45 protein-coding genes and 1 tRNA gene (1 of these 46 cut by a window edge) are annotated in these 54,130 nt (G+C 67.3%); 24 read left to right on the top strand and 22 right to left on the bottom strand.

Annotation, left to right across the window (positions count from 1 at the left end):
* Window positions 1-151 precede the first annotated feature (151 nt).
* On the bottom strand, window positions 152-1,309 hold the full coding sequence (locus tag GQE99_RS11600; RefSeq protein WP_161351783.1) for a WD40/YVTN/BNR-like repeat-containing protein: 1,158 nt from the start codon (window positions 1,307-1,309) through the stop codon (window positions 152-154).
* A gap of 184 nt (window positions 1,310-1,493) precedes the next feature.
* Between GQE99_RS11600 and GQE99_RS11595 the strand changes: the two genes are divergently transcribed.
* Window positions 1,494-1,570 (top strand) — tRNA-Met (locus GQE99_RS11595).
* 143 nt (window positions 1,571-1,713) lie between these two features.
* On the opposite strand, the gene GQE99_RS11590 is transcribed toward GQE99_RS11595, so the two are convergent.
* From GQE99_RS11590 to GQE99_RS11555, 8 genes are all read right to left on the bottom strand, one after another.
* A complete protein-coding gene (locus GQE99_RS11590; protein ID WP_161351782.1) occupies window positions 1,714-3,270 on the bottom strand; it encodes a flotillin family protein in 1,557 nt (518 codons plus the stop codon).
* 14 nt (window positions 3,271-3,284) lie between these two features.
* Window positions 3,285-4,760: an aldehyde dehydrogenase family protein gene (locus GQE99_RS11585; protein WP_161351781.1), complete on the bottom strand. Its 1,476-nt coding sequence runs from the start codon at window positions 4,758-4,760 to the stop codon at window positions 3,285-3,287.
* Window positions 4,761-4,776: 16 nt separating this feature from the next.
* Window positions 4,777-5,988 carry an ABC transporter ATP-binding protein gene (locus GQE99_RS11580; protein ID WP_235917200.1) on the bottom strand — a complete coding sequence of 404 codons (1,212 nt, stop codon included), beginning with the start codon at window positions 5,986-5,988 and terminating at the stop codon, window positions 4,777-4,779.
* Window positions 5,975-6,706, bottom strand: coding sequence for an ABC transporter ATP-binding protein (locus GQE99_RS11575; RefSeq protein ID WP_202530752.1), 732 nt, complete (start codon window positions 6,704-6,706; stop codon window positions 5,975-5,977). The genes GQE99_RS11580 and GQE99_RS11575 overlap by 14 nt, the downstream gene beginning before the upstream one ends.
* Window positions 6,706-7,638: a branched-chain amino acid ABC transporter permease gene (locus tag GQE99_RS11570; protein WP_161351778.1), complete on the bottom strand. Its 933-nt coding sequence runs from the start codon at window positions 7,636-7,638 to the stop codon at window positions 6,706-6,708. The genes GQE99_RS11575 and GQE99_RS11570 overlap by 1 nt, the downstream gene beginning before the upstream one ends.
* Window positions 7,635-8,501 (bottom strand): branched-chain amino acid ABC transporter permease, encoded by an 867-nt coding sequence (locus tag GQE99_RS11565; protein WP_161351777.1) that lies wholly within the window; start codon window positions 8,499-8,501, stop codon window positions 7,635-7,637. The genes GQE99_RS11570 and GQE99_RS11565 overlap by 4 nt, the downstream gene beginning before the upstream one ends.
* Window positions 8,502-8,564: 63 nt before the next feature.
* Window positions 8,565-9,764 carry an amino acid ABC transporter substrate-binding protein gene (locus GQE99_RS11560; protein ID WP_161351776.1) on the bottom strand — a complete coding sequence of 400 codons (1,200 nt, stop codon included), beginning with the start codon at window positions 9,762-9,764 and terminating at the stop codon, window positions 8,565-8,567.
* Between the two features lie 40 nt (window positions 9,765-9,804).
* Complete coding sequence (locus GQE99_RS11555; RefSeq protein ID WP_161351775.1) at window positions 9,805-11,253, bottom strand: aldehyde dehydrogenase family protein; 1,449 nt, start codon at window positions 11,251-11,253, stop codon at window positions 9,805-9,807.
* A 135-nt stretch (window positions 11,254-11,388) separates the two neighbouring features.
* Here GQE99_RS11555 and GQE99_RS11550 point away from each other — a divergent pair, with 135 nt between their 5' ends.
* The gene (locus tag GQE99_RS11550) at window positions 11,389-12,279 is read left to right on the top strand and encodes an AraC family transcriptional regulator (protein WP_161351774.1); all 891 of its coding nucleotides are present in this window, start codon (window positions 11,389-11,391) and stop codon (window positions 12,277-12,279) included.
* 12 nt (window positions 12,280-12,291) lie between these two features.
* Here the strand turns inward: GQE99_RS11550 and GQE99_RS11545 are convergent, their stop codons facing one another.
* Window positions 12,292-12,576, bottom strand: a complete 285-nt coding sequence (locus GQE99_RS11545) for a DUF2218 domain-containing protein (protein ID WP_161351801.1) — start codon at window positions 12,574-12,576, stop codon at window positions 12,292-12,294.
* A 135-nt stretch (window positions 12,577-12,711) separates the two neighbouring features.
* Complete coding sequence (locus GQE99_RS11540; protein ID WP_161351773.1) at window positions 12,712-16,137, bottom strand: indolepyruvate ferredoxin oxidoreductase family protein; 3,426 nt, start codon at window positions 16,135-16,137, stop codon at window positions 12,712-12,714.
* A 118-nt stretch (window positions 16,138-16,255) separates the two neighbouring features.
* On the opposite strand from GQE99_RS11540, the gene GQE99_RS11535 reads away from it, so the two are divergent.
* From GQE99_RS11535 to GQE99_RS21295, 7 genes are all read left to right on the top strand, one after another.
* Complete coding sequence (locus GQE99_RS11535; RefSeq protein WP_161351772.1) at window positions 16,256-16,726, top strand: Lrp/AsnC family transcriptional regulator; 471 nt, start codon at window positions 16,256-16,258, stop codon at window positions 16,724-16,726.
* A 344-nt stretch (window positions 16,727-17,070) separates the two neighbouring features.
* Window positions 17,071-18,354 carry an urea ABC transporter substrate-binding protein gene (urtA, locus tag GQE99_RS11530; RefSeq protein WP_161351771.1) on the top strand — a complete coding sequence of 428 codons (1,284 nt, stop codon included), beginning with the start codon at window positions 17,071-17,073 and terminating at the stop codon, window positions 18,352-18,354.
* A 62-nt stretch (window positions 18,355-18,416) separates the two neighbouring features.
* On the top strand, window positions 18,417-20,393 hold the full coding sequence (urtB, locus tag GQE99_RS11525) for an urea ABC transporter permease subunit UrtB (RefSeq protein ID WP_161351770.1): 1,977 nt from the start codon (window positions 18,417-18,419) through the stop codon (window positions 20,391-20,393).
* A 76-nt stretch (window positions 20,394-20,469) separates the two neighbouring features.
* Complete coding sequence (urtC, locus tag GQE99_RS11520) at window positions 20,470-21,702, top strand: urea ABC transporter permease subunit UrtC (RefSeq protein WP_161351769.1); 1,233 nt, start codon at window positions 20,470-20,472, stop codon at window positions 21,700-21,702.
* A complete protein-coding gene (gene urtD / locus GQE99_RS11515; RefSeq protein WP_161351768.1) occupies window positions 21,699-22,439 on the top strand; it encodes an urea ABC transporter ATP-binding protein UrtD in 741 nt (246 codons plus the stop codon). The genes urtC and urtD overlap by 4 nt, the downstream gene beginning before the upstream one ends.
* 58 nt (window positions 22,440-22,497) lie before the next feature.
* Window positions 22,498-23,193, top strand: a complete 696-nt coding sequence (gene urtE, locus GQE99_RS11510) for an urea ABC transporter ATP-binding subunit UrtE (protein WP_161351767.1) — start codon at window positions 22,498-22,500, stop codon at window positions 23,191-23,193.
* Between the two features lie 57 nt (window positions 23,194-23,250).
* Window positions 23,251-23,412 (top strand): hypothetical protein, encoded by a 162-nt coding sequence (locus GQE99_RS21295; RefSeq protein ID WP_202530736.1) that lies wholly within the window; start codon window positions 23,251-23,253, stop codon window positions 23,410-23,412.
* Window positions 23,413-23,656: 244 nt separating this feature from the next.
* Here GQE99_RS21295 and GQE99_RS11505 read toward each other — a convergent pair whose 3' ends face one another.
* On the bottom strand, window positions 23,657-24,286 hold the full coding sequence (locus tag GQE99_RS11505) for a ribonuclease T2 family protein (protein ID WP_161351766.1): 630 nt from the start codon (window positions 24,284-24,286) through the stop codon (window positions 23,657-23,659).
* 124 nt (window positions 24,287-24,410) lie between these two features.
* Here GQE99_RS11505 and GQE99_RS11500 point away from each other — a divergent pair, with 124 nt between their 5' ends.
* Window positions 24,411-25,157 (top strand): DUF1013 domain-containing protein, encoded by a 747-nt coding sequence (locus GQE99_RS11500; protein ID WP_161351765.1) that lies wholly within the window; start codon window positions 24,411-24,413, stop codon window positions 25,155-25,157.
* A gap of 99 nt (window positions 25,158-25,256) precedes the next feature.
* Here the strand turns inward: GQE99_RS11500 and pbpC are convergent, their stop codons facing one another.
* On the bottom strand, window positions 25,257-27,302 hold the full coding sequence (gene pbpC, locus GQE99_RS11495; RefSeq protein ID WP_161351764.1) for a penicillin-binding protein 1C: 2,046 nt from the start codon (window positions 27,300-27,302) through the stop codon (window positions 25,257-25,259).
* A complete protein-coding gene (locus GQE99_RS11490) occupies window positions 27,299-32,731 on the bottom strand; it encodes an alpha-2-macroglobulin family protein (protein ID WP_161351763.1) in 5,433 nt (1,810 codons plus the stop codon). Before GQE99_RS11490 ends, pbpC begins: the two co-directional genes overlap by 4 nt.
* A gap of 143 nt (window positions 32,732-32,874) precedes the next feature.
* On the opposite strand from GQE99_RS11490, the gene GQE99_RS11485 reads away from it, so the two are divergent.
* Window positions 32,875-35,046, top strand: coding sequence for an ATP-binding protein (locus tag GQE99_RS11485; RefSeq protein ID WP_161351762.1), 2,172 nt, complete (start codon window positions 32,875-32,877; stop codon window positions 35,044-35,046).
* Here GQE99_RS11485 and yaaA read toward each other — a convergent pair.
* The 3 genes from yaaA to GQE99_RS11470 all read right to left on the bottom strand — a co-directional run bounded on the left by yaaA (window position 35,031) and on the right by GQE99_RS11470 (window position 38,348).
* Entirely contained in the window at window positions 35,031-35,807 is a 777-nt protein-coding gene (yaaA, locus tag GQE99_RS11480) for a peroxide stress protein YaaA (protein WP_161351761.1), read from the bottom strand. The genes GQE99_RS11485 and yaaA overlap by 16 nt on opposite strands.
* Entirely contained in the window at window positions 35,807-37,852 is a 2,046-nt protein-coding gene (gene recQ, locus GQE99_RS11475) for a DNA helicase RecQ (protein ID WP_161351760.1), read from the bottom strand. The genes yaaA and recQ overlap by 1 nt, the downstream gene beginning before the upstream one ends.
* Window positions 37,853-38,060: 208 nt before the next feature.
* Window positions 38,061-38,348 carry a YggT family protein gene (locus tag GQE99_RS11470; RefSeq protein ID WP_161351759.1) on the bottom strand — a complete coding sequence of 96 codons (288 nt, stop codon included), beginning with the start codon at window positions 38,346-38,348 and terminating at the stop codon, window positions 38,061-38,063.
* A gap of 125 nt (window positions 38,349-38,473) precedes the next feature.
* Here GQE99_RS11470 and GQE99_RS11465 point away from each other — a divergent pair, with 125 nt between their 5' ends.
* From GQE99_RS11465 to GQE99_RS11435, 7 genes are all read left to right on the top strand, one after another.
* Complete coding sequence (locus GQE99_RS11465; protein WP_161351758.1) at window positions 38,474-39,007, top strand: acyl-CoA thioesterase; 534 nt, start codon at window positions 38,474-38,476, stop codon at window positions 39,005-39,007.
* Window positions 39,008-39,092: 85 nt separating this feature from the next.
* Window positions 39,093-40,472: an MFS transporter gene (locus GQE99_RS11460; protein WP_161351757.1), complete on the top strand. Its 1,380-nt coding sequence runs from the start codon at window positions 39,093-39,095 to the stop codon at window positions 40,470-40,472.
* Window positions 40,462-41,397: a penicillin-insensitive murein endopeptidase gene (gene mepA, locus GQE99_RS11455; protein WP_161351756.1), complete on the top strand. Its 936-nt coding sequence runs from the start codon at window positions 40,462-40,464 to the stop codon at window positions 41,395-41,397. Before GQE99_RS11460 ends, mepA begins: the two co-directional genes overlap by 11 nt.
* Window positions 41,370-42,296 carry an esterase-like activity of phytase family protein gene (locus tag GQE99_RS11450; protein WP_161351755.1) on the top strand — a complete coding sequence of 309 codons (927 nt, stop codon included), beginning with the start codon at window positions 41,370-41,372 and terminating at the stop codon, window positions 42,294-42,296. Before mepA ends, GQE99_RS11450 begins: the two co-directional genes overlap by 28 nt.
* A gap of 63 nt (window positions 42,297-42,359) precedes the next feature.
* Window positions 42,360-43,001, top strand: coding sequence for a queuosine precursor transporter (locus GQE99_RS11445; protein WP_161351754.1), 642 nt, complete (start codon window positions 42,360-42,362; stop codon window positions 42,999-43,001).
* 344 nt (window positions 43,002-43,345) lie between these two features.
* Complete coding sequence (arfB, locus tag GQE99_RS11440; RefSeq protein WP_161351753.1) at window positions 43,346-43,762, top strand: alternative ribosome rescue aminoacyl-tRNA hydrolase ArfB; 417 nt, start codon at window positions 43,346-43,348, stop codon at window positions 43,760-43,762.
* 487 nt (window positions 43,763-44,249) lie between these two features.
* Window positions 44,250-45,608 carry a KAP family P-loop NTPase fold protein gene (locus GQE99_RS11435; RefSeq protein ID WP_161351752.1) on the top strand — a complete coding sequence of 453 codons (1,359 nt, stop codon included), beginning with the start codon at window positions 44,250-44,252 and terminating at the stop codon, window positions 45,606-45,608.
* On the opposite strand, the gene pncB is transcribed toward GQE99_RS11435, so the two are convergent.
* The 3 genes from pncB to GQE99_RS11420 form a co-directional block, all read right to left on the bottom strand.
* The gene (gene pncB / locus GQE99_RS11430; RefSeq protein WP_161351751.1) at window positions 45,605-46,897 is read right to left on the bottom strand and encodes a nicotinate phosphoribosyltransferase; all 1,293 of its coding nucleotides are present in this window, start codon (window positions 46,895-46,897) and stop codon (window positions 45,605-45,607) included. The two genes, GQE99_RS11435 and pncB, sit on opposite strands and share 4 nt — an antisense overlap.
* Before the next feature lie 62 nt (window positions 46,898-46,959).
* Window positions 46,960-47,559: a bifunctional nicotinamidase/pyrazinamidase gene (gene pncA, locus GQE99_RS11425; protein WP_161351750.1), complete on the bottom strand. Its 600-nt coding sequence runs from the start codon at window positions 47,557-47,559 to the stop codon at window positions 46,960-46,962.
* Between the two features lie 4 nt (window positions 47,560-47,563).
* Complete coding sequence (locus GQE99_RS11420; RefSeq protein ID WP_161351749.1) at window positions 47,564-48,940, bottom strand: trypsin-like peptidase domain-containing protein; 1,377 nt, start codon at window positions 48,938-48,940, stop codon at window positions 47,564-47,566.
* 131 nt (window positions 48,941-49,071) lie between these two features.
* On the opposite strand from GQE99_RS11420, the gene GQE99_RS11415 reads away from it, so the two are divergent.
* Together GQE99_RS11415 and trhO are read left to right on the top strand one after the other, a co-directional pair.
* Window positions 49,072-49,569 (top strand): hypothetical protein, encoded by a 498-nt coding sequence (locus GQE99_RS11415; RefSeq protein WP_161351748.1) that lies wholly within the window; start codon window positions 49,072-49,074, stop codon window positions 49,567-49,569.
* Window positions 49,570-49,607: 38 nt separating this feature from the next.
* The gene (gene trhO, locus GQE99_RS11410) at window positions 49,608-50,513 is read left to right on the top strand and encodes an oxygen-dependent tRNA uridine(34) hydroxylase TrhO (RefSeq protein WP_161351747.1); all 906 of its coding nucleotides are present in this window, start codon (window positions 49,608-49,610) and stop codon (window positions 50,511-50,513) included.
* Between the two features lie 8 nt (window positions 50,514-50,521).
* On the opposite strand, the gene GQE99_RS11405 is transcribed toward trhO, so the two are convergent.
* Window positions 50,522-51,064 carry a hypothetical protein gene (locus GQE99_RS11405; protein WP_161351746.1) on the bottom strand — a complete coding sequence of 181 codons (543 nt, stop codon included), beginning with the start codon at window positions 51,062-51,064 and terminating at the stop codon, window positions 50,522-50,524.
* 157 nt (window positions 51,065-51,221) lie between these two features.
* Here GQE99_RS11405 and GQE99_RS11400 point away from each other — a divergent pair, with 157 nt between their 5' ends.
* From GQE99_RS11400 to GQE99_RS11390, 3 genes are all read left to right on the top strand, one after another.
* Window positions 51,222-51,956, top strand: coding sequence for a ZIP family metal transporter (locus GQE99_RS11400; RefSeq protein WP_161351745.1), 735 nt, complete (start codon window positions 51,222-51,224; stop codon window positions 51,954-51,956).
* An 83-nt stretch (window positions 51,957-52,039) separates the two neighbouring features.
* Window positions 52,040-52,483, top strand: coding sequence for a VOC family protein (locus GQE99_RS11395; RefSeq protein ID WP_161351744.1), 444 nt, complete (start codon window positions 52,040-52,042; stop codon window positions 52,481-52,483).
* A gap of 11 nt (window positions 52,484-52,494) precedes the next feature.
* Complete coding sequence (locus tag GQE99_RS11390; protein WP_161351743.1) at window positions 52,495-53,442, top strand: hypothetical protein; 948 nt, start codon at window positions 52,495-52,497, stop codon at window positions 53,440-53,442.
* Here GQE99_RS11390 and GQE99_RS11385 read toward each other — a convergent pair.
* Window positions 53,412-53,909 (bottom strand): MgtC/SapB family protein, encoded by a 498-nt coding sequence (locus GQE99_RS11385; protein WP_161351742.1) that lies wholly within the window; start codon window positions 53,907-53,909, stop codon window positions 53,412-53,414. The two genes, GQE99_RS11390 and GQE99_RS11385, sit on opposite strands and share 31 nt — an antisense overlap.
* Window positions 53,910-54,078: 169 nt before the next feature.
* Here GQE99_RS11385 and GQE99_RS11380 point away from each other — a divergent pair, with 169 nt between their 5' ends.
* On the top strand, window positions 54,079-54,130 hold the start of the coding sequence (locus GQE99_RS11380) for a glycine zipper domain-containing protein (protein WP_161351741.1). 230 nt of this gene lie beyond the right edge of the window; the window shows 52 of its 282 coding nt (coding positions 1-52); the start codon lies at window positions 54,079-54,081; its stop codon lies off the right edge, out of view.

Here is a 54,130-nt window from a genome sequence, read left to right as displayed (position 1 = left end):
GTGCCGTAGCGCCGATGGTACTGCGTCCTAAGACGTGGGAGAGTAGGTCACCGCCAAACCTAGTAAAAGACACACGTAACTCTCTAAACGACCCAATAACAAAAACGCCGGCCAAATAAGGCCGGCGTTTTTTGTGTTTGAAGGCAGCCCTTTACGCCGTTTCCAGCACCTCGATGCTCAGGACCGTTGGCAGATGCCGCGCGATCTCCGACCAGGTCTCCCCTTCGTCGACAGATCCGTAGATCGAGCCGCTGTTCGTGCCGAAATAGACGCCCGCGTCGTCCGCCGTGTCGCCGGCCATTGCCTGGCGCAGCACGGTGAAAAAGCAGTTCTCCTGCGGCAGCCCGTCGCGTTTTGCCGTCCAGGTCTCACCGCCGTCCGTCGTTTTCCAGACCGCCGCGGCCCCGTCCGGCGGGAAGCGCCCCTGAATGTCGCCGTTCAGCGGGATCGTCCAGGCGGTCATCGGATCCCGTGGATGCACGCGGATCGGAAAGCCGAAGGTCGAGGGCAGCCCAGCCGTGATGTCGCGCCAGCTTCGCCCGCCATCGCTGGACCGGAACACGCCGTGATGGTTCTGTTGGTAGAGGATATCGCCGTCACCGCCGGGCGCGCGCACCATGTTGTGCACGCAGTAGCCGGTCTCCGTTTCGGACCCGGCTGCCGGGTGGTCCGAATGACCATGCGCCTGCGTATTGTCGCGTCGCGTGAGACGAGACCAGCTCGCCCCGCCGTCCTCCGTGCCGAACACGCCGGCCGCCGAAATCCCGATCCATATCCTGTCGGCATCCTCCGGGTGCGGAACGATCGTGTGCAGGTTCAACCCGGCAGCACCCGGGGTCCAGTCCGCTCGCCCGGGCGTCTTGGCGAGGCCCTCGACCATGTCCCAGCTTTCACCTCCGTCCGTCGACACGAAGAGCTGCGCGGGCTTCGATCCGGCATACACCTTGCCGTTCGCAGTACCGAGCGACCAGATCGCGTCGATCTCGCCCGTGAACGGTGCAGGGTCCGGCACGCCCCCGATCATCTCCGCGAAACCGGGATCATCCGCCGCCCAGGCGGCCATCTGTCCACCCGCCAGGGTCGCGAGCGTCCAGCTCTCCCCGCCGTCGGTCGACCGCCAGATCCCGGCGCCGAACCATTCGTTGCCGCCGCCGGCCCAAAGCGCGCCGGTCTTGGGGTCGCCGACCATGTGGTTGATGGGCCAGAGACCGCAATGCGGCCCCGACACCTGCCATGCCGAGCGCGCGTCATCGCCGGAGAGGATGAAGGCGCCCTTGGTGGTGCCGACGAGCAATCGAGTCGCTGACATGATGTCCTCCCGTCGCGCTGAGTCGGGTTCATTCTACCACGCGGAAGGGGTCATCAGGCGTCTGTGCGCGACGGCCCGCGCAATGCGCACCAAGTGGTTGAAAACATGGGACCTTGCTTGGGGAAGATTTTACGAAAACCTGCTTGCAGCCAGCCGCCACAAGGACTAAACAACCGGAACTTGGCGCGGGGTGGAGCAGCCCGGTAGCTCGTCAGGCTCATAACCTGAAGGTCGCAGGTTCAAATCCTGCCCCCGCAACCAAAGTCAAAGAAACCGCCCGAAGCCTTCGCTTCATGGGCGGTTTTTTTGTTGCCTCGCGCCGCCGGCCGCGTCCGGCCGCCGTAAATGAAAAACCCCCGCGCGGGGCGGGGGTTCCTCTCGATTTCGAACGGCGTCCGGCCGGCTCACTTCTCGCTCTTGCCCGCACCCTTGTCGACGCCTTCGCCGATGATCTCACCCAGCTTGTTCATCGCCGGCAGGGCGACGGACATGTCGAGGATGGAATCGACGATCTGAGACACCGGTGAGCTGCGCTCGCCTTCCATCGGCTCGCCGCTGGCGCGGTGCAGGCCCTGGACATGGTTGATCGAGATACGGTCGATCTTCTCGGCCGGCTTGACCATCTGCTCCACGATCCCCGGCATCGCGTCCAGCCGCAGCTTTTCCAGCTCCAGCGCGGCGAGCGCGTCGGAGCGGGCATTCTGGGCCTTGATCCGGGCGGCTTCGGCCTCGACCTCGGCGAGCTTGAGGAGCTTCATCGCCTCGGCTTCCTCGCGCTTGGCCTCGGTGCGGTCCTTGGCGGTCGCCTTGTCGCTTTCGGCCGCGATCCGGGCACGCGTGGCGGCGGTTTCGGCGTCCTGCTGGGCGGCCAGAAGCGCCACCGCCTTGCGCCGCTCGGCGTCGGCCATCTGGCGGGCGGTCTGGATCGCTTCTTCCGCCTTGACCGCTTCTGCGCGGGCCGTGTCGGCCTCGGCGCGCGCGCGGCTTTCCTCCTGGCTCTTGGCCGAGATCTGGATCTGGCGTTCCTGCTCGGCGATCTGGAGCGCGCGGTCCTGCGAGATCTCGGCTTCGCGGATCGCCAGTTCACGCGCGATGTCGGCGGACTGGATTTCCTGCTCCATCCGGATGCGGGCATGGGCTGCCTCGCGTTCCGCGTCGGCCTTGCGCTGCGCCACCTCGGCCAGCTGCGCGGCCATGAGGGTTTCGACCTCCTGCGCCTGGGCGATCTCCGCCCGCCGTTCCTCGAGGTCGATCTCGAGCTTGCGGCGGCTGGCCTCCATCGCGGTGCGGCGCACTTCGACCTCGCTGTCGCCCTCGATCTGGGCGCGCTCGCGCTTGGACTTGGCGATGACCTCGGCCAATTTGCGCATGCCGACCGCGTTGAACGCGTTCGTTTCGTCGAGCGATGCGAAGGGCGTCTGGTCGAAGTCGGTCAGAGACACGGAATCAAGCTGCAACCCGTAGCGGCCCAGCGTCTCGGTCAGCCCGTCACGCACCTCGCGCACGAACCGCGCGCGGTCCTCGTGCAGCTCGTCCATCGTCATCTGTGCGGCCACGGTGCGCAACGCGTCGATCATCATCCCGTCGATCAGCGCCTTGAGCTCGTCGGGCTGGAACGTCCGCCGGCCCAGCGTCTGGGCGGCGCGGGCGATGGCGTCGGGTTCCGGCACGACGGAGGCATAGAATTCCGCCCCCACGTCCACGCGCATCCGGTCCTTCGTGATCAGCGCGTTCTCGCCGCGCCGGACCACGTCCATGCGGATCGTCTGCATGTTCACGCGGTTGATTTCGTGGAAATAGGGGATCGCGAGCGTCCCCCCGTCGATGATGACCTTTCGGCCCCCCACGCCGGTCTTCACGAGGCTGATCTCGTTCGTCGCCCGTTCGTAGAACCACGCCGCCAGGGCCACCAGGATGGCGGCGATGACGACGAGGACAATGATCCATCCAAGAGCACTCATCTCTCAATCCTCTCTCAAAAGACCGGCGGGAAATGCCGGCCGCCGCGATCCAGGGTGATCCAGCGCAGTTCGGTGAAGGCATCCAGCGACCACCGCCCGCCGTAACGCCCGACGCCCGAGGCCTTGGTGCCCCCGAAGGGCACGTGCGGCTCGTCGTTGATGTTCTGGCAGTTCACGTGGCAGATGCCGGTTTCGATGTGTTCGGCCATGCGCAGGGCCTTGGCCTCGTCCGCCGTCATGATGGCGGCGGTCAGCCCGTATTCCGTGTCGTTGTTCAGCGCGATCGCCTCTTCCTCGGTCCGGAAGGGGGCCACGATCACCACGGGGCCGAAGGTTTCGTCGTGCCAGATGTCCATGTCGGCGTTCACGTTGGTGAGCACCGTGGGCTCCACGAAGTTGTCCCAGGCGTTGCCGCCCAGCTCGACGGTCGCGCCCTTGGCCACGGCATCGTCGATCAGCGCCTTCACGCGCAGCGCCTGCCGCGTGTTCACCAGCGGGCCGATCACGTTGTCCTTGTCCTTGGTGTGCCCCGTCTTGAGCTTGGCGGCACGTGCAAGGAACTGGCGCATGAAGTCGTCGTAGACGCCTTCCTGCACGAGGATCTTCTCGGTCGACATGCAGACCTGGCCCTGGTGCATGAACGACCCGAAGTTGGCCGCTTTCGCGGCGTGATCCAGGTCCGCATCGTCCATGATGATCATGGAATCCTTGCCGCCCAGCTCCACGCAGGCCTTTTTCAGATGCGCCCCGCACTTGGCCGCGATGTGGCGGCCCACGGCGGTCGAGCCGGTGAAGGAAACGGCCTTCACTGTCGGGTTCTCGATCATCTCGTCGCCCACCGCGCCGACGCTGTCGCGGCTACAAGTGACGACGTTGAACACCCCCGGCGGGATACCCGCTTCGTCGAGGATCTCGGCGAAGTAGAGCCCGCCGGCATAGGGCGTGTCCTCGGAGGGTTTCAGCACCACCGTGTTGCCCACGGCGAGCGCCGCCGCGAACCCGCGCGAGGTCAGGATGCCCGGCATGTTCCACGGAGAGATGACGCTGACCACGCCCAGCGGGAAGCGTGTGGCCATCATGAACTTGTGGTGCTCGGAGGGGAGCACTTCGCCGATGTTCTGGTAGCAGAGCGCCGAGGCCGAACGGAAAACTTCGGCCACGTAGCCCGCTTCGAACACGCCCTTGCCGAACCAGCCACCGCCTTCCTGGACGGCGGCGCTGATGAAGTCGCCCTGCCGCTTGTCCCAGACCTCGGCGATCTTGAGCAGGTAGTGCGCGCGTTCGTGGAAGGCGAGGCCGGACCATGCCGGGAAGGCCGCCTTTGCTGCCGCGATGGCGCGTTTCACGTCCTCCGGCGAGCCGTCCGGGATGCGCGCGTAGAGCGAATTGTCGGACGGGTTCAGATCATCGAAGGTGCGGGACGCGGGCGTCCATTGGCCGTCGATATACATGCCCTTGATGGTGGGCGCGGTGTTGGGACTGTCGAGCATTGGTGCCTCCTCTCCCTCAGGGTTTGCGGCCGGATCGGGTGCGCGAACGGTCGCGGGCCCGGGCGGCGGCGGTTTCGATTTCTTCGAGCATCTCGCGCAGCCGGTCGCCGTGGCTGCCGAGGTCCGGCATCGGCGTGCTCGGGGCGCGGCGTGCGGGCTTGGGCGACTCCGGCATGGGGGCCGGTCGCGGCGGCAAGGACGCCGACGCGCTGCGTCGTGACGACTGGTCCGAGGCCCTGGCGACGAGACTCGCCGTGTCGATGCCCGCCGGCTTGGCCGTCATCGGCTTCGGCGGCGCGGGCGCGCGGGGGGCGGGTTTCGGCGCCGGTGGGGCCGGACGCGGTGCCGGCTCGGGGGCCGGGGCGGGCGCCTTGGGCCGCGCGGGCGCGAGCCCCTGCACGGCCTGTGCCGCGATATCCGACGGCGACGGGCCCTTCGCGGGGCGCGGCGCCGAGGGCGCGGGCACCGGGGCGGGCGAAGTCGTCCTGCCCTTGGCCGGGCCGGTCTTGGCCGCCGCGCCGCCAAGATATGCCTTCTGCACCGCCGGATCCTTGGCAAGGTTCGGCCCGGTATCCTCGTGGATGATCTCGGTGTTCTCGAGCAGATAGCCCCGGTCCGCGATGGCGAGTGACGCCTTGGCGTTCTGCTCGACAAGCAGGATGCCGATCCCCGTGTCGCGCACCGCCTTGAGGCTCGCGAACAGTTCCTTGGACAAGAGCGGCGACAGGCCCAGCGACGGCTCGTCCAGCGTCAGCACGGAGGGGTTCGACATCATCGCACGCCCGATCGCGACCATCTGCTGTTCGCCGCCGGACATGGTGCGCGCGACCTGGCGCCGCCGTTCCTCGAGCTTCGGGAAAAGCGCGTAGACCCGGTCGAGGTTCGTGCGCTCCGCGTCCTTCGCCCGCTGGGCATAGGCCCCGAGCGTCAGGTTTTCCTCGACCGTCAGGTCGCCGAAGATCCCGCGCCCCTCGGGGACCAGCGCGATGCCTTCCTCCACGATCCGGTCGGGCTTCATGCCCACCAGTTCGTGCCCGTTCATCGTGATCGAGCCGGTGACCTTACCTTCGCAGATCCCGCTGATCGCCTTCAGCAACGTGGATTTCCCGGCGCCGTTCGCGCCGAGAATCACCACGATCTCGCCCTTGCCGACCCGGACGCTGGCGTTCTTCAGCGCCGGGTGCTGGCCATAGGCGGCGGAGAGTCCCTTCACCTCAAGCATCGTCATCCCCCAGGTACGCACGGATCACCTCCGGGTCAGACAGCACTTCGTCCGTCGTGCCCTCCGCGATCTTCTTGCCCGATGACATCACCACGCAGGCGTCGCAGAGCGACCGGATCGCATCCATCACGTGTTCGACGAGGATGATCGTGCGCCCCTCGTCGCGCAGCCGGTGGATCAGGTCGATGCCCTCGGTCAGTTCGGTCGGGTTGAGGCCCGCGAGCCATTCGTCGAGCAACAGCACCTCCGGCTCGCCCGCCAGCGCCCGGGCCAGTTCCACGCGCTTCGTGTCGATGTAGGTAAGCTGGCTGGTATGCGCCTTTGCCTTGTCGGCCAGCCCCACCGTCTCGAGCACCTGCTTGGCGTGCCGTTCGGCCGAGGCGCCCCAGCGCCGGCGGTGGCCGAAGACCGCGCCGGCCATCACGTTCTCGATCACGTTCATCGAGGGCAACAGGCGCACGAGCTGGAAGGTCCGCGCCACGCCCTTGCGCGCGATGTCGCGGGCGGGCAGGCCGGTGATTTCCTGTCCCTTGAGCGCGATGTCCCCGTCGGTCGCGGGCAGGGCGCCCGAGATCAGGTTGAGCGTCGTGGACTTGCCCGACCCGTTGGGACCGATCAGCCCCATCACCTCGTGCTCGCGCACCTCGAAGCTCACGTTGTCGACCGCGACGAGACCGCCGAACTGCTTGGTCGCGCCGCGCAGCGATATGACCGTGCCCCCCATCATGCCAGCGCACTCCGCTTGGCCGCGCGGCCCTTCAGCCGGTCGTAGAGACCGACGAAGCCGCCCGGCAGCAGGTAGACGATGGCAAGGAAGCTCAGACCCAGCAGAAGCGTGGTCTGGTTCGGGAACGAGGACGAGATCGCCTCCCACAGCAGGGTGAACGGGATGACGCCCACGAGCGGACCCCAGAGCCGCCCGGTGCCGCCCAGAAGCGCCATGATGACGACCTGGAAGGACAGCATCGGCGTGAAGGCGGTCGAGGGCTCGATGTAGACGTAGCGTGGCGCGATGATCGCACCGACTACGGCCGCGACAGCGCCCGAGACGATGAAGAGCGCGACCTTCGAGAGCGCCGTGTTGATGCCCACGTGGCGCGCCACGTCCTCGTCATCCCCGATGATGCGCAGTGCGAAGCCCAGCCGGGACCGGCCGATGGCCCAGCCGACCAGGTAGACCAGCGCGGCCAGTCCCAGGAGCTGCCAGTAGATGTCGTTGTCGGTGAAATCGGTGAGCACGTAGGTGCCCTTGTGCCCGGTCTGGTTCTGGTACCACGTCACCGCCTGGCGGGTCATCTCGGCGAGCCCCAGCGTGAAGATCACGAAATAGACGCCCGACAGCCGCAGCGTGGCCAGCCCCACCAGCGCGGCCAGCACGCCGCCGACGACGGCGGCGATGGGCAGAAGCAGCCAGTAGGGCAGGACCTCGATCCCCGACCCGGTCACGTAGGTGCCGACCCCGAAGAACGCCGCCGTGGCGAGCGAGATGTAATGCGTCGGCCCCGAGAAGAGCGCCCAGCTTGTCGCCAGCACCGTGTACATGGCGATCGTGACGCCCAGCGAAATCAGGTAGCCGTCCCCGGTCAGCGGCAGAAGTGCGGCCACGACCAGAAGGCCGGCGCCCCAGCCAAGTGTTTTCCACTCGTCGCGCTTCATGTCGGTTTCCTCCCGAAGAAGCCCTGCGGACGGAACAGCAGGATCAGGATGAAGAGCGCGTAGGCCGCGGCGAGCGTGAGGCCCGGATCGATCAGGGTCGCGACCATCGTCTCGCCCACGCCCAGCACCAGCGCGGCGAGGATGGTGCCGCGCACGTCGCCGACGCCACCCATGATGACGATGATCAGCGCCTTCATGGTGAACATCACGCCGGTCGAGGCGTCGAGTGTCAGGAAGGTCGAGATGACGGCCCCGCCGACCGCGGTCACGGCGCCGCCAAGCGCGAAGGCGCGCGCCGACAGCTTGGGCACGTCGATCCCCACGAGGCGCGCATGTTCGGGCGACACGGCCACGGCGCGGATCGCCATCCCGGCGCGCGACACGTTGAGCCAGAGGTAGAGCCCGGCGCACAGGATCGCCGCGCACAGGAAGGCCACGACCCGGTTCAGCCCGAAATTGTCACCGAAGATGACCACGGGCCGCGACAGGTAGGAATAGCTGAAGTAATCGCCCCCGAAGGCCCAGAGCATGATGCCGACCATCACGAAGGACAGGCCGAAGGTGGTCAGGATCGCGTCCTGCTCCAGCATCCCCCGGTTCTTGGCCCGGTTGACGAGCGGACGCAGCATGATCCGGTAGATGAGCCAGTTCAGCACGTAGGCCACCGGGGCCACGATGAAGATGGTCAGGAGCGGACTGACCTGCGCGACGGTGAACAGCGTGAAGGCGGTGAAAGCACCGATCACGAGCATCTCGCCGTTGGCGAGGTTCATGATGCGCGACACCCCGTATTGCAGGTTCAGCCCCAGCGCGATCAGCGCGTAGGTGCCGCCCAGGATGAGACCTGTGATGACGATATCCATTGGTACTCCGAGCCAGGGACGCGGGCCCGGCACTGCCGGACCCGCAGGTCTTGGTGAAAGGGATTATTCCCAGCCGCTCTTGATGATCGGCTCGACGGCGCCCTCGCGGCCCGTCTCCTTGATCCCCTTGAATTCGCCGTCCTGCCACTGGCCCACGGTCCAGTAGGCGGTGTTGTTGTTCTGGTCGTCGAATTCGATGGTGCCCATCACGGTCTCGAAGCTGTTGTCCTTGATGAACTGGGTCACCTCGGCCATGTCGAGCGTTCCGGTCGTCTCGATCGCTTCCTCGAGGATCTGGAGCGAGGCATACATCATGCCCGACGCCCAGTAGTCCGGCTTGGACCCGGTGGTGGCTTCGAGCCGTGCAGCGTAGTCCTGGAAATCCGGCGAGGCGGTGTTGACGCCGCCGATGCCCATGACGCCCTCGGCGGCCGAGCCGAAGCGGGCGCCGTAGGACGGGAACGCGGTCGCGACGGCGGTGTAGAACGCCTTCACGTCGAGCTCTTCGATCATCGCCTGCTCGGTCAGCCCGAAGGTGTCGGGCGGATAGGACCAGGCGACGAACGCGTCGGGCTCGGCGGCCTTGGCGGCCTTCATGATCGGTGACAGATCCTGCGTGCCCAGCGGGTAGGACGTCTCGTAGACGATGTCGAACCCGGCGGCTTCCAGCGCGGGCTTGCCGACGGCGGCAAGCTCGATCCCGAAGGCGTCCGCCACGTTCACCATCGCGACCGAATTGCCGATCTCGCCGGCTTCACGCAGGTCCGACAACACCTCGACAGCGTCCTCGGCCAGGTCGGTCGAACGGCCCAGCAGGAAGAACATGTCCTCGAACTGCGAAGACAGTTCCTCGATCTGGTCGGTCGCCGCCGACGACGTGATCTGCGGGAAGCCCAGCTTGTCGAAGATCGGCGCCGCGGCCAGGTTCAGGCCCGTGGAATAGGGGGCCAGGATGATGTCCGCGTCGTCCTGGGTGGCCAGGCGCTGCACCGCCTTGATGGTCTCGGCCGGGTTGGTCTGGTCGTCGTACTCGATGACCTCGAGCATGCGCTGCTCGCCGCCCAAGTTCAGGCCGCCGCGCTCATTCACCTCGCTCACCCAGAGCTCGATGTTGGGCCAGTGGGTCACGGCCGCGCCACCGGCCAGCGGGCCGGTCTTGGGCGCCACGGCGCCGACGATGATGGGGTCGGCGGCCATCGCCACCCCGGCGACAAGGCTCGCGGCCAGTGTCGTGGTGGCCTTCAGAAGCGTTCTGCGTTTCATGTGTCTCCTCCCTGTTGCACGCGGCGGGGCCGCGCTGGTTTCACGTCCAGAACGGGTAATCCGTTTTCGGGTCCTGGACGGTGATCCACCTGAGTTCGGTGAATTCCTGGATGGCCGAGTCCCCGCCGAACCGGCCGAAGCCCGACGCCTTGACCCCGCCGAAGGGCTTGGTCGGGTCGTCGTAGACGGTGGGGCCGTTGATGTGGCAGGTCCCGGTTTCGAGCTGCGCCGCGATCTTGCGCGCCCGGTCGATGTCGGACGTGAAGATCGAGGCGACGAGCCCGTATTGCGTGTCGTTGGCGACCGAGATCGCCTCGGCCTCGTCCTCGACCCGGATGATCGCGGCCACGGGGCCGAAGCTTTCCTCGCCATAGATCTGCATCTCGGGCGTCACCCGGTCGAGAAGCGTGGGCTGCACGTAGGCGCCCGACACTTCGCCGCCGACCTTAAGCACGGCCTGGCGCGAGAGCGCGTCCTCGATCAGCCGACCGACGCGGCGCGCGCTTTCGGCGCTGATCAGTTCACCGACCTTGTCGCGGTGCTTGCGGGTCAGGAGCGTGGCGCATTGCGCCTCCATCTCGGCGACGAAGGCGTCGGCGATCTCCTCGAACACGATGATCCGCTCGGTCGCCATGCAGATCTGGCCCTGGTTGAAGTAGGCCCCGAAGGCGGCGGCGCGCGCGGCGGCCGGGATGTGCGCGTCGGGCAGGACGATCAGCGGCGCCTTGCCCGAGAGCTCCATAAGGCACGGCTTGAGGTGGCGCGCGGCGATCTCGGCCACGCGGCGCCCGATGCGGGTCGACCCGGTGAAGTTGATGCGCCGCACCGCCGGATGGGCGGCCAGTGCCTCGACCACCGCCTCGGCGGTTTCCGGGGCATGGATGACCGAGGTGACGGCCCCTTCCGGCAGCCCCGCCTCGCACAGCACGTCGACCAGAAGGGCGTGCAGCTTCGGGCACAGTTCGCTGGCCTTGAAGACGACGGTGTTGCCGCAGGCCAGGGGCCAGATGATCGCCCGGATCGCCAGCGTCACCGGCGCGTTCCACGGCGCGATCGACAGCACGACCCCCACGGGTTCGCGCAAAAGCGTCGAATGGATGCCGTCCTTCTCGGACGTCTGGGTCCAGCCCGCGACCTTGTCGGGCATGTCGAGCGCGGCGTCGAACACGCCCGCCGCGATCTGGACGTTGAAGCGGATCCAGTCGGGGGTCGAGCCCAGCTCGCGCCCCGCGATATCGACGAATTCCTCGGTCCGCTCGATCATCAGGTCGCGCGCCCGGACCAGGATCGCGCGTTTCTCGTCATTCGGGAGATCGCGCCACGTGGTGAAGGCCGCGGCGGCCGCGTTGGCGGCATCCTCGGCGTCGCGCGGGCCGGCGGCCACCGCGCGCGTCACGGGCTGGCCGTCGACGGGCGACACGCGCTCGAACACGGCGCCGTCGCGCGCCTCGACACCCGCGCCGCGGATATGAAGCTTGGCCTCGTACATGGTCCTCCCTCGGTCGCGGACCTCCACCCGCATTGACCGTGCGACCCAGAATGACCGAACTCGTGAAAAAGAATAATGCTGAAAACTGGTCATCTATTGCTAAAATATGGCGTCATTCGCTGCTTGGAGACCAAAATGTTCGATTCGCTATCCCCGCAGTTCCGCGCCGCGCGCATCGACTCGGGGCTCCAGGAGCGGCTTCTCGGCGCCCGCGCGGCCGCCGCGCAGTACCAGCATTTCGCCTTCTTCCTCGACAGCGGGCAGGCGCTGGCCCAGACCCGGACGGGTGAGTTCGAGTTGTCGGGCCCCGCCGTCCACTGGGGCCGGCTCAGCTCCGATACCCGCGTGCGGCTCGCCGCCGGAAGCACGGGCTACTACATCTTCCTCGGGGACCAGGTGCTGGAGGACGCGATCGGCACGGTGGCCGAGGCCGCCGAACTGCGCCTTTTCGCCGAACAGCAGGTCGTGGCCGCCTTCGACCGCGGCGACGCGATGGTGGCGCGCTTCGACCTTCTGTTCTCACGTGTGGTGGAAGAGGCCGGGCAGGTGCAGTTCGGCACGGAAATCGCCGTGTCCGCCTATCTCCGCCTGCTGCTGGTGCTGATCTGGCGCAGCGCCGACCGCGACGAGGGCGTGCCGGAGGTGACGGGCCATGGACGCGGGCAGATCAACCGTTTCCGCGCGCTGGTGGAATCGCATTTCCGCGCCCGCTGGCCCGCCCGCAAATACGCCGCCGCGCTGGGCATGTCCTATGACCGGCTACACGATCTCTGCGTGCGCTCGGTGGGCAAGCCGCCCGCGCTGCTGATCCGCGAACGATGCCTGCACGAGGCGCAGGTGCTGCTTCAGCGCACCTCGCTCTCGGCCGAGCGGATCTCGGCGATGTTGGGGTTTTCCTCCGCCAGCCAGTTCAACCACTTCTTCAAGTCGATGGCCAAGGAAACGCCGGGGGCGTTCCGCAAGCGGATGCTGGTGCGCGGCGACCGGTCGGACGAGGCGCTGCCGCGCTTTTCCGACTGGCCGTAGCGCCGCGGGCCGTCAGGCGGCCCAGGGCATGTGCTTGAAATCCTCGCGGAAGGCGAAGCGTTCCAGGTGCCGGTCGATCACGTCCTTGGCATGCGCGACCGCCTCGTCGTCCGCGCCCGTCACCTCGATCCAGAGACCGCCGTCGTCGGCCTTGAGCGATACGGGACCGAAGCCGAACGGGATCGTGCCCTCGGTTTCGGAAAACGACACGTCGAGCTTGTGCCCGAAGTGCTTGCACAGTTGTTGCAGGTAGCGGGAGCCGTTCTCGGTCTCCCAATAGGCATGCGCCTTTTTCATCTCTTCCATCTCCATCTTGCCCGCCGAACATAGGCGAGGGCGGGCGAAAGGCAATACCTGAGTAAATACATCAGGAAATGCAATGCCCGGCATGGAGCGGGGAAATGGACCGGCCTGCGCGGCCGGCCCCCGTGTTCAGAGCGCCGCCAGCCGTTCCTCGGCCTTCGGTTTCTCGGTCGCCACGGCCTCTTCCCAGACCGGGCCGTAGCCGCGCATTTCCATCGGCGCGTGCAGGACGGACAGGCAGTCGCCGGTGTTCTCCACCGTGGCCTTCTGCGCCACCGCTTCCATCACGCCTTCGAACCAGCCGATCATCGCCCGGTTCTCACGCCGCTCCGAGGTGTAGCCAAAGACGTCGAGCGGCGTGCCACGCAGCCCCTTCATCTTCGCCATGATCCCCAGCGCGGGGCGCATCCAGCGGCCCAGCTCGACCTTGCGCGGCCGCCCGCGATGGTCCTTGCCCAGCGGCAGAAGCGGCGGGGCCATGTGGTAGTGCACCTTGTAGTCCCCGGTGAACCGCTGGGCGAGCTCGTCCTCGAAGCCCATCCGGGTATGCAGGCGCGCGACCTCGTACTCGTCCTTGTAGGCCATCAGCTTGAACAACGACTTCGCGGCTTCCGTCACCAGCGGCTCGACCGTGCCCTCGGGCAGGGCGGCGCGGAACGCCGCGATCCGGTCGCGGTAGCGCTGGGCGTAGGCTTCGTTCTGGTAGCCCACGAGGAACTGCGCGCGCTCTTCGATGATCTCGTCCAGCGTCGGTTCGCGCTCTTCCTCGATGTCGAGCTGCGCGGCGATCTTCTCCGGGGTTTCGGCCATGATCCGGCCGATGGCGAACGCGTCGCGGTTGCGCTCGATCGCCACCCCGTTGAGCTCGATCGCGCGGTCGAGCGCCCAGAGGTCGACCGGCACGAGACCCTTCTGCCATGCGAAGCCCAGCATGATGGTATTGGCGAACACCTGGTCGCCCAGAAGCTCCTCCGACAGCATGTTGGCGTCCAGCGGCATAACGTTGTCCGCGCCCACCGCCTTGCGGATCGAGCCTTCGCGCACCTTCACCATGAGGTCGGCGTCGCGGCGCAGCACGATGTCGCCCGTGGGCATCTCGGCGGTGTTGAGCGCGATGCGCGTGCCATGCCGGTAATGCGCCGACGCCTTGGGCGAGGAGGACACGACCACGTCGCAGCCAACGACCGCGTCCGCCGCCCCGTCGCCAATGCGCACCTGGTGCACGTCGGACGGCGAGGCACCGAGGCGGATGTAGCTCAGCACGGTCCCGAACTTCTGCGCGAAGCCGGTGAAGTCGAGCACGCTGGAGCCAAGCCCCATCAGGTGCGCGCCCATCGTGACGAGCGCGCCGACGGTCACGACGCCGGTGCCGCCCACGCCGGTGACGAGCAGGTCGAACGGATCGTCGAGCGACGGCAGGTCCGGTGCGGGGATGTCGGCCACCATAGCGGACACGTCCAGGTCCTTCGAGGCGCGCTTCGCCCGCTCGGCCCCTTCGACGGTGACGAAGGAGGGACAGAAGCCGTCGAGGCAGGAGAAGTCCTTGTTGCAGGTCGACAGGTTGATCTTGCGCTTGCGGCCGAACTTCGTCTCGCGCGGCTCGACCGACAGGCAGTTCGACTCCACCGAGCAATCGCCGCAGCCCTCGCAGACCAGCGGGTTGATGTAGGCGAAGCGCTTCGGGTCCTCCAACGTGCCGCGCTTGCGGCGGCGGCGCTTTTCGGTCGCGCAGGTCTGTTCGTAGATCAGGAGCGACACGCCCTTCACCTCGCGCAGCTCTTCCTGGAGCGCGATGATGTCGTTGCGGTCGTGGAAGCTCGTCTCCGGCGGGAAATCCGACTTGGTGAACTTGCCGATGTCGTCCGACACCAGCGCGATCCGCTGCACCCCTTCGGCGCGCGACGACCACGCGATGTTCTGCACGCTCACCGGCCCGTCCACGGGCTGCCCGCCCGTCATCGCGACCGCGTCGTTGTAGAGCACCTTGTAGGTGATGTTCGCGCCCGCCGCGACGGCCTGCCGAATGGCGAGCGATCCGGAGTGATACCACGTGCCTTCGCCCAGGTTCTGGAACTGGTGCTTGCCGCCATTCCACTTGGACGACACCGACCACGGCACGCCTTCGCCGCCCATCTGGGCGAAGCCGCCGGTGTTGCGGTCCATCCAGCTGGCCATCACGTGGCAGCCGATACCGGCCCCGGCGGTCGAGCCCTCGGGCACGACGGTGGAGGAATTGTGCGGGCAGCCGGAGCAGAAATACGGCGTGCGCGTCGCGCCCTCGGTGTTCAGGATCGGCGGCTCCTCGGCCACCAGCGCGGCGGCCTTGGCGGGCAGGTCCTCGCCGGGGAAGAACGCGTCGAGCCGCGCGGCGATGATCGGGGCCAGCAGGCGCGGCGACAGCTCGCCGGTCCAGGGGACCAGGTCATTTTCGGCCGCGGCATCGTGCTTGCCGACCATCTTCTCGGGCTTCTCGCCCGGCCAGTCGTAGAAGTATTCCTTGAACTGGCTCTCGATGATCCCGCGCTTCTCCTCGATGACGAGCACTTCCTTCTTGCCCTTCACGAAGGACAGCGCATCGCGGCGCGCGAGCGGCCAGACCATGCCCACCTTGTAGATGTCGATGCCGAGCGCGCGGCACTTCGCCTCGTCGAGACCGAGAAGCCGCAGCGCCTCCATCGTGTCGAGGTGGCCCTTGCCGGTCGTGACGATGCCGTAGGACGCGTTGTCGAGACCGTAGATCTTCCGGTCGATCGGGTTGGCCTCCACGAAGGCTTCGACCGCGCGCAGCTTGGCGCCCATGCGCACCTCGAGCTCGGTCGAGGGCGGATCGGCGCGGCGGATCTGGAGCCCGCCGGGGTATGGCTCGTGCTCCGGGAAGACGAATGTGCGGTCCGGCATCAGCTCGACCGAGCGCCCGGATTCCACTGTCTCAGAGATCGCCTTGAACCCGACCCAGGTCGAGGAATAGCGGCTGAGCGCGTAGCCGTATTCGCCGAACGGCAGGTATTCCTCGACAGAAGCGGGGTTCAGCACCGGCATGAACCACGCGAGAAACGCGGCATCCGACTGGTGCGGCATCGACGACGACACGCAGCCGTGGTCGTCACCGGCCACCACGAGCACGCCACCCTTCGGGTCGGTGCCGTAGGCATTGCCGTGGTGCAGCGCGTCGCCCGAACGGTCGACGCCCGGACCCTTGCCGTACCACATGCCGAAGACCCCCTCGACCTCGCAGTCCGGATCGAGCGTGGCCTGCTGGCTGCCCAGCACCGCCGTCGCACCGAGATCCTCGTTCACCGCGGGCATGAAGGTGATGTTGTCCTGGTCGAGCCGCTGGCGCGTCTTCCACAGCTCCAGATCGAGCCCGCCCAGCGGCGAGCCGCGGTAGCCGGAGATGAAGCCGGCGGTGTTCAGCCCTGCCTCCCGGTCGCGGCGGGCCTGGTCGAGCATGACCCGCACGAGCGCCTGGGTGCCGGTCAGGAAGACGCGGCCTTCGGTCAGGTCGTAGCGGTCGGTGAGGGTGTAGTCCGGCTGGGTCGCGGGCGCGTGTAGCATGGATGGAGCCTCCTGTTCGCACCCCATGATACCGCGCCGGGCGTGGTGAGACTTTCCAGATTGGGCGCTCATGTCTAGATAAGTGAAACCACATGCCGGAATGAGAGAGATTGGCGAAATGACATCCCAGATCAGTATCGACGACAGAGACAGGAAGATCGTCTCGATCCTCCAGGCCGATTCCCGCATTTCGAACGCGGATCTCGCGGAACGCACCGGCATGTCGACCTCGGCCTGCTGGCGGCGGGTCAAGGCGCTCGAGGAGGCGGGCGTGATCGCGCGCTACGGCGCGGTGGTGGACCAGGAGAAGCTCGGGCTGGGGTTCCACGCCATCGTTCAGGTCCAGCTCAACCGGCACGATCCCGAAGAGGTGTCCCAGCTCATCCGCGCGATCGAGGCGCGGCCGGAGGTGCAGGAATGCTATGCCACCACCGGCGAGGCGGATTACCACATGCGCGTCGTGTGCGAAGATATCGCGACCTACAACGCGTTCCTCGAAGACTTCCTCTTTCGCCAGGTCGCGGTGCGCGCGGCGCAGACGAACGTGGTGCTCAAGAACGTGAAACGGGCCAGCGGGCTCTCCGTCTGAGGGCCGTCACGACTCGCCCGGGTCCCGCGCGTTCCCCGGCGTCAGCCTTGTTCCGCCTGTCACGTGACCGTGAATTGGGCAGGGGTCGGTGATTGCGCTCAAAAATCAGGCGATTTCGCCCGCGCAGCATTCTGGATGCCCGGAAAAATTGCTCACGGCTGCGGCCGCACCAACAGTAGCGATGCCCACTGGGACGCGGATGATCCGCGAAGGGGTGTGTGACGGCCAACCTTTCTGCAAACCGGACGGCCGCCACACGGATGCAACGAAGTTGCGGGGACGAACATGGGGTGCGCGCGCCTCCTGGGCAAGTGCGACCAATGGCCCCCGCGTGGGAGAGTCTGATGAAATTCATGAAATCCATTCTTGCCGGCACCGTCGCGACCGCGGCCCTGACCGGCACCGCCATGGCGCAGGATTGCCCGATCAAGGTGGGCGTTCTGCACTCGCTGTCCGGCACGATGGCGATCTCGGAGACCACGCTGAAGGACACGATGGAAATGCTCGTGGCCAAGCAGAACGAAGCCGGCGGCGTGCTGGGCTGCGATCTCGAGGCGGTCGTCGTCGACCCGGCCTCGGACTGGCCGCTCTTCGCCGAAAAGGCACGCGAGCTTCTGACCGTGCACGACGTCGATGTGATCTTCGGCAACTGGACCTCGGTGTCGCGCAAATCCGTGCTGCCGGTCATCGAAGAGCTGAACGGCCTGCTCTTCTACCCGGTGCAGTACGAAGGTGAAGAATCGTCCAAGAACGTGTTCTACACCGGCGCCGCCCCCAACCAGCAGGCGATCCCGGCCACCGATTACTTCCTCGAAGAGCTGGGCGTCGAGAAGTTCGCGCTGCTCGGCACCGACTACGTCTACCCGCGCACCACGAACAACATCCTGGAAAGCTACCTCCAGGAGAAGGGCATCGCCGAAGAGGACATCTTCGTGAACTACACGCCCTTCGGCCACTCCGACTGGTCCAAGATCGTGGCCGACGTCGTCGCGCTCGGCGCGGACGGCAAGAAGGTCGGCGTGATCTCGACCATCAACGGCGACGCGAATGTGGGCTTCTACAAGGAACTGGCCGCCGCCGGCATCTCCTCTCAGGATATCCCGGTCGTGGCGTTCTCGGTCGGTGAGGAAGAGCTCTCGGGTCTCGACACCACCAACCTCGTCGGCCACCTCGCCGCGTGGAACTACTTCATGTCCGCCGACACCGACGCCAACGAGCAGTTCATCGCGGACTGGCACGAGTTCATCGGTGACGACAGCCGCGTGACCAACGACCCGATGGAAGCCCACTACATCGGCTTCAACATGTGGGTGAACGCGGTCGAGGATGCCGGCACCACCGAGGTCGACGCCGTGCGCGACGCGATGTACGGGCAGGAATTCCCGAACCTGACCGGCGGCACCGCCGTGATGAACGTGAACCACCACCTCTCCAAGCCGGTCCTGATCGGCGAGATCCTCGAGGACGGCCAGTTCGACATCATCAGCCAGACCGAGGAAGTGCCGGGCGACGCCTGGACTGACTACCTGCCGGAATCGGCGGTGCTCGTCTCGGATTGGAAGGACCTCGGCTGCGGTATGTACAACACCGAGACCGAGACCTGCGTGCAGATCAAGTCGAACTACTGATCTGACGAAGCTTCGGACGGCGGGGCTGCCCCCGCCGTCCTTTCCTTTGGGGTAGGGATCGCATGTTGAAACGCCTATTGGTGATCGTGCTCGCCGCGGTCTGTCTGGCTACGCTCGCGAAGGCGCAGGACGCCGCGACGCAAGCGACCGACGACCTCGGCCCGATGCAGCAGGTGCTGCAGGAGCACGCCGACCTGATCGTCGAAAGCTCCCGTCGCACCATCGGCCCGGCGATCGACGCCGTGGCCAACAGCGGACTCGAGGCCGCGCAGACCGTGCTCGAGGTCTGGCAGGCCCGCGACATGTACCAGCGCATCGAGGACGGCCTGTTCTTCGCCGCCGAAGAGACCGGCGACGACATCTTCACGCTCACCGATTTCGACACCGGCGTGGTCGTGGGCGAGGTGCCCGACGACGCGCTCGAACAGATCAAGCCGAACTCGGGCATCCGCAGCCTGATCGGCACGGCGCTGGTCAGCTTCCAGCTCAACGACCCGGACCGGGCCAAGCGGGACGAGGCGATCTCGTCCCTCGAACGGCGCGGCAATGCCGAACTCCTGACGCCCCTGCGCAATTCCATCGACGGCGAGCCGGACCCGGCGCTGAAAGAGCGCAAGATGCGCGTCGAGCGGTTGATGACCATCACCTACGATCCAGACGAGGACGCGCGCATCGAGGCAATCGAGGAGATGGCCGGCGACCTTGGCGTCGACGTGCGCGCCACGCTGAACCCGTTGGTCGCCACCACGATCCGTGTCTTCCCGGACGGCAACGTGCCCGCCGATCTCAACATCGCGCGCGAAGTCGAGCCGGGCAGCGAAGAGCTCCCGGTCGCGGAAGCCTACGAGATGCTGGACGGGCCGCCGATGGTCTCGTCCGACGACCTGCGCGCGACGCTTCAGGACAACATCGTCGACGGCCGCGTGGGCGGCATCCCGGTGGCGGAGCTTTTCGATCCCGAACGCCGCGAAGCCGCCTACGGCGCGCTGGTCGACGCCGGGACGATCCCGCCCCGCCCGACCGCCGAGGAGGCCGCGCAGGCGGTCGAGGACGCGACCTTCGTCGCCGTCTATGCCGAGCCCAACCCGGCGATCACCGCGGCCGCCAACCGCGCCCTGGGCAAAATCGACACCAACGTGGGCCTGAACCAGTTCCTCGACCTCGGGCTCGACGCGCTCAGCCTCGGGTCGATCTACTTCCTCGCCGCCATCGGGCTCGCCATCACCTTCGGCGTGATGGGGGTCATCAACATGGCCCACGGCGAATTCATCATGATGGGCGCCTACACGGGCTACGTGGTGCAGCAGATCATCCCGAACCACACCGCCTCGATCATCGTGGCCATCCCTCTCGCCTTCGCCGTGACCTTCGCGGCGGGCGTGGCGATGGAACGGCTGGTGATCCGCTGGCTCTACAACCGCCCGCTGGAGACGCTCCTTGCCACCTTCGGCATCTCGATCGCGCTGCAACAGCTCGCCAAGAACATCTTCGGCACGCAGGCCCGCCCGCTCACCTCGCCCGACTGGCTGGGGGGCTCGGTGGTGCTGAACGACGTGGTGTCGATCTCCACCGTGCGCATTGCGATCTTCGTGCTCGCCCTGGTCTTCCTGTGCGTCTTCCTCTTCATCATGAAGCGTACGCGGCTCGGTCTCGAAACCCGCGCGGTCACGCAGAACCCCGGCATGGCGGGCGCGATGGGGATCAACCCGGGCCGCGTGAACATGCTTACCTTCGGGCTGGGCTCCGGCATCGCGGGGATCGCGGGTGTGGCCATCGGGCTCTACGCGCAGGTCACGTCCGAGATCGGGCAGGCCTATATCGTGCAGTCCTTCATGACCGTGGTCGTGGGCGGCGTCGGCAACATCTGGGGCACGCTCCTGGGCGCCGGGCTGATCGGGGCGCTGCACAAGGGGATCGAATGGTTCAACCCGTCCAACACGCTGGCGGCGCAGACCTACATGATCATCTTCATCATCATCTTCATCCAGTTCCGGCCCCGGGGGATCATCGCCCTCAAGGGCCGCGCGGCGGGGGATTGAGCATGACCGTCACACGCACAGCCACGCAAGCCAGCGCGCCCGTCGGGCGGGCGAGCGGGACCCGGGAGGCGCAGGCATGAACCGCAGCTTCATCGGACGAAATCCGTCGATCCTGATCTTCCTCCTGGTGCTCGCGATCTTCACCATCGGCGTCACCTTCATGTCCGAGGCCTTCGGCGCCGGCATGATCTCGACCTCCTTCGTGAAGACGCTGGGCAAGACCCTGTGTCTCGCGCTCGTCGCGGTCGCGATGGACCTGATCTGGGGCTACGCGGGCATCCTTTCGCTGGGCCATTTCGCCTTCTTCGGGCTCGGCGGCTACATGATCGGCATGTGGCTCATGTACGAGCGGACGCGCGAGATCGTGGAAAGCTCCATGATGGAGGCACCGATCCCGCCGACCGAGCAGGAGATCGTCGACGGCATCGGCAACCAGATCTTCGGCGTCGTCGGCAGTTCCGAGTTCCCGGCCGTCTGGGCCTTCGCCGACAGCCTCGTGCTCCAGCTCGCCCTCGTCGTGCTGGTGCCGGGCCTCCTTGCCTTCGTCTTCGGCTGGCTCGCCTTCCGGTCGCGCGTCACAGGCGTCTATCTCTCGATCCTGACGCAGGCGATGACGCTGGCCCTGTCGCTCTACCTCTTCCAGAACGACAGCGGCCTGCGCGGGAACAACGGCCTCTCCGGGCTTCAGAACCTCCCCGGCCTCGACGACGTGAGCCAGGATTACGTCTCCATGTGGTTCTTCTGGGGCTCGGCGCTCGCGCTCGCGCTGGGCTATGTCTTCGCCGCTTGGATCGTGTCGGGCAAGTTCGGCAGCGTGATCCGCGGTATCCGCGACAACGAGGCGCGGGTGCGCTTCCTCGGCTACTCGGTCGAGGGCTACAAGCTGTTCCTCTTCACCGTCACAGCCATGATCGCGGGCATCGCCGGCGCGCTCTACTACCCGCAGGCCGGCATCATCAACCCGGCCGAGATAGCGCCCATCGCCTCGATCTACCTCGCCGTCTGGGTCGCCATCGGCGGGCGCGGGCGGCTCTACGGCGCCGTGATCGGCGCGGTCTTCGTGAGCCTCGTGTCGACCTACTTCACCGGCGGCCAGGCCCCCGACATCAACCTGGGTTTCTACACGATCCAATGGGTCGACTGGTGGACGATTCTCCTGGGCCTGTCCTTCGTGCTGGTCACGCTCTTCGCCCCGCAGGGGATCGGCGGGCTCTTCGATCTCGTCTCCGGCCGCCACCACCCGGACCGCCACGGCGCGGACCTGGGACCCGACCACGGATCGCTGCGTGAAGAGGAGGCCGAGGAATGAGCCAGCTTCTGGAAGTGAACGGGATCTCGGTGACGTTCGACGGGTTTCGCGCGATCAACAACCTGTCCTTCAACATCGGCCGGGCCGAGCTTCGCGCGATCATCGGCCCCAACGGGGCGGGCAAGACCACCTTCATGGACATCGTCACCGGCAAGACGAAGCCGGACGAGGGCACGGTGCTGTGGGGCGAGATGTCGCGCAACCTGATCGGCATGAACGAGGCACGCATCGCGCAGGAGGGGATCGGGCGCAAGTTCCAGAAACCGACGGTGTTCGAAGACCAGTCGGTCGAGGACAACCTCCTGATGGCGCTGAGGAACAACCGCCGCGCCTTCGCGGTGCTGTTCTGGAAACCGACCGATGCCGACATGAACCGCGTCTCGGAACTCGCCGCCGAGATCGGCCTGTCCAACGCGCTCGGACGAAAGGCGGGCGAACTCAGCCACGGGCAGAAGCAATGGCTCGAGATCGGGATGCTGCTTGCCCAGGAGCCCAAGCTCCTGCTGGTCGACGAACCCGCCGCCGGGATGACACCGGAAGAGCGCGAGAAGACCACCGACATCCTCGTCGAAGCGGCGAAGACCCGCGCCGTCGTGGTGGTCGAGCACGACATGGAATTCGTGCGACGCCTGAACTGCAAGGTGACGGTACTGCACGAGGGTTCGGTCCTGGCCGAAGGCTCGCTCGACCACGTGACCGCGAACAAGCAGGTCATCGACGTCTACCTGGGGCGCTGACCGGCATGCGCAAGTCTCACCGATCCCCCACGCACCGCTTTTCCAAGGCAGGACGACCATGCTGAAAACCCGCGACCTGACGCTGCACTACGGCCATTCCCAGATTCTCAACGGCATCGACATGGAGGCCGCCACCGGCCAGATCACCTGCGTGATGGGCACCAACGGCGTGGGCAAGACATCCCTCATCCGCGCGATCTGCGGCCGCCACCCGCGCTCGGCGGGCACGGTCGAGCTGGACGGCGAAAGCCTGCCCGTCCTGCCGCCCCACGCGCTGGCCCAGAAAGGGGTCGCGCTGGTCCCGCAGGGGCGCGAGATCTTCCCGCTGCTCACCGTGCGCGAGAACATGGAAACCGCCTTCGCCTGCCTGCCCAAGGGCGAGCACGAGGTGCCCGAGGCGATGTTCGAGCTCTTCCCGGTGCTCAAGGAAATGCAGAATCGCCGCGGCGGCGACCTGTCGGGTGGTCAGCAGCAACAGCTGGCCATCGCCCGTGCGCTCATCACCAAGCCCAAGCTCCTGCTGCTCGACGAGCCGACCGAGGGCATCCAGCCCAACATCATCCAGCAGATCGGCAAGGTCATCGCCATGCTGCGCGACGAGGGGAGGATGGCGATCGTCCTGGTCGAGCAGTTCTTCGACTTCGCCCACGACCTGGGCGACCGCTTCGTGGTGCTGCGCCGGGGCGAGGTGACTCTCGCGGGCCAGAAGGGCGACGTGACGCGCGATCAGCTCCTGGCGGGCGTGTCGGTCTGATCCCGGTCAATTCGGCCTGCCGCGTCACGTGGTATCGTGACGTGGAAAGGGGAAGCCATGTCCAATACGAAAGTGGTCGTTCAAAGCTCGCTCGGGATGCTGTGGTTCGCCGGGTGGCTCTTCACGCTGGGCTACCTGCATCCGGGTTTCTGGCGCGGGGTGCTGGGGCTCCTGCTTTGGCCCTACCAGCTTGGGGATGCACTCGCCCCCGCCGGGTGATGTGTCAGCCACGATGGGGAGACGAGCGGCGCGTCGGGCCAGGGCGTCCCGTGCCGGGGTGCGCGCCGGCAAGGCCCGCCAAGGGTCTTGCGCTGCCACCCCGTTTGGTACGCCGCGCCGAATTCCACTTTTCCGGAAAACCGGAAAAGTGGAGTGGTGATATTTCACGTTTAATATCAGCAGGTTGTCGCGTCGTTAAAGCCGCGCACAAGGGCCCAACGACGCGCCCCCTGCCGCCCCGAATCTACTCCGCCCGCACCGGCTCGAGCAACGCGTCGTCCAACCGGCAATCGCGCCGAACGTCCGGCGCGCAGGGGCGTGGCTCCAGCTCTTTCGTCAGGCAGATCCGGGCCTCCTGGATGTGCCCCGACGTGCAGGTGACGGTCACCATGTCCGCCGTCCAGCCGGGGTTCGCCTGAAGGAACGCGTCCTCGATCACGGTGGCGGGGATGCTGAAGGTGCGGTCGATCTTGCGCAGCACCTCCGGACGCTCGACCGCCGCGTAGGCGTCACGCGCCAGGTCGTAATACGCCTCCGGCGCCAGGCCCGAGCACACCCCGTGCTTGCGCCACTGGTACCACGCCGCGCCGCCGTCGCCGAAAAGGTCCGCCTGCGCGGCCGTCATCCGGCGCGTGGGCGCGCGTTCGGTGGTCGGGCAATAGGCGGGCCACCCGTCCTCGTATTGTGGCCAGAGCCCGTGCAGCACCCAGCCGAAATCGCGGTCGCATTGCGGCGACCCGCGCGCGTCGCCCTCGAGCTTGCACCAGTTCGGCGACCAGCTGAGCGCGAGCACGTAGTAGTCGAAGTTCCCGGCCCGCTCGCCATCGGCGCGGGCCATGCCGGTCAAGCACAGAAGCAGGATCAGGGCGCGCATTCGCTCTTTCCTCACGGGTTCCGTCGCACTATATAGGCGCCAAGTTTCCCGACAACGGTAGCCCAGCCTGCAACAGGCGCCCCTTTCCGGGGACCGGCACCGGCGTATCTAAAGGAGTGTCGCTATGGACAAACCGATCATGGCCAAGGCCACCGCCGTCTGGCTGGTGGACAACACGACGATCAGCTTCAAGCAGATCGCCGACTTCTGCGGCCTGCACGAGCTCGAGGTGCAGGGGATCGCGGATGGCGAGGTTGCGCAGGGCGTGAAAGGGTTCGACCCGATCGCCAACAACCAGCTGACGCAGGACGAGATCGACAAGGCCGAGAAGGAGCCGCTTCACAAGCTGAAGCTCAAGTTCAACCCGGCCGCCGTGGGCGAGGAAAAGCGTCGCGGCCCGCGCTACACCCCGCTGTCCAAGCGTCAGGACCGGCCGAACTCGATTCTCTGGCTGGTGAAGTTCCACCCGGAGCTGACCGACGCCCAGATCGCCAAGCTCGTGGGCACCACCAAGCCGACGATCCAGTCGATCCGCGAACGCACGCACTGGAACATCCAGGCGATGGAACCGATCGACCCGGTCGCGCTGGGCCTGTGCAAGCAGACCGAGCTTGACGCCGCCGTGCAGAAGGCCGCCAAGAAGAAGGCCGCCGAGGGCGAGGCGATGTCGGACGACGAGCGCCGCAAGCTGCTTTCGACCGAGCAGAGCCTCGGGATGGACACGGAGCCCAAGATGCCGACGGCGATCGAGGGGCTCGAGACGTTCACGCTGGGTGGCGAGGACGAAGAGGAGAAGAAGGAAGAGCCGGTGGATGCCGACAGCTTCTTCAACCTGCCCGACAGCGACGACGAGGACGACGACGACAAGTGATCGTCGCCGTCCCCGCGAAATCGAGGACCCCGGCCTTCGCGCCGGGGTTTTTTCTTTGGCGCAGCTGGTTTCATGCAATGAAACCGCGCCGAAACCCGCTCAGCGCAGTTCCACCTGCGCCCGTGCCGCCCGGCCGGCCGCGTCGATTACCGAAAGCGTCACGTGCCCCGGCGCCGGCAGGTCCAGCATCGTGTCGCGCGCGTGGCTCTGCACCAGCACCGGCGCCCCGTTCGCCATCACCGTGAAGGGCGGCTGCCCGTCGCGGATCTTCACCGCCAGCGGCATACCCCCTGTCTCCACCAACGCGCCGTCCGGGGGAAAAGCGAGCTCCGGCTCCCCTTCCGGGGCGGCGAAGACCGCGTCGCGCGGCCGGAAGGATTGGAGGGGCCGGGGAAGCGCCGCGTGGCTCAGCATCAGCGTGCCCGGCGGCGGCGGACCCAGCGGCGCGACATCCGGAGTCACGCGGGAGAACGCCTCGAAAAGGATCGGCGCGGCCATCTCGGCCCCGAAGGCGCCCGGCACCGGCGTCCCGTCCGGGCGCCCCATCCACACGGTCACCACGTAGCGCCCGTCGAACCCCACCGCCCAGGTGTCGCGGTGGCCATAGGACGTGCCCGTCTTGTAGGCGAGCCGGATGCGCGGCGCGTTCGGCGGCGGGGCGAGACCCGAGAGGATATGGCCCACCTGCCAGGCCGCCTCTGGCGACACCAGCCGACCCGGCACCGCGCGCGGCGTACCCGGTCGGTGCGTGAGCTCCACCACCTGCCCGCCGGACGCCAATCCGGCATAGAGCGCGGTCAGCCCCTCGGCCCTCACGCCCAGTCCGCCGAGCGTGATCGCCAGCCCCGGCGCGCCGCCGGGCAGGCGCGGCTCGGCCCCGGCCGTTTCGAGCGCGGCGAGGATGCGCGCCGGCCCGATCTCCGAGGCCAGGGCGACCACCGGCACGTTCAGCGACAGGCGCAACGCCTCGGCCACGCTCACCGGCCCGCGAAAGGCGCCGTCGAAATTCTCGGGCGTGTAGCTTCCGAAGGCGATCGGCGCGTCGTCGATCATCGTTTCCGGGTGTGCCAGCCCGTCGTCGAAGGCCATCGCGTAGACCAGCGGCTTCAGCGTCGAGCCGGGCGAACGATGCGCACGGGTCATGTCGACGAAGCCCTGCCGATCCGTCGGCGCATACTCCGCCGACCCGACGCTGGCCAGCACCTCTCCGCTCCGGTGATCCGCCACCACCATCGCGATCGATAGCCGCCCCGCGCCGTGGTCGGCCACCGCGCGCCGCGCCAGAGCCTCGAGCCGCGCCTGCATTCCGGCGTCCAGCGTGGTGGCCAGCCGCCCGTCGGGGCCCGGTCCCTCGGCGCGGACACGATCGGCCATGTGCGGGGCCAGCGCGGGCAGGGCACGGCGCTGTGTCGGCACCGGCGCGCGCCGGGCGGTCTCCGCGCGTTCGGGGTCCAGCACTCCCGCCGCGCGCGTCCGCTCGATCACCCGATCCCGCGCCGCCCGTGCCGCCTCGGGGTGGCGATCCGGTCGCCGGGTCTCCGGTGACTGGGGCAGGGCGACCAACAGCGCGGCTTCGGCGGGCGTGAGCCGTCCCGGCTCCTTGCCGAACCACGCGCGGGTCGCCGCGCGGATGCCTTCGGTGTTGCCGCCGTAGGGCGCACGATCAAGGTAGAGGGCGAGGATCTCGTCCTTCGTCAGCCGCTGCTCCAGCGCCAGTGCCACGCGCACCTGGCGCAGCTTGCCGGGGAGCGTTCCGGTCGGCCCGTCCTCCAACAGCCGCGCGGTCTGCATGGTCAGGGTCGAAGCCCCGGACACCACGCCGCCGTTCGCCACGGCCTGCCCGGCGGCACGCGCCACCGCAAATGGATCGACGCCGTGATGGCGGCGGAACCGCTTGTCCTCGTAGGCGATGAGAAGGTCCAGGAAGAGCGGATCGACCGGCGCCCCGTCCAGCCCGAGCCGCCAGCGACCATCCGCAACCGTATAGGCGCGCAGAAGCCGTCCGTCCCGGTCCAGTACCTCGTCCGAGGTCTCGACCGTCAGCGGCGGAAGCTCGGTACGCGCGACCCAGTCGTCGACCGCATCACGCCCCGCCGCGGCCGACAAGAGCGCGCCGACCAGCAGGAGGCCGGGCCAGAGCCTCACTCGATCACCACCGTGCCCGTCGCGCCGGTCGCGCGGTACGCGGGGCGATACATGTCCTCGACGGAGGCCGCCGGGTGGTGGAACCGCCCCGGCGTCACCGCCCGCACGATATAGGCCAGCCGGATCGCATCGTCCGAGCGCCAATCCAGCGCGGCGAGGAACCGGTCCTGCCGGAACTCGGTCGTCTCCGTCGACTCCGTCAGCTGCAGCCAGTCGAGCGGGCCGATGTCGCCGCCCCGGATGAGGTTGGGGTTGTCGATCTCGAAACCCGCGGGCAGCGGGTCCGAGATCATCAGCCGCCCGTCCGAGGTGCCCTGCGGCGTGACCGTCACCACGGCGACCAGCCGCTCGCCCTGCGCCACGCGGCCCACGTCCGCCGGCTCACCCTCCATCGTGAAGTATTGCCGCCCGATGGTGTAGCCGTTCGCGGTCGGTGGTTGCGGCGTGGTGGGCACGCCGAAGGTCGACACGGTGAGATTGACGGGACGTGTCCCGGTGTTCTCGACCCGCCAGGGCGTCGATAGCGACAGCGGGTTCATGACGTCGACCAGCGGGCCGGTCATCGGCGCGCCGTTCAGAACGATCCCGGCCTCGGCCGTGTCGCCCAGCAGCGCGTTGGCCGCCATGAGCGACCACGTGGCTTCCTGCGTCGACAGGTGCCGGTCGCCTTGGGCCACCCGGGTGGTCAGTGCCTTGCGGTCCACCGCCTCGGACCCCGCCTCGACGGCAAGCGTCAGGACGGCGGCGGCATCGCGCAGCGCGGTGCCGAAATCGGCGCGCCAGACCTGGCCCTCCGGCGACTGCGAGTCGATCTGGCGGTCGGCCTGCGCGAAAAGCCGGTCGGCCCGCGTCGGATCGCCATAGGCGGCGAGCGCCGCGCCCAGCTGCGCGGAGGCGAGGGGGGAGTCGAAGGCGTCCGCCTTCACGTCCGCGTAGTAGCGCAGATCGCCCATCGCCGCCGCACCCTCGCGCGCCAGCACGTAGAGCGCGTAGGCGAGGTCACGCCCGCCGTCCTCGAAATCCGGGTAGTAATTCACCCGGTTGCGCAGGTTGTCCATCGCGGCGCGGAACGCCGTGTCGGGCACCGCGTAGCCCTGCGCCCGCGCCCGAGACAGGAAATCCGAGGCGAAGGCATCGAGCCACAGGTTGCCCGACCCCGGCCGCCACAGCCCGAACCCGCCGGAGGCCGACTGGTTCGCCAGCACCGCGTCGATGGCGGTGTTCACGCGACCCGGCAGGTCCTCGCGGTCCGCCAGTCCCATCGCCTCGGCCACGCCGCCCATGTAGAGAAGCGGCATCGCCCGGCTCGCCTGCTGTTCGGTGCAGCCGTAGGGGTAGCGGTCGAGCCGCTCCAGCAGCCCCGGCGCGTCGATCCGGGCCAACGGACCGGCAGCCAGCGTGGCGCGGGCCGAGGTCCGGGTGAGCCCGTCGAACACGTCGTCGGAGAAGCTGAACGTCTCGCCGGCGGCCAGGGTGAAGCGCGACTGGCGCACCACCTCCGGGTCGAGCGACTTGACCGGGATCGTCAGCGTCTTGGTCAGCCGTTCGTCCGCCGGCGTGGTCAGCGTCAGCGCGATCCGCTGCACGCCGTCCGCCTCCGCCGCGATGGGGACCGAGACGCGCGCGGTCTCGCCCTCGCCAAGCGCGATGGCGTCGGCCAGCACGCCGCCCCCGATCTCGAGCCCGGCACTGGTCGCCGTCACCATCACGTCGCCGGTCGGCCCGGTCGCGTGGGTCAGCTCCAGCAGCATCCGCGCCTCGTCGCCCGGCGCCATGAAGCGCGGGACCGAGGCGGTCATCACGATCGGGTCGCGCACCAGCACGTCCGCGCCCGCCTCGCCGACCCCGGTCTCCGACCAGGCCACCGCCATCAGGCGGACCGAGCCGTTGAACTCCGGCAGCTCCACCGTGGCCGTCGCGCGGCCGTCGACCACTTCGAGCGGACCGAAGAACTGCGCCATGAGCTCTTCGGTCGGCGGCGGGGCCTGCATCCGCATCTGCGCGCCCGCATCGCCGCCGGAGCGGATTTCGCCCATCTGCCCGGTCATGCCATCGATCAGGTTGCCGTAGAGGTCACGAATGCCCATCCCGAGCCGGCGTTGCCCGAAGTAGTGGTCGGACGGGTCCGGGTCCTCGAACCCGGTCAGGTTCAGGATGCCCTGGTCCACCGCGGCCAGCGTGACGAAACCGGTGTCGCCATCGGCCAGCCCGGCCACGTTGACAGCTACCTCCATCGGCCCGCGCGGCTGTGCCGTCCCGGGCGCGTCGATCGACACGTCGAGCGCGCGTTCCCCGGGATCGACCCCGGCATGGGCCAGCCCCAGCGCGCGCGTCGGGTTGCGTCCCGCCGCCGCGTCGAGCGGCCGGATCAGCGAGGCGGTGACATAGGCCCCCGCGCCCCATTCCTCGGTCACCGGAAGGTCCACGGTCGTCTCGCCGTCCACGTCCACCGCGACCATGTCGATCAGCCGGTTGGAGACGACCTTCACCAGCGCCTTGCCGGCCGTGCGCGGCACGATGCGAAGCGTCGCCGTGTCACCGGGCGCATAGCGTTCGGCGTCGAGCGACATTTCCAGCATGTCGGGCGTCTCCGAGACATCGGCGGGCACGTACCACCCGGCCTGGAACGCGGCGGAGGAGGCAAGGTATTCGCCTGCCGTCCGGCTCACCACGATCTCGTAGCGTCCCCATTCGACCGGGGTCTCGATCCGGGTCGGGGAGCCGTCCAGCGTTTCGGTTCCCGTGGCGATCCGTTCGCGCGTCGTCACCGGCTCCCAGTTCCAGTAGCCATCGCTGGAATACCATTGGTAGCGCGTGCGCACCCGGTTCACCGTCCAGGTCACGTCCATCTCGGCGCCTTCGAGGTCGGGGCCCAGACCCACGAGCTCGAACGCGGCCGTCCCGTTCTCCGGCACCTCGCCGTCGAAGAGCGGCTTTATCCCGATGAGGTCGGAAGCGGGCGTGACCGGCACCGACACTTCGCGCTCCACCGGGCGCCCGGAGCCCTCCTTGACGCGTACCGTGACACGCGCATTCAGGGGACGGCCCGGGGCCTCGATATCCGGGAAGGTGACCGGCACCTGCGCCCGGCCGGAGGCGTCCGTGCGCCCCTCGGGCAGGGACTGGTACTCCGGCACGATCCGGTCGTTCCACATCCCGAAGACATAGCCCGGGCGTGCCTCGATCTCGCGCGTAGCGCTCAGACGGACCTGCCCCTCGTAGGCCAGGTCCGCCCCCGGCGCACCGAAGAGATAGCGCGCGTCGATCGACAGCCGCGGCGTATCGGTCGCCGCGACCGGCCCGTCGGGCAGGGCGAGGTCGAAGTCGATCCGCTCCGGCAGGAAATCCTCGACCAGCAGCGTGGTGGAGGCGAGCGCGGGTTCTTCCGGGTCCGCGAACACGTCCAGCCGCCAGGTGCCGCGCGGCGCGGCGCCCGAGACGGGCATGTCGAAGACGTGGCCCCCGGCACCCGCGCCGTCCGAAACCTGGCGCGCGTATTCCACGCCGTCCGGGCGGCTCAGCACGGCGGTGATCGGCAGGCCCGGGATCGCCTGCGCCTTCGCGTCGCGGGCCAGCGCGGTGGCATGGATCGTCTCGCCGGCGCGGTAGGCGCCCCGGTCCGTAGTCAGGAACACGTCGACCGGCGGCGCGGCCGGATTGCCCTCGACACCCCGGTCGGACAGGTCGAATTCCGGCCCGCGCAGCGACAGGTACACAAGGTCCGCCTCGCCATTCTCGGCGACGATCACCGCTGGCGCGGCGGATCCGCGTCCGGCCGTCATGGTGGCCGGGAAATGCGCGTAGCCGTCCGCGTCGGTCTCCCGCTCGCCCAACACCGTGTTGGCCTCGGACAGAAGCTCGATCCGGGCGCCCGCCATCGGTTCGGCGGTGTTGAGCGAGCGGGCGAACACATGCAGCCCATCCGCCCCAAGCATCGAGGTCAGCCCGATGTCCGAGATCACGAACCACTGCGTCGCGGGCGGCACGTCGTAGGTGTCCTCACCCGGTACGGCGGCCTGCAACGCGTAGACGCCCGGCTCCATCCCCGCGATCGCCTCGCCGATCGGCAGGCGCGTGGTGATGTTGGCGTTCAGCTCGGAGCCCACGCTGGCCTCGCCCTCCCACACGACGCGGGCCATACGGCTTTCCAGGTATTCCTCCCGCCAAGGGTCGATGGAATTGCCCAGGATGTTCTCCTGCATCGTGCGTACGAGGTTGCGGTCGGAGACCTTCATCACCGTCAGGTCCAGCGCGTCGGTGTTGACGGTGACCACGGGAAGGCCCGCGTCCTCGGTGCGCGGCAGGACATAGGCCCGGCCGGGGAAGATGACGGACGGGGACCGGTCGCGCACGTACTGCGTCAGCTGCACCGGGCGCCGCAGCGTTTCGCCGGAGGCCGCCGGAAGCCCCGCGCGCAGGGTCATCGAATAGCGCTGTCCGTGTTCCACCCCGGCGATGCAGAGCTGCCGGTCCGATACGTCGACGGCGAGTCCGGAGGTGTCGGATTGCACGAAGTCGGCATAGGTGCGCCCGGTCTCGGCCAGCGGTTCGGAGAACTCGGCGCAGATGCGCGGCTGTGCGGCGTCGCTTTCCACGCGGGTATCCGTGACGCGGAAACCGTAAAGCCCCACGGCGCGGTCGAGCGCCTGCGCCGTGTCGTCACGCGGGGCAAGTTCCTGCGCCAGCCGCAGCGCAGGGATCATGTCGCGTCCGCGCCCCAGCCCTTCGAGCGCGCGGGCCATCGTGATCAGCGCGTTGGCCCGGGTCGCCGGGTTGCGCAGCCGCAGGTAGGCCGCCGTCGCGGCCTCGAACGCGGTCTCGAGGTATTGGCGCTCGGCGTTCTGGTCGTCGGTCACGTTGGCCGTGGCATAAGCCAGCCGCGCGTATTCCGCCCAGTCGCCGCCCGCGCCGCTCACCACCGTCGCCGCGCCCATGTTGCGCATGGCGTCAAGGTAGTTGCCGTCCCGCTCGGCCGAGATCGCGTACTGGCTGAGCGCCTCGGCCGTCCAGCCGCCCGCGACGAAGTCGTTGGGCAGGCCGCGGGCCCGCTCCGCGGCGGCGTCGAGGTCGGCCTCGCTCAGGAAACCGCGCAGGTCCGCCGCACGGTCCGGCGCCGCGGCCAGCACCGCCGGGTCTTCCGCCACGATTCGGCCGGAAAAGGCCCCGGCATATTCCGCCTCCTCGGTCACATCGGACTTCAGAAAGCACGATCCGTTGCGGGTGTTGAAGGTGAAGGCGCGGCACTCGCCCCGGGTGAGACAGGCGGATTCGCAGGCCTCCAGCGTGGTGTCGAAGATGGATTGAAGGTCGGAGCCGTAGAAATCCACGTCGCGGTGCAGGACGATCCGCCGGTCGGGGACCGCGTCCTGTGCGATTGTCTGAAGGGTCGAGGCAAAGAAAATCGTGATTGAAATGAAAAGCTTGAGCATGGCCGCATCCTCCTGTGCCGCAGATATGCTGCCACGACCCCTTGAACCTGACAACGATTCCCGCCGCGCGTCCCGTCGCCGTTAAGGGCGCGTTCACCTCGTTCGGCGACACTTCGGCAGCGGAATGGCGACAGGAGGCTGCGATGACGGCGGAGAACCTTTTGACGGAAGAGCGGCGCGCGCGCATGGCGGCCGAGCGGCTTCTGGCCCGCAAGGAGGCGGAGTTGCAGGAGGCGAACCGCATGCTGTCGCGCCACGCCCGCAGCCTGTCCGAGGACCTTGTCGAAACCCGCGAACAGGTGGTCGAGGTGCGCGAGGATCTCGAACGCAAGTCGCAGGAGGTCGACATCGCCAAGCGCCGCCTCTGGGCCTCGGTCGAGGCGATCGGGGACGGCTTCGCGGTGTTCGACGCCGACAACCGCCTGATCATCGCCAACCCGGCCTATTACGCCCCGTTCGACGGACTCGAATGCATCCGCCCCGGCGCGCATTACGAGGAAATCGTCGAGGCGGCGCTGTCCGAGGGGATCGTCGACACGGGCATGCGCAGCGCCCCCGAGTGGCGCGACTGGATGCTGGCGCGCTGGGCGCAGGACGCACCGGAACCGCGCCAGATCCGCCTGTGGAACGGCGCCTACGTGCGGCTCGTCGACCGGCGCGCTCCCGGCGGCGACACCGTGTCGATGGCGATCGACGTCACGCAGGCGATCCGCCGACAGAACGCGATGCGCCTCGCCCGCGAACGGGCAGAGGCCGCCAACCGCGCGAAATCCGCCTTCCTGGCCAACATGAGCCACGAAATCCGGACACCGATGAACGGGGTTCTCGGCATGGCCGACCTGATGGCCGAACACGACCTGGACGAGGAGCTGTCGTCCTATGTCGACACGATCCGTTCGTCGGGCCGCGCGCTTCTGACCATCATAAACGACGTGCTGGATTACTCGAAGATCGAGGCCGCGAAGCTGGAGCTTCACCCGGAACCATTCGACTTCGAGCAGACGATCCTCGACGTGATCGCGCTGCTGATGCCCTCGGTGCGCGAGAAGAACCTCAAGATCATGCTCGACTACGACATGTTCCTGCCGACCCGTTTCGTGGGCGACCCGGTCCGCCTGCGCCAGGTCGTCACCAACCTCGTGGGCAACGCGGTGAAGTTCACGCCCTCGGGCCACGTGCTTGTCCGGGTGCTCGGGGTGCCCGAGGGGCCGGACGGACCCGACCGCATCCACGTCACGGTCGAGGACACGGGGATCGGCATCCCGGCCGATCAGCTGGGCCACGTCTTCGGCGAATTCAACCAGGTGGAGGCGGACAACAACCGCCCTTTCGAGGGCACCGGGCTGGGCCTTGCCATCACCCGCCAACTCGTCGGGCTGATGGGGGGCGAGATCTGGGTCGACAGCGAGGCGGGGGTCGGCTCCTGCTTCGGTTTCCACGTCACGCTGCCGCGCGCGGCGGAAGAGGACGTGCCGGATGCGCCCGCCTGGCTGCGTCATGCGCTCCTGGTCATGCCCGACGACATGCACCGCGCGATCCTGGCCAAGCGGCTGATCGCGCTGGGCCTCTCGGTCGAAGAGGCGGACGGGATCGAGGCGGGGCTTGCACGGGCGGCCTCGGCCGACGTCATCTTCGCCGACCAGAAGCTCCTGCGCGGGCAGGGCGATCTCTGCGCGCACGCCCCGGCGCCGATCATCACCGTGGCCGACCCGCTGGCCGACAGCCCGACCTGCGACGACACGCGCGTGCTGCAAAAGCCCCACTCACGGCCTGCGCTGATGGCGCTCCTCGCCGCGCTGCCCGCGCCCGAAGTGCCGGGGTTCCGCTCATCGCGCGGCGCACCGGTGGAGAATATCTTCGTCGACATGGACGATGCGCAAGACCCGGAGCCCGCACCGCGCCGGATGCGGGTGCTGGTCGCCGAGGACAACAAGACCAACCGCTTCGTCTTCTCGAAGCTCGTGAAGGATTGCGACATCGACCTGGTCTTCGCCGCCAACGGGTTCGAAGCGGTGGACGCGTTCGAAGAGAGCCCGCCCGACCTGGTCTTCATGGACATTTCCATGCCCGGCATGGACGGCAAGACCGCCACCGGCAGGATTCGCGAGCTCGAAGCGGTGCGGGGCCTTCCGCGCACCCGTATCGTGGCGCTGACGGCGCATGCCATGCGCGGGGACGGGGCGGACGTCATGGCGCACGGGCTCGACGCCCATTTCGCGAAGCCCTTTCCGAAGGACAGGATCCTGGCCGAAATCCGTGCGCAATGCCCCGACGGTGCCGTGGCACCCCTGGCGCCGGCTCAGGCGGCGTCCTGATCCGATTCCGCGCGCAGGAAGACCGGGCGATCGGGTTCACTCATGTCCGGCTGGTAGCGGTAGCCGCCCGACCGGAAATCGGCCAGGTCGGCAGGGTCCGTGATCCGGTTCTCGCAGACGAACCGCGCCATCGCCCCACGCGCCTGCTTGGCGTAGAAGCTCACGATTTTCGGTTCGCCCGCCTTGGTCTCGTAGAACACCGGGGTGATCACCCGGAGCTTCAGCGCATCGCGGTCCGCCGCGGTGAAGTATTCCACCGAGGCGCAGTTGATCAGCGTGTCGGTACCGAGCCTTTCGGCTTCTTCATTCAGCCGCTTGGCGATCCGGTCCCCCCAGAAGTCGTAAAGCGACGTGCCCCGCCGGGTCTTGAGCCGGGTGCCCATTTCCAGCCGGTGGGGTTCGATCATGTCGCGCGGGCGCAGAAGCCCGTAGAGCCCGGACAGGATGCGCAGGTGGTCCTGCGCATAGTCCATCGCGTCGGAATCGAGCGACGGCGCATCGAAACCGGTATAGGTGTCGCCCGCGAACATCTCGATCGCAGGCTTCGCGCCGTCACCAGAGCCGAAGCGCTTGAACCGTTCCGCGTTCAGCTTGCCCAGCTTCTCGGAAATCCCCATCAGCTCTTCGAGCTTGCGGGGCTGTTTCAACACCGCCGTCTTCGCGAGCTTCGCCGTCTCCGCGGCAAAATGCGGGGCGGTGCCGCCGGGCGCGCGGGCTTCGGTTTCATCCAGTTTCTTCGCGGGGGAGATGACAACAAGCATCAGAACCTCTCGTGTATCAGCGACAGAAATGCCGACCCGAAACGGTCGATCCGGGCGGTATCCATACCCTTGATACGCGCCAGATCCTCTTCGGATGACGGACGGCGTTCCGCGATCTGCCTCAGTTGCGAGGGGGTCAGCGACAAGGGCTTCGCGAACCCGTCGACCCCGCGGTAGAGATCGCGCGCGGTTTCCGACAGCCGGTCGAAGAGCACCCCGGCCTCGGACCCGGCAAGCTTGCGGCGCGAGGGATGCATCGCCTCGGCCTCGCCGGCGATGACCGACAGGAACGCCGCCCCGTATTTCTCGAGCTTCTTGGCGCCGATCCCGGAAATCCGGGCCATGTCGTCGAGCGAGGCGGGCCGCGCCTCGGCCATCTCGATCAGGGTGCGGTCGGGAAAGACGACGTAGGCCGGCACGCGCTGTGCCTCGGCCAGCGCACGGCGCTTGGCCTTGAGGGCGGAGAGAAGCGGCGCATCCTCGTCGTTGACCAGCGCCTTCACGGCGGGGCGCGCCTTGGTGGTCTTCACGGTGTCACGGCGCAGCACTACCTCGGCCTCACCCTTGAGGACCGGGTGGGCGGCCTCGGTCACCCTCAGCGCGCCGTGACGCTCCGGGTCCGGCCGCACGAAATCGAGCCCCATCATCTGCCGGAACAGCGCCTGCCACTGGCCGCGCGTCATGTCGCGGCCCACCGCGAAGGTCGGCAGGTCGTGATGCCCGCGCTGGCGCACCTTCTCGGTCTCGTTGCCGATCAGGATGTCGATCAGGTGCCCGGCCCCGAAGCTTTCGCCGGTGCGCAGGGCGGCCGACAGCGCCTTCATCACCGGCACGGTGGCGTCGAAGGTTTCCGGCGGGCGGTCGCAGGTGTCGCAATTGCCGCAACCCTCGGCCGCTTCTCCGAAATAGGCCAGGAGCTTCTGGCGCCGGCAGCCCGCGGCCTCGGCCAGTCCCAGGAGCGCGTTCAGCCGCGCGTGGTCCGCGGCGCGCCGTTCCGGCGGGGCGAGTCCCTCGTCGATCTGGCTGCGGCGCAGGCGGATGTCGTCCGGCCCGTAGAGCGTGAGCGTCTCCGCCGGCGCCCCGTCGCGGCCCGCGCGACCGATCTCCTGGTAATAGGCCTCGATGCTCTTGGGCAGGTCGGCATGCGCCACCCAGCGGATGTCGGGCTTGTCGATCCCCATGCCGAAGGCGACGGTGGCCACCACCACCAGCCCGTCCTCGGTCTGGAAACGCCGCTCGACCTCGCGCCGCCGGTCCGGGTCGAGACCGGCATGGTAGGGGATCGCGGCATGGCCCGCGTCCACCAGCGCCTGCGCCAGCGTTTCCGTCTTGGCCCGCGTCGCGGCATAGACGATCCCCGACAGCCCCCGCCGCGCCTCGGCGAAATCGAGCACCTGGCGGCGCGGCCCGTCCTTCACCGCGAAGGCCAGGTGGATGTTCGGCCGGTCGAAGCCGCGCAGGAAGCTGCGGGGCCGGGCGCCCGCGAAAAGCTTGGTCTCGATCTCGGCCCGCGTTTCCTCGTCCGCCGTGGCGGTGAAGGCGGCGAGCGGCACGTCGAGCGCGGCCTTGAGTTCGCCGATCCGCAGGTAATCCGGGCGGAAATCGTGGCCCCACTGGCTGACGCAATGCGCCTCGTCCACCGCGATGAGCGTGACGCCGGCCCGGCGCAGGAGGTTGACCGTCCCACCGGAGGCGAGCCGTTCGGGCGCCATGTAGAGCAGTTTCAGCCGGCCTTCCGCGATCGCCTCGAACACCGCGTCGGTCTCGGCCTCGGTGTTGCCTGAGGTGAGCGCCCCGGCTTCCACCCCGACCGCGCGCAGGGCACGGACCTGGTCGCGCATCAGGGCGATCAGGGGCGAAATCACCACGGTGACGCCGTCGCGCAGAAGGGCGGGCAACTGGAAGCACAGGGATTTGCCGCCGCCGGTGGGCATGATGGCAAGCGTGTCCTCGCCCGCCGTGACGGCGTTGACGATCTCTTCCTGCCCCGGTCGGAAGGCATCGAAGCCGAAGACGGATTTCAGAAGGTCGAGGTCACGCGGCATGGCCCGGGTTTAGTCGGAACGTTTCGGGCAGGCAAGCCGCGGACGTGCGGTGCGGCGGCCAGGTGCGCCACGGGTCTCCGGAATTCTAGAATCCTAGAAAAGTAGAGCTCCGGAAAGGCAATAAAAGCAAAGCCTTGCAGCGCGCCGGCCGCAAGGCTTCACCATTCGTTGACGCTGCGTGCAGGGCCCGTGGGCCCGGCCGTCACCGTCAGTAGAACTGGTACATGTTGTTCTGGATCACCGTGCGCACGGCGAAGAGCGCCAGCAGCACGATCACCGGCGACAGATCGATCCCGCCCATGTCCGGCAGGATGCGCCGGATGCGCGAATACACCGGGTCGACAAGCCGGTTCAGCCCGTACCACAGCTGCGCCACGAACCGCTGATGCAGGTTCAGGACCTGGAAGTTGATCAACCAAGACATGATGATGTGCACGATCACGATGAACCAGATCACGTTCAGGATCGCGAGGATGATTTGCATGAGCGAAAGCATGGGCCGTCCGTTTCTTGTTCGCTGACTGACCTAGGGGCACAGTCCCCCAAGCGCAAGTGCGACGCGAGGGAACGGTTGACGCTGCGGCCCCGCGGGCGCAGCAGGCGCGCCAAAGGAGCCCGACCATGTATCCGTTCATCCGCCTCGCAAAGGAAATCATCAAGGCATCCCGCCAGCCCGCGCTGCGTTACGACGGCGTGCATGTCAGCCATCATATCTGCTGGCCCTGGGACCTGGACATGTGGCTCGAGCTCAACAACGGCCGGACCCTGACGCTTTTCGACCTGGGCCGCGTGCCCTTCATGATGCGCACCGGCATGGCGCGCGCGGTCGCGAAGCAGCGCTGGGGCGGGGCCGTGGCAGGGGCCAGCGTGATGTACCGGCGCCGCGTGAGGATGTTCGAGCGCATCGAGCTGCGCACCCGGCTGATCGGCTGGGACGACAAGTTCATGTACACCGAGCAGTCGATGTGGAAGGGCGGCATCTGCGCCAACCACATCCTCGTGCGCGGGGCGACGACCGACAAGAACGGCATCGTGACCACCGACCGCGTGCTCGCGGCACTTGGGCTTCCGGACGCGAAATCGCCGCCCCTGCCGGACTGGGTGACGGGCTGGATCGAGGCCGACCGACACCGCCCTTGGCCGCCGGAATTCTGAAGGCGCAAGCGTGACGCTGGGTAAGCTACTTGCGTCATTGGTATAAGAACGGTCATACATTCGGCAGTGCAGGTGGAGGGGACAGATGGCCGCCGGGGAAAACAAACGCATATGGGGATGGTATTGGTTCGACTGGGCAAGCCAGCCGTACCACACCGTGCTGCTCACGTTCATCTACGGTCCGTTCTTCGCCTCCGTGGCCACGGCGTTCTTCCTGTCCACCGGGATGGGCGAAGCCGCGGCGGACGCGCGCGCGCAGACGGTCTGGTCGATGGGCCTGACGATCACCGGGCTGATCATCGGCTTCGGAGGGCCGATCCTCGGGGCCCTGGCGGACACGTCCGGCCGGCGGCGCCCCTGGATCTACGTCTTCTCGATCCTCTACGTCCTGGGCGCCTGGGCGCTTTGGTACACCGACCCTGACGGCGGAAACATGTGGGCCATGCTGGTCGCCTTCGGCATCGGCTTCATCGGTGCCGAATTCGCCCTGATCTTCGTCAATGCGCAGCTTCCGGGCCTGGTCGAGGACGAGGCGGTCGGCAAGACCTCCGGCACGGGCTTCGCCTTCGGTTACATCGGCGGCATCTCGGCGCTGGTGATCATGCTGGCTCTCTTCGTCGAGCAATCCGGAGGCAAGACCCTGATCGGGCTCGAGCCCGGGCTGGGCCTGCTCGACCCCGACCGGTTCGAAGGCACCCGTATCGTGGGTCCCTTCGTGGCGGTCTGGTTCCTGGTCTTCATGGTTCCCTACTTCCTGTGGGTGCGCGAGGATCACATCCCGCGCCGCAAGCATTCCCTCTCCGGCGCGATGGAGGGGCTGGGCCGCTCGATCCGCCTGCTCAAGGACCGCCGTTCGCTTCTGAACTTCCTGCTGTCGTCGATGTTCTACCGCGACGCGCTGAACGGACTCTACGGCTTCGGCGGCGTCTACGCGACGCTGGTGCTCGACTGGCAGGTCACGTCGATCGGGATCTTCGGCATCATCTCGGCGCTGTCGGCCGCACTGTTCTCCTGGCTTGGCGGCAAGGTCGACTCCACCCTCGGGCCCAAGCCCGTGATCATCGGCGCGATCATCGCGTTGATCTGCGTGATCGTGACCATCGTCTTCATGGACCGTGACACCTTCTTCGGCGTCGAATTGGCCGAGGGATCGAAGCTCCCCGACATCGTGATGTTCGCCGCGGGGATCGTGATCGGCGGCATGGGCGGCACGCTCCAGGCCGCCTCGCGGTCGCTCATGGTGCGTCACACCGACCCGGTCGCCCCGACCGAGAGCTTCGGCCTCTACGGCCTGTCGGGCCGCGCGACGGCCTTCATTGCGCCCGCGCTGATCGGCCTGTTCACGTCGCTGACCGGATCGGCGCGGCTTGGCGTATCGCCGTTGATCCTCCTCTTCCTTCTCGGTCTCGTTCTGTTACTCTGGGTGCGACCGGATGGTGAGGAGTACGCCAAGAATGTCGCGTAGCCTGACACGCGCGATCCTGACCCCCCTGGCACTGGCCGCGGCCCTGGCGGCCTGTTCCAGCGACACCCCTCCTGCGAGCGATTACGACCTCGCCGCGGCGCGCGAGATCATTTCGACCTCCAACGAACCCGCCAAGCAGCTCTTCGGCGCCAAGGCGGACGCATCGCGCCAGGACGACGCGGCCTGGGGGTCCTATGCGCGCGGGTGCATCGCGGGTGCCGAGCAGTTGCCCGAATCCGGCCCGACCTGGCAGGCCATGCGTCTTAGCCGCAACCGCAACTGGGGGCACCCGGTCCTGATCGACTATCTTCAGGACCTGTCGCGGAAGGCCGCGCGCCAGCCGGGGTGGAACGGCATCTACGTGGGCGACATGAGCCAGCCGCGCGGCGGGCCGATGCTGACCGGGCACCGCAGTCACCAGGTCGGGCTCGACGCCGACATCTGGATGCTGCCCGCCAACCGACTGGATCTCAGCGTGTCGGAGCGCGAAAGCCTCTCGTCGATCTCGCTGCGCCGGGCCGGCGGGGCCTACACGAATGACAATTGGACACCGCAGCACCACCAGATCCTGCAGGCCGCCGCCTCGGACCCCCGCGTCGCGCGGATCTTCGTCTTTCCCGGCGCCAAGGTGCGGATGTGTAACGACGAGACCGGCGACCGGTCGTGGCTGCGCAAGATCCGCCCGTGGTACGGCCACCACTATCACTTCCATGTGCGTCTTTCCTGCCCGCCCGGTTCCACCGGCTGCGAGAACCAGGATCCGCCGCCGCCGGGCGACGGCTGCGCCGACGCGCAGGAATGGGTGAACAACATCCTGAACCCGCCACCGCCCGATCCCGATCCGCCGGCGCCGTCGCGCCCGCGGGCGGAATTGCGGCTGGCCGACCTGCCTCAGCAATGCGCCGCCGTCTTGCAATCGCAGTAACCGCGCTCGCCCTGGCGCCTCTCGCATTCGCCCAGCCCACGCAACCGGCCCGTTTCGGGTCGAGCACCCAGTGGGCGATCGCGGACGACGCGTTCGGCGGCTGGTCCGGGCTCGAGGTGGACGCGGACGGGATCGGCTTCACCGCGATCTCGGACAAGGGGCTGATCGTGTCGGGCCGGCTTCTGCGCAACGCGCGCGGCTGGCTGGTGGGCGCGGACCCGGGGCCGATCCTGTCGCTCGCCCACACCGACGGGGGCGAGCTGCCGCGTTACTGGACGGACAGCGAGGGCCTCGCCATAGGTGACGACGGACGCGTCTACGTCTCGTTCGAGGCGCAGCACCGGGTGAACGTCTACGCCGACCCGGCGGCAGACATGGCGACCGAACTTCCGCGCGCCGAGGGCTTCTCGGGGCTTCAGAACAACTCCTCGCTCGAGGCGCTGGCGATCGGGCCGGACGGCGCGCTCTACACGCTGCCGGAGCGCTCGGGCGCGCTGGAGCGCCCCTTCGACGTGTTCCGGTTCCGGGACGGGGCGTGGACCATCCCCTTCACCATCCCGCGCCGGGGAGAGTTCCTGCCGGTGGGCGCGGACATCGGGCCGGACGGGCGCTTCTACCTGCTGGAGCGACGGCTCGCCTCGTCCCAGCTGGGGTTCGCGACCCGCGTGCGCCGCTTCGACCTGGGCGAGGACACGCTGGACGGCGAGGTCACGCTCCTGGAGACGCAGCCGCGGGACCACGACAACCTGGAAGGGCTGGCGGTCTGGCAGGACGGGCTGGGGGACATGCATCTCACGATGATCTCGGACGACAACCAGCGGTTCTTCCAGAAGAACGAGATCGTGGAGTACATCGTGCCGGCGGATGTGGGGGTTGATCGGGCGGACGAGAACTTGTAACTCCCGCGGGTCCTGCGTCGCAGGGCCATGTCTCCGACCACCATGTCAAAACGGATCAAACACATGACCCGCATACTTCCCGGCATTCTTGCCATGGCCGCCGTCGTGGTGGCCTCGAACATCCTCGTGCAGTTCCTTCTGGGCAACTGGCTTACCTGGGGGGCGTTCACCTATCCCGTCGCATTCCTTGTCACCGACGTCATGAACCGGGTCTACGGGCCCGAGTCCGCGCGTCGGGTCGTCTTTGCCGGCTTCCTGGTCGGCGTGGCCTGTTCGCTTGTCGGCAGCCAGATCATGCTGCAGGGGGACGGGTACGAGTACGCCGCCGTCAGCCTGCGGGTCGCCGTGGGCTCGGGCATCGCGTTCCTGTCCGCGCAACTCCTTGATGTTGCTGTATTCAACCGCCTCCGTGAGGGGGCCTGGTGGCGGGCGCCGCTGGCCTCCACGCTGATCGGTTCGGCGGTCGATACGGTGCTCTTCTTCTCGATCGCGTTCTCGGCGTCGCTGGGGGTTTTCTTCAGTGAATCCGCGAACATGGAGACGTCCTGGGCGACCGAGGCGGTGCCGTTCCTGGGCACGGGCCCGGTGGTGCCGCTGTGGGTGAGCCTGGGCTTCGCCGACTGGCTCGTCAAACTGTCGCTGGCTTTGGTGGCACTGATCCCGTTTCGTGTGCTCGTCGCGAAACTTTCACCAAATCCTGCGTAAAAATTGTTGACCCATACAAAATCTGTGGCACGGTTTTCTTACAGGCTTTTTCAACTGAAGAAAGGAGGTGTCCATGTCTAGAGAAATTATGGAGCGAGGTGCCGGGACAAAGTAGTCGCGCCGTGCCGGGGCAGCCCTCGGCACGGAATGCGGGCTGAGCTGGCGATCCGCCTAACCGGCCCCACCTCCAGACTTCTCGAAGGGCCACCCGAAGCGGTGGCCCTTTTCGTTTTCTTCAAACTTTCGGGGGGTCCGCGCGGCCCGAGTTCAAACTTTCCGGGGGGAACAGGGGGGCCAGTTCAAACTTTTTGGACCCGGGGACGACGACGAGGTAGAAGGTCAGAATGATCCGCGTGAACGACAAGATCACGATCCAGGACTGGGAAGTGACCGAACACTTCGTCCGGTCCTCCGGCCCCGGCGGGCAGAACGTGAACAAGGTGAACTCGGCCGTCGAACTCCGGTTCGAGGCGGAGCGCTCGCCCAGTCTGCCCGACCCGGTGAAGCGCCGGCTCCGGCGCATCGCGGGGCGCAAGTGGACGACCGACGGCGCGCTCGTGCTCCAGGTGCAGGACACCCGGTCGCAGGCGCGCAACCGCGAGATCGCGCAGGAGCGATTGGCGGAGATGATCCGCAAGGCGTGCGAGAAGCCCAAGCGGCGCATCCCGACGAAACCCACCAAGGGGTCCCAGCGCCGCCGCATCGAGGCGAAGAAGAAACGCGGCGAGGTGAAGGCGCTCCGGGGGAAGGTCGAGGAGTAGGGTGGGCGGAACCAACCGTTCGCGCGGCGCGTCGGCACGGTGGGTCGGCAGCCATCCGACGGGCGTGCCGGGCCGAAGCCCGGCCCACGGGTGCGGCGCCGTCGGGCGGTTCACCCCGCCGGATGCGGCGGTGGGTTGGCGGTGTTGCGAGACGCCCCGACGGCGCATCCCGAAGAAGCCCACCAAGGGGTCCCGGCGCCGCCGCATCGAGGCGAAAAAGAAGCGCGGCGCGGTCAAGGCGTTCCGGGGGAAGGCGTAGGGTGGGTGAAACCCACCGTTCGCGCGGCGTTTCGGCAGGGCGTGTTGGCGGCCATCCGATGGGCGTGCCGGGCTGAAGCCCGGCCTACGGGTGCGGCGCCGTCGGGCGGGGGTTCACCCCACCGGATGCGGCGGTGGGTTGGTGGTGTGGAACCCCACCCTAAGGGTGCTGTTGCGCAAACATCGCTACGTCAGACATATTGTCTTTCGTTTAGGGAGGTTCAGGAACATGCGTATTACGCCACCAGAGGCAAATATCAATATTTTCGAAGATGGCTTTGATGATAGAGACTTGCTTTCGCGAAAGGAGCACGCTGGGTATCTCTCAGACCTTGTCGAAAGGATAGACCAACCACTCGTGATTTCGCTGGATGGTGACTGGGGATCGGGAAAGAGCTTTTTCCTGAAATGCTGGGCCGGAGAGCACACACGTGCATCCGATAACGCGGCTACAGTAGTATATTTCGACGCATTTGCTCATGATTTTCTCCAAGAGCCGCTAGTTGCGTTGACGTCGTCGCTTGCGGAGCGAATTGAAGCGACCGAAACTGGTGCAATGCGAGTCATACGGCAAATGAAAGATGCGGCAGCGAAGCTGTGGCGTCCTGCGAGCCGCGTGGCGTTGGCTATTGGCACCGCAGGTGCCAGCGAAGTAGCAGGGGTCATGGTCGATGCAGGGCTTGAGGCCGGTTCGAGAGAGCTTTCAGATCAAATTGAAGACTTCTGGAAAAAGGAGGATGGACGAAAAGCTGCGATGGATCAGTTCATATCCGCGATTACTGAGCTAACGGAGCCGGATGACGAAGGTGTGCCAACAAAAAAGATCGTATTCATTGTAGATGAGCTTGATAGGTGTCGACCCGATTTTGCCTTGGAGACTCTCGAGACCATTAAACACTTCTTTTCAACCCCAGGGGTTCACTTTGTTTTGGGTGTTAATGGTCGAGAATTGGAAAACATGGTGCGTGTTAAGTATGGGCAAAACTTTGATGCGCGAACATACTTAGACAAATTTATTTCAGTCAAGATGAGCTTGCCAGACTATTCTGAACTGGGGAGTGAACCGGTTTCAAATGCTATTCTTTACTTCAAAAAAATGGCGCCGATAATGGGGCTAGATGGCTCTTTGATTGATGCTGCCGAGGTGTATTTTAAGAGGGCGCCGGATCTGGCCCCAAGTTCAATAAGAAAATCGCAAAGAATATTGACCGAGATCGCATTGCTTCCAAGGAGCAAAAATGGGTATCGTAATATGGCATTGGGTTATCGATTGGTCATTGTGGGGCTTGTTATATTCAAGCAATGCAATCCTGAGGTCTTTGCTTCGATAAAGAGCCATTCGGCAAGTTTTGAGGATATCAAAAATGCACTGGGTCTTCCTGAAGAATTAAGTCAGAATTCGCCTCGGCAGGTCGTATTGCTATATCTCGTGTGGCGGTCGGTGTTGGAGCCTGAAGCGCCGTTGAACGAAGAAGTACACCGGATTTTTGGTCCGCTTGGCATTGATTTCATCAACGGAATGCTTGGTCGCATGTGTCGTGAATATATTGACAAGATTGAGCTATTTGATCCTGCTACCGCTTCCTAAACCACAACCTCCCGCTCAACCTGCTCCCCAACCCCGAATACGCGCTTGTACCGCTCGACCTCGTCAACCGGACCCATCGCCTTCGCCGGGTTGTCCGAGAGTTTGACCGTGGGCCGGCCCTCGGCGGCGACGGCCTTGCAGACCAGTGAGAACGGCGCCAGCGCGTCGTCGGGGGCGAGCCCGCGAAAGTCGTTCGTGAGCAGCGTGCCCCAGCCGAAGCTGACGCGCACGCGGCCCGAGAACATCCCGTGCAGCCGCTCGATCTCGTCCACGTCGAGCCCGTCGGAGAAGATCACCATCTTGTCGCGCGGGTTCTCCCCCCGGCTTTCCCACCAGCGGATGGCGAGCTCGGCCCCCTCGACCGGGTCGCCGGAGTCCACGCGGATGCCGGTCCAGCCGGCGAGCCAGTCGGGCGCGTTGTCCAGGAACCCCTTCGTCCCGAAGGTGTCCGGCAGGATGATGCGCAGGTTGCCCGAGTGCTCCTCGTGCCAGTCCGCGAGCACGTCGTAGGGGGCGCGGGCGAGGGCGGCGTCATCGGGGGCCAGCGCGGCGGTGACCATCGGCAGCTCGTGCGCGTTGGTCCCGATCGCCTCGAGGTCGCGGTTCTTGGCGATGAGGCAGTTCGAGGTGCCCACGAAGGCATCGCCCAGCCGTTCCACCATCGCCTGCACCGCCCAGTCCTGCCACAGGAAGGAATGGCGGCGGCGGGTGCCGAAATCGGCGAGCTTGAGGCCGGGGAGCGCGCGCAGGCGCTCGGCCTTCTCCCACAGGCGGGTCATGGCGCGGGCGTAGAGCACCTCCAGTTCGAAGCGTTTCATGTCGCGCAGCACGGCGCGCGAGCGCAGCTCGGTGAGGACGGCGAGGGCCGGGATCTCCCACAGCATGACCTCGGGCCAGGGGCCTTCGAAGGTGAGCTCGTACTGGTCGCCGACGCGCTCCAGGTGGTAGGGCGGCAGGCGCAGCTTCTCGAACCACTCCATGAACTCCGGGCGGAACATCTGGCGCTGGCCGTAGAAAGTGTTGCCGCGCATCCAGGTGGATTCGCCGCGGGCGAGCGACAGGGTGCGGATGTGGTCGAGCTGTTCGCGCAGCTCGCCCTCGTCGACGAGCTCGGCCAGCGGGATGTGCGTGGCGCGGTTGATGAGCTGGAAGGTGACGTGCGTGTCCGGGTGGCCCTTGTGGACCGACTGGCACATCAGGAGCTTGTAGAAATCCGTGTCGATGAGCGACCGGACGATCGGGTCGATCTTCCAGGTGTGGTTGTAGACGCGCGATGCGATGTCGACCATGACTGTCCTCCGTTGCGCCCATGTGACCGGTGGGGCCGGGGGATTTCAAGGCGCAAGGCGGGTCAGCCGGTGAGCGTGACGCCGGCCGCGCGCATGTCGGCGAGCGCGGCGTCGAGCGAGCCGTCCGCGTCGATGCCCCGGCAGAGGTCGAGCCGCACGGTGGTGTCGAAGCCCAGGCGGGCGGCGTCGCGCGCGGACCAGGCGACGCAGAAATCGGTGGCGAGGCCCGCGAAGGTCAGGCGCGTGGCGCCGCGGGTGCGCAGGTAGCCTTCGAGCCCCGTCGGGGTTTCGTGGTCGTTCTCGAAGAAGGCCGAGTAGCTGTCGATGTCCGGCCGGAAGCCCTTGCGGACGATCAGGTCGGCCGGGTTGGTGGCGAGGTCGGGGTGGAAGGCCGCGCCCTCGGAGCCCTGGATGCAGTGGTCGGGCCAGAGCACCTGGGGCCCGTAGGGCATGTCGATGATCTCCATCGGTGCCTTGCCGGAGTGCGACGAGGCGAAGGAGGAGTGGCCGGCCGGATGCCAGTCCTGCGTGAAGACGCGGATCGGGAAGTCGGGCAGGATGCGGTTGATCCCGGTCACGATCTCGTCCCCACCGTCGACGGCGAGCGCGCCGCCGGGGCAGAAGTCGTTCTGCATATCGATGACGATGAGAGCGTCGGTCATGGTGTCACCCGTTGAAACGTGCGGTGATGCGGCGTCCGCCGCGGGAGAAGTCGACCCGCCACCAGCGCGAGCCGTCGGAGACGGCGGTCTCCAGGTCGCCGGGGTGGGCGACCGGCTGGTTGTTGATCGCGTGGATCACGTCGCCGCGCTGGAACCCGGTGCGCCGGGCCGCGCCCTCGGCCTCGACCACGACGACGCCGGTGGCGTCCATCGGCTGGCCAAGCTGGCGGGCGATGTCGGGGGTGAGGTCGGTGAGCGCGAGGCCCTGGAAGGGCCCGGGCAGGTCGATGGTGACCATCTGCAGCGTGCCGCCCTCGGGGGCTTCCTGCAGGGCCACGCGGGCCGTCTCTTCGCCGTCCGGGGTGCTGAAACGGACGCTGACCGCGTCGCCCATCGGGTGCGTGGCGAGCCGGAAGTCCAGCTCGGGCGGCGCGTTCACGGGTTCGCCGCCGATGGCGAGGATCACGTCCCCGATCTCGAGCCCGGCCCGGGCGAAGGGGCTGTCGGGGTGCATGTCGCGGATCAGCACGCCCATCGGGCGGTCGAATCCCATCGCGTCGGCGATGGAGGCGTCGACCACCTGCACGTCGACCCCGGACCACGGGCGCGCGAAGGCCGTGGCGCCTGCCTCGGCCTGGGCCACGACCTGCGCCACGAGGTTGGCGGGGATCGCGAAGCCGATGCCGTTCGACCCGCCGGAGCGGGTCACGATCTGGGTGTTGATGCCCACGAGGTCGCCGTTCATGTCCACGAGCGCACCGCCGGAATTGCCCGGGTTGATCGGTGCGTCGGTCTGGATGAAGTAGCGCCCGCCCTGCATGAGCGCGCCGCCGCCCTGGCCGGTGCGCGCGAGCCCCGAGATGATGCCCGAGGACACGGTCTGCCCGACGCCGAAGGGGTTGCCGATGGCGAGCACCAGGTCGCCCACCGCGAGCGCGTCGGAATCCGCGAAGTCCAGCGCGGGCAGGTCCGGCGCGTCCTCCAGCCGGATGACGGCCAGGTCGGCGGCCTTGTCGGCCAGCACGAGTTCGCCCGCGTATTCGCGCCGGTCGGCCAGCACGACACGGATGTCGGTGGCGTTGCCCACGACGTGGTAGTTCGACACCACGAGCCCGTCGCCCAGGATCACGCCGGAGCCCAGCGAATTCTGCTGCTGCGGCGGGATGTCGAAGTCCCGGAAGAACTGCGAGAAGAACGGGTCGTCCGAGAAGGGATTGCGCCGCTCGACCACGCGGGACGCATAGATGTTGACCACCGCGGGTGCGGTCTTCTCGACCACCGGGGCAAAGGACATGCGCATCTGCGCGGCGTTTTCGGGGACCGTCTGGGCGGTCGCGATGGCAGGCAGGGTGGCAAGAACGAGCGCGAGAATACGGATCATGAACACCTCCGGATGGGTTCGATGTGGCGCAGTGACACTTCAAATTCAAGACAATGCTCGGAACTGGCCGCAATGCCGCCCAAATCCATCTTCACTTTGTCGGAAACGAGCAGCTGCCACGGTGACGGACCATGACCCACGAGACCTACGACTACACTCTCTCAACGGCCAAGGGCGCCCTTCTTCTGCTGACCTGCGCGCTGATCGCGGTCGGCTCCGGGTACATGGCGATTTCCAGTGCTCATGTGCTGGGCATGCCCGAGGTCGGGCCGATGCCGCGCATCGCCGTCTTCGCCTATGTCGCGGTCTGTCTCGCCACTGGCTGGGTCGCGCTGGAAGAGCTGCGCTCGCTCCTGCGCCCGTCGGCCCACAAGGCGCCGATCGTCCTGGACAGCGAGGCGATCCTCGCCCCGGCGTCGCCGGAGACGGCATCGCTTCTGCGCCTGACCTACCGGGGCATTTCCGACATCAAGACGCGGGCGATCCAGGGCAACCACGTGATCGAGATCCGGCACATGGACGGCAACCTCACGATCTCCGGCGCCGCGCTTGGCTCGCGCGAGGCGTTCGACAGCCTGCTGCAGTCGTTGCAGGCGCGCGTGGCGCTGACGCGCGGCTACCGCTACTAGGCTTGCGGGGACCCGGGACCGGGCGTATCTGACGCCCCATGTTCACGGTCTGCGCCCTTTATCACTTCACCCGGTTCGACGATCCCGCGGCGCTCAAGGCGCCGCTGGCGAAGTTCTGCTGCGAACGCGGGATCACCGGGTCGCTTCTGCTGGCGCATGAAGGGATCAACGGCACGGTCGCCGGGTCCGAAGACGCGATCCGGGCGCTCATCGACCATATCGACGCGCTGCCGGGGTGCCGGGGCTTCGACTACAAGCTGTCCACGGCGTCCGAGCAGCCCTTCGGACGCATGAAGGTGCGCCTCAAGCGCGAGATCGTGACGATGGGCCAGCCCGACGTCGATCCGCGCGCCGCCGTGGGGCATTACGTCGATCCCGCCGACTGGAACGCGCTCATCTCTGCGCCGGACGTGGCCGTGATCGACACGCGCAACGACTACGAGGTCGCGATCGGCACGTTCGAGGGGGCGGTCGACCCGGAAACCGCGAGCTTCAGGGACTTCCCGGCCTGGTGGGAGGCCAACAAGGAACGGTTCCACAACAAGCGGATCGCGATGTTCTGCACCGGCGGCATCCGTTGCGAGAAATCCACCAACTACCTGATGAGCCAGGGGGTGGAGGACGTCTTCCACCTCAAGGGCGGAATCCTGAAGTACCTGGAAGAGGTGCCGGAGGACGAGAGCCTCTGGCACGGCGACTGCTTCGTCTTCGACGGGCGGGTGAGCGTCGGGCACGGGCTGGTCGAGGGGCCGCACGGCCTGTGCCATGCCTGCCGGCGCCCGATCCTGCCCGAGGACCGCGCGCGGCCGGAGTTCGAAGAGGGCGTGTCCTGCCACCAGTGCATCGACGAATACGACGACGCCCGGCGCGAACGCTTCCGCGAGCGCCAGCGCCAGATCGCGCTGGCGAAGGCCCGGGGCGAGGCGCACCTGGGCCCGCGCTGAGGCGAAGTCTACGGGTCGACGTAGCCGCGTTCGACCGCTTCCGACTGGATCATCTTCCAGGTGTCCTGGGTGAAGGACATGCGCTGCATCGCCGCCTGGGGCGCCTTGCAGGCCTGCATCATCGTGGCCATCTCCTGCGTGGGCTCGTAGCCCTCGATGTCGTCGGCGAGCCCGCCGTAGACCACGTCGACGTAGTCGATGTCGGCGTCGGCCCGGACCTTTTCGCCCATCATCTGCGCGACCGCGAGCTGCATGCCGAGCTGCTGCTTGGCCTCCGGGCTGTCGGCGGCGTCGTAGAGGCAGCCGGGCACGGCGCGCTCCAGGTCGCTGAGGGGGGCGTCGGCATCGACGAAGTCCTCGTAGCCGTCACCGACCCGCGCGAAGGCTTCGCGCGTCCATTCCAGTTGCGACGTGTAGTGCGACAGGTAGGTGTCGACGAACTCGCCGCGCGACATGTCGGCCACGTCGATGGGGTTCAGCGTTTCGGCCGTTGCGCCGGTGGCGGCGCAGAGGGCGAGGGCGGTCAGGCAGGCGGTGGTTCTGGTCGGCATGTCTCCCTTTCTTCCGGCGCCACGGCGCCGGGATGTTGGCGTTTCGGTTCGCGGGCACGGTAACGGATCGTGGCGCGCGCCGGTAGGGGCGGGTCTTGGGTGTGGTCCCTTGCCGCCATTCGTGGCACGCTTCGAGCGAACGAGGACAGCTGACGCGATGAACGAACTATTGCTTGCCCTGGCCTATGGCACCGGTGCGGGGCTCATGATCCCCTTGGGCGGGTACCTGGCCCGGATCGAGCGGTTGCAGACGAGGTGGCTGGAACAGGAATTCCGCCACGGCATGATGGCGTTCGGCGGTGGCATTCTCATCGCCGCCGTGGCCTTCGTGCTGGTGCCGGAGGGCCTGCCGCTCGTGTCGCTGGGTCCCGGGCTGGCGGCGTTCTTCGGGGGCGGCGTGCTGTTCGCCCTGTTCGAGCGCCTGCGCAAGCGGCGGGGCGGGGCGAACGCGCAGTTCAACGCGATGCTCACGGATTTCGTGCCCGAGGCGATTTCGCTGGGCGCCCTGATCGCAAGCGGATCGGCGGACGCGGCGTTGCTGGCCTTCTTCATTGGGGCGCAGAACCTGCCCGAGTCCTTCAACGCCTTCCGCGAGATCATGGACGCGGGCAAGCGGCGGCCGGCGCGGGTGATGATCTCGTTCTTCGCGCTGGCGGCCCTCGGCCCGCTCGCCGTGCTGGCGGGCTACCTGTTTCTGAGCGACATGCCGATGGTCACGGGCAGCATCATGATGGCCGCCGCGGGGGGCATCCTGTTCCTCATGTTCCAGGACATCGCGGTGAAGGCACACCTGAAATACAGCCAGGCGCCCTCGCTCGCCGCGCTTGGCGGTTTCGCGCTGGGCATCGTGGCGATGGCGCTTGTGGGCAGCGGTGCGGCGACGACGTTCTGAGCGGGCTTCCGCAACGTCCCTGAAACCTTCTGTTGAGGTCGTGACGTTCCTTTCTTACGTCGGGGGAAACGAAAGGAGTGTCCATGCGCTACGTTCATACGATGATCCGCGTCACCGACCTCGAGGAAAGCCTCGATTTCTGGGTGAACAAGGTCGGGATGGTCGAGATCCGCCGGCGCGACGTGCCGGAGGGCAAGTTCACGCTCGTCTTCCTCGCCGCGCCCAAGGACAAGGAGAGCGCCGAGCGGTCGATGTCGCCGGAGCTGGAGCTGACTTACAACTGGGACTCCGACGAGGTCTACAAGACCGGCCGCAGCTGGGGGCATCTCGCCTACCGCGTGGATGATATCTATGCCTTCTGCCAGAAGCTGATGGACGCGGGGGTGACGATCAACCGCCCGCCGCGCGACGGCCGCATGGCGTTTTTCAAATCCCCTGATAACATTTCGGTGGAGTTGATTCAGGAAGGCGAGGCGCTGGCCCCGCAGGAGCCGTGGGCCTCGATGGAGAATACCGGAGACTGGTAAGAGGAGAACCGATGTCACGCCGTCTGCAAGACCTGGCCAGACTGAATGCCCGCGACCGACGCGGCCTGGAACCCAGCGGGCCCGCGATGCCCGCGTCGCCGCAAGCCTTCGCCGCACACCAGCCCGCCGACCTGCGGGCCGAGACCGAGACCGCGCTTCAGGCGCTGCCCACCGGGCTGGCGGATGAAGTGCTGGCGCGGTTCGACCCGGGCCGGGTGCTGCCCGGCTCCTACGGGGGCGAACGTGACATCCTGTTCTTCATCAACGTGCCGATGACCGCCGGCGGGGCGGTGGTCGGTGCGCTCAAGGACGTGTTCGACCGCACCCGGTCCTTCGGGGCGGGCGCGCTGCGGGGCGACCTCAAGGAAGAATGGCAGGCCGCGCTCGAGGCGCGCGAGGCCGCGCGCGGGCGGCTGCGCCAGGCGCTGGCGGGCCCGTTTCGCTTCAAGTGGCTGTCCGAGATCGTGACCGGCGCCAACCAGGTCCAGTTCGCGAGCTTCATCCGCAACCCGGCCGACCGGCTGTTTTCCGACTACGTCGCGCAATCGTCGCCGGACAACCCCGAACACGAGCAGTTCCTCGAGACCTACCCGACGTTCGAGGCATACGTGGACGGGGTGCCGGAGAACCCGCAGCTGCGCCAGCTTGTCGGCAAGGCCGGCAGCGTGCCGGAGATGCTGGAGCGGCTCGTGTCGACCTACAGCTTCCTCGGGGTGAGCGAGCACGTCTCGGCCTCGGTCGAGCATTTCCGCCGCTCGCACAACCTGCCGACGCTCAGCGACATCTCCGAGGCCGCGATGAGCCGGGCCGAGAAGCTGACGCCCGCGCTGCGTTCGCGCATCTGCAAGCGGCACATGGGCGACTGGCTGGTCTTTTCGCTGGTCGAGCCCGCGATGGCGGGATTCGAGCAGCGGCTCGCCGCGGTCGCCTACCCGGAATCGGTGTCGCGGTCGCCGTGAACCCGGCGCTCGGCGTTGCCGACGAGCCAGATGATCACGATGGCGGTCACGGTCACGAACAGGGCGACGACCCAGAGACCGAGGCCGCAGGCCAGCCCGACGGACGCGGCGAGCCACAGGCTCGCCCCCGTTGTCAGGCCCCGCACCTTGCCTTGGGAAAAGACGATCATGCCGGCGGCCAGGAAGGCGACGCCGGCGGTCACCGCCTCGATCACGCGGATCGGGTCGTAGCGCGCGCCGTCGCTGTAGCTCGACCCGCGGCTCATCAGTTCGAGCATCAAGATGCAGTAGACGGCGGCGGCCAGCCCCACGAGCATGTGGGTGCGCAGGCCCGCCGAGCGCTTGTGCGCCTCGCGTTCGAAACCGATCAGGCCGCAGAAAAGAACCGCCCCGCCCAGCCTGAGCGCAAGGATTTCGAGCGGCAGGAACACGGGGGCGGTGACTTCGTCGATGATCGACTGAAACATGAAACGGATCCGGTTTTTTGGCGACAGGTCGTGTCAGGCGCAACACCGGCAGGGTGACGCCGGTTCCGGCCCGGAACAAGCGAATTTCGGCAAGCCCCGGATTTACGGGAACAAAATGCCAAAAATTGCGTTACACTGGCAACGAATCCATCCAGTGAAGGAGACATTCATGAAAGCTGCTTTTCTTGCCGTCGCTGCTGCCGTCACGCTGCTGCTTGCCG

Origin of the sequence: Maritimibacter harenae, assembly GCF_009882975.1 — a bacterium.
GTDB lineage: Bacteria > Pseudomonadota > Alphaproteobacteria > Rhodobacterales > Rhodobacteraceae > Maritimibacter > Maritimibacter harenae.
The sequence above is the reverse complement of the archived record's forward strand: the minus strand, read 5'-3'. Positions and strand labels throughout refer to the sequence as shown.

Bases quoted from the DNA above. Each gene is read 5' to 3' on its own strand.
- GQE99_RS11600 (WP_161351783.1), bottom strand. From the start codon at position 1,309: ATGTCAGCGACTCGATTGCTCGTCGGCACCACCAAGGGCGCCTTCATC.
- GQE99_RS11590 (WP_161351782.1), bottom strand. From the start codon at position 3,270: ATGAGTGCTCTTGGATGGATCATTGTCCTCGTCGTCATCGCCGCCATC.
- GQE99_RS11585 (WP_161351781.1), bottom strand. From the start codon at position 4,760: ATGCTCGACAGTCCCAACACCGCGCCCACCATCAAGGGCATGTATATC.
- GQE99_RS11580 (WP_235917200.1), bottom strand. From the start codon at position 5,988: ATGACGATGCTTGAGGTGAAGGGACTCTCCGCCGCCTATGGCCAGCAC.
- GQE99_RS11575 (WP_202530752.1), bottom strand. From the start codon at position 6,706: ATGGGGGGCACGGTCATATCGCTGCGCGGCGCGACCAAGCAGTTCGGC.
- GQE99_RS11570 (WP_161351778.1), bottom strand. From the start codon at position 7,638: ATGAAGCGCGACGAGTGGAAAACACTTGGCTGGGGCGCCGGCCTTCTG.
- GQE99_RS11565 (WP_161351777.1), bottom strand. From the start codon at position 8,501: ATGGATATCGTCATCACAGGTCTCATCCTGGGCGGCACCTACGCGCTG.
- GQE99_RS11560 (WP_161351776.1), bottom strand. From the start codon at position 9,764: ATGAAACGCAGAACGCTTCTGAAGGCCACCACGACACTGGCCGCGAGC.
- GQE99_RS11555 (WP_161351775.1), bottom strand. From the start codon at position 11,253: ATGTACGAGGCCAAGCTTCATATCCGCGGCGCGGGTGTCGAGGCGCGC.
- GQE99_RS11550 (WP_161351774.1), top strand. From the start codon at position 11,389: ATGTTCGATTCGCTATCCCCGCAGTTCCGCGCCGCGCGCATCGACTCG.
- GQE99_RS11545 (WP_161351801.1), bottom strand. From the start codon at position 12,576: ATGAAAAAGGCGCATGCCTATTGGGAGACCGAGAACGGCTCCCGCTAC.
- GQE99_RS11540 (WP_161351773.1), bottom strand. From the start codon at position 16,137: ATGCTACACGCGCCCGCGACCCAGCCGGACTACACCCTCACCGACCGC.
- GQE99_RS11535 (WP_161351772.1), top strand. From the start codon at position 16,256: ATGACATCCCAGATCAGTATCGACGACAGAGACAGGAAGATCGTCTCG.
- urtA (WP_161351771.1), top strand. From the start codon at position 17,071: ATGAAATTCATGAAATCCATTCTTGCCGGCACCGTCGCGACCGCGGCC.
- urtB (WP_161351770.1), top strand. From the start codon at position 18,417: ATGTTGAAACGCCTATTGGTGATCGTGCTCGCCGCGGTCTGTCTGGCT.
- urtC (WP_161351769.1), top strand. From the start codon at position 20,470: ATGAACCGCAGCTTCATCGGACGAAATCCGTCGATCCTGATCTTCCTC.
- urtD (WP_161351768.1), top strand. From the start codon at position 21,699: ATGAGCCAGCTTCTGGAAGTGAACGGGATCTCGGTGACGTTCGACGGG.
- urtE (WP_161351767.1), top strand. From the start codon at position 22,498: ATGCTGAAAACCCGCGACCTGACGCTGCACTACGGCCATTCCCAGATT.
- GQE99_RS21295 (WP_202530736.1), top strand. From the start codon at position 23,251: ATGTCCAATACGAAAGTGGTCGTTCAAAGCTCGCTCGGGATGCTGTGG.
- GQE99_RS11505 (WP_161351766.1), bottom strand. From the start codon at position 24,286: ATGCGCGCCCTGATCCTGCTTCTGTGCTTGACCGGCATGGCCCGCGCC.
- GQE99_RS11500 (WP_161351765.1), top strand. From the start codon at position 24,411: ATGGACAAACCGATCATGGCCAAGGCCACCGCCGTCTGGCTGGTGGAC.
- GQE99_RS11490 (WP_161351763.1), bottom strand. From the start codon at position 32,731: ATGCTCAAGCTTTTCATTTCAATCACGATTTTCTTTGCCTCGACCCTT.
- GQE99_RS11485 (WP_161351762.1), top strand. From the start codon at position 32,875: ATGACGGCGGAGAACCTTTTGACGGAAGAGCGGCGCGCGCGCATGGCG.
- yaaA (WP_161351761.1), bottom strand. From the start codon at position 35,807: ATGCTTGTTGTCATCTCCCCCGCGAAGAAACTGGATGAAACCGAAGCC.
- recQ (WP_161351760.1), bottom strand. From the start codon at position 37,852: ATGCCGCGTGACCTCGACCTTCTGAAATCCGTCTTCGGCTTCGATGCC.
- GQE99_RS11470 (WP_161351759.1), bottom strand. From the start codon at position 38,348: ATGCTTTCGCTCATGCAAATCATCCTCGCGATCCTGAACGTGATCTGG.
- GQE99_RS11465 (WP_161351758.1), top strand. From the start codon at position 38,474: ATGTATCCGTTCATCCGCCTCGCAAAGGAAATCATCAAGGCATCCCGC.
- GQE99_RS11460 (WP_161351757.1), top strand. From the start codon at position 39,093: ATGGCCGCCGGGGAAAACAAACGCATATGGGGATGGTATTGGTTCGAC.
- mepA (WP_161351756.1), top strand. From the start codon at position 40,462: ATGTCGCGTAGCCTGACACGCGCGATCCTGACCCCCCTGGCACTGGCC.
- GQE99_RS11450 (WP_161351755.1), top strand. From the start codon at position 41,370: ATGCGCCGCCGTCTTGCAATCGCAGTAACCGCGCTCGCCCTGGCGCCT.
- GQE99_RS11445 (WP_161351754.1), top strand. From the start codon at position 42,360: ATGACCCGCATACTTCCCGGCATTCTTGCCATGGCCGCCGTCGTGGTG.
- arfB (WP_161351753.1), top strand. From the start codon at position 43,346: ATGATCCGCGTGAACGACAAGATCACGATCCAGGACTGGGAAGTGACC.
- GQE99_RS11435 (WP_161351752.1), top strand. From the start codon at position 44,250: ATGCGTATTACGCCACCAGAGGCAAATATCAATATTTTCGAAGATGGC.
- pncB (WP_161351751.1), bottom strand. From the start codon at position 46,897: ATGGTCGACATCGCATCGCGCGTCTACAACCACACCTGGAAGATCGAC.
- pncA (WP_161351750.1), bottom strand. From the start codon at position 47,559: ATGACCGACGCTCTCATCGTCATCGATATGCAGAACGACTTCTGCCCC.
- GQE99_RS11420 (WP_161351749.1), bottom strand. From the start codon at position 48,940: ATGATCCGTATTCTCGCGCTCGTTCTTGCCACCCTGCCTGCCATCGCG.
- GQE99_RS11415 (WP_161351748.1), top strand. From the start codon at position 49,072: ATGACCCACGAGACCTACGACTACACTCTCTCAACGGCCAAGGGCGCC.
- trhO (WP_161351747.1), top strand. From the start codon at position 49,608: ATGTTCACGGTCTGCGCCCTTTATCACTTCACCCGGTTCGACGATCCC.
- GQE99_RS11405 (WP_161351746.1), bottom strand. From the start codon at position 51,064: ATGCCGACCAGAACCACCGCCTGCCTGACCGCCCTCGCCCTCTGCGCC.
- GQE99_RS11400 (WP_161351745.1), top strand. From the start codon at position 51,222: ATGAACGAACTATTGCTTGCCCTGGCCTATGGCACCGGTGCGGGGCTC.
- GQE99_RS11395 (WP_161351744.1), top strand. From the start codon at position 52,040: ATGCGCTACGTTCATACGATGATCCGCGTCACCGACCTCGAGGAAAGC.
- GQE99_RS11390 (WP_161351743.1), top strand. From the start codon at position 52,495: ATGTCACGCCGTCTGCAAGACCTGGCCAGACTGAATGCCCGCGACCGA.
- GQE99_RS11385 (WP_161351742.1), bottom strand. From the start codon at position 53,909: ATGTTTCAGTCGATCATCGACGAAGTCACCGCCCCCGTGTTCCTGCCG.